Origin of the sequence: Chitinophaga polysaccharea, from assembly GCF_902150045.1 — a bacterium.
Lineage (GTDB): Bacteria > Bacteroidota > Bacteroidia > Chitinophagales > Chitinophagaceae > Chitinophaga > Chitinophaga polysaccharea_A.
The window spans coordinates 57,672-115,342 of sequence record NZ_CABFVU010000006.1; the positions used below are offsets into that span (position 1 = coordinate 57,672).

General features: G+C 47.7%; 41 protein-coding genes (2 of these 41 cut by a window edge). 25 read left to right on the plus strand and 16 right to left on the minus strand.

The features are described 5' to 3' along the window. Positions 1–324 carry the 3' end of a terpene synthase family protein gene (locus tag FN124_RS30230; protein ID WP_142688541.1) on the plus strand. Its footprint begins 651 nt before the window's first position, so 324 of the gene's 975 nt are visible here — the last part of the coding sequence; the start codon falls outside the window, past its left edge; the stop codon is at positions 322–324. Positions 325–380: 56 nt separating this feature from the next. On the opposite strand, the gene FN124_RS30235 is transcribed toward FN124_RS30230, so the two are convergent. Both FN124_RS30235 and FN124_RS30240 read right to left on the minus strand, forming a co-directional pair. Continuing rightward, entirely contained in the window at positions 381–1,421 is a 1,041-nt protein-coding gene (locus tag FN124_RS30235) for a hypothetical protein (protein ID WP_142688542.1), read from the minus strand. Positions 1,422–1,432: 11 nt separating this feature from the next. Further along, complete coding sequence (locus tag FN124_RS30240; protein WP_185937465.1) at positions 1,433–2,137, minus strand: TMEM175 family protein; 705 nt, start codon at positions 2,135–2,137, stop codon at positions 1,433–1,435. 172 nt (positions 2,138–2,309) lie between these two features. On the opposite strand from FN124_RS30240, the gene FN124_RS30245 reads away from it, so the two are divergent. The 4 genes from FN124_RS30245 to FN124_RS30260 are packed head-to-tail and all read left to right on the plus strand — an operon-like array spanning position 2,310 to position 8,797. Beyond that, positions 2,310–3,656, plus strand: a complete 1,347-nt coding sequence (locus FN124_RS30245) for a TolC family protein (RefSeq protein WP_185937466.1) — start codon at positions 2,310–2,312, stop codon at positions 3,654–3,656. Positions 3,657–3,692: 36 nt separating this feature from the next. Beyond that, positions 3,693–4,832, plus strand: coding sequence for an efflux RND transporter periplasmic adaptor subunit (locus FN124_RS30250; RefSeq protein WP_142688545.1), 1,140 nt, complete (start codon positions 3,693–3,695; stop codon positions 4,830–4,832). A gap of 21 nt (positions 4,833–4,853) precedes the next feature. Continuing rightward, positions 4,854–8,027 carry an efflux RND transporter permease subunit gene (locus tag FN124_RS30255; protein ID WP_142688546.1) on the plus strand — a complete coding sequence of 1,058 codons (3,174 nt, stop codon included), beginning with the start codon at positions 4,854–4,856 and terminating at the stop codon, positions 8,025–8,027. 17 nt (positions 8,028–8,044) lie between these two features. Further along, entirely contained in the window at positions 8,045–8,797 is a 753-nt protein-coding gene (locus tag FN124_RS30260) for a class I SAM-dependent methyltransferase (protein WP_142688547.1), read from the plus strand. A gap of 186 nt (positions 8,798–8,983) precedes the next feature. On the opposite strand, the gene FN124_RS30265 is transcribed toward FN124_RS30260, so the two are convergent. Next, on the minus strand, positions 8,984–11,911 hold the full coding sequence (locus FN124_RS30265; RefSeq protein WP_312847243.1) for an FAD-binding and (Fe-S)-binding domain-containing protein: 2,928 nt from the start codon (positions 11,909–11,911) through the stop codon (positions 8,984–8,986). An 83-nt stretch (positions 11,912–11,994) separates the two neighbouring features. Next, positions 11,995–12,888, minus strand: coding sequence for a DUF72 domain-containing protein (locus FN124_RS30270; protein WP_142688548.1), 894 nt, complete (start codon positions 12,886–12,888; stop codon positions 11,995–11,997). 176 nt (positions 12,889–13,064) lie between these two features. On the opposite strand from FN124_RS30270, the gene FN124_RS30275 reads away from it, so the two are divergent. Genes FN124_RS30275 through FN124_RS30285 form a run of 3 tightly spaced genes read left to right on the plus strand, consistent with a single transcriptional unit; the run spans position 13,065 to position 17,279 of the window. Further along, positions 13,065–14,480 carry a glycogen synthase gene (locus tag FN124_RS30275; protein WP_142688549.1) on the plus strand — a complete coding sequence of 472 codons (1,416 nt, stop codon included), beginning with the start codon at positions 13,065–13,067 and terminating at the stop codon, positions 14,478–14,480. Between the two features lie 43 nt (positions 14,481–14,523). After that, the gene (locus tag FN124_RS30280; protein ID WP_142688550.1) at positions 14,524–15,795 is read left to right on the plus strand and encodes a glucose-1-phosphate adenylyltransferase; all 1,272 of its coding nucleotides are present in this window, start codon (positions 14,524–14,526) and stop codon (positions 15,793–15,795) included. Positions 15,796–15,809: 14 nt separating this feature from the next. Further along, entirely contained in the window at positions 15,810–17,279 is a 1,470-nt protein-coding gene (locus tag FN124_RS30285; protein ID WP_142688551.1) for a glycoside hydrolase family 130 protein, read from the plus strand. A 3-nt stretch (positions 17,280–17,282) separates the two neighbouring features. On the opposite strand, the gene FN124_RS30290 is transcribed toward FN124_RS30285, so the two are convergent. After that, positions 17,283–18,284 (minus strand): glycosyltransferase family 4 protein, encoded by a 1,002-nt coding sequence (locus FN124_RS30290; RefSeq protein WP_142688552.1) that lies wholly within the window; start codon positions 18,282–18,284, stop codon positions 17,283–17,285. A 206-nt stretch (positions 18,285–18,490) separates the two neighbouring features. Between FN124_RS30290 and bshC the strand changes: the two genes are divergently transcribed. Then, a complete protein-coding gene (gene bshC, locus FN124_RS30295; RefSeq protein WP_142688553.1) occupies positions 18,491–20,074 on the plus strand; it encodes a bacillithiol biosynthesis cysteine-adding enzyme BshC in 1,584 nt (527 codons plus the stop codon). Positions 20,075–20,307: 233 nt separating this feature from the next. On the opposite strand, the gene FN124_RS30300 is transcribed toward bshC, so the two are convergent. Further along, positions 20,308–22,539 carry an FUSC family protein gene (locus FN124_RS30300; RefSeq protein ID WP_142688554.1) on the minus strand — a complete coding sequence of 744 codons (2,232 nt, stop codon included), beginning with the start codon at positions 22,537–22,539 and terminating at the stop codon, positions 20,308–20,310. A gap of 494 nt (positions 22,540–23,033) precedes the next feature. Here FN124_RS30300 and smc point away from each other — a divergent pair, with 494 nt between their 5' ends. Together smc and FN124_RS30310 are read left to right on the plus strand one after the other, a co-directional pair. Further along, positions 23,034–26,564 (plus strand): chromosome segregation protein SMC, encoded by a 3,531-nt coding sequence (gene smc / locus FN124_RS30305; protein ID WP_142688555.1) that lies wholly within the window; start codon positions 23,034–23,036, stop codon positions 26,562–26,564. A gap of 77 nt (positions 26,565–26,641) precedes the next feature. Further along, positions 26,642–27,037, plus strand: a complete 396-nt coding sequence (locus tag FN124_RS30310) for a DUF4259 domain-containing protein (protein ID WP_142688556.1) — start codon at positions 26,642–26,644, stop codon at positions 27,035–27,037. Between the two features lie 294 nt (positions 27,038–27,331). On the opposite strand, the gene FN124_RS30315 is transcribed toward FN124_RS30310, so the two are convergent. Further along, positions 27,332–28,597, minus strand: a complete 1,266-nt coding sequence (locus tag FN124_RS30315; protein WP_142688557.1) for a NupC/NupG family nucleoside CNT transporter — start codon at positions 28,595–28,597, stop codon at positions 27,332–27,334. Between the two features lie 194 nt (positions 28,598–28,791). On the opposite strand from FN124_RS30315, the gene FN124_RS30320 reads away from it, so the two are divergent. The 3 genes from FN124_RS30320 to FN124_RS30330 all read left to right on the plus strand — a co-directional run bounded on the left by FN124_RS30320 (position 28,792) and on the right by FN124_RS30330 (position 33,274). Continuing rightward, a complete protein-coding gene (locus FN124_RS30320; RefSeq protein ID WP_142688558.1) occupies positions 28,792–31,047 on the plus strand; it encodes a DUF7133 domain-containing protein in 2,256 nt (751 codons plus the stop codon). 269 nt (positions 31,048–31,316) lie between these two features. Continuing rightward, on the plus strand, positions 31,317–32,882 hold the full coding sequence (locus FN124_RS30325) for an FMN-binding glutamate synthase family protein (protein ID WP_142688559.1): 1,566 nt from the start codon (positions 31,317–31,319) through the stop codon (positions 32,880–32,882). A 17-nt stretch (positions 32,883–32,899) separates the two neighbouring features. Continuing rightward, positions 32,900–33,274 (plus strand): GreA/GreB family elongation factor, encoded by a 375-nt coding sequence (locus FN124_RS30330; RefSeq protein WP_142688595.1) that lies wholly within the window; start codon positions 32,900–32,902, stop codon positions 33,272–33,274. A gap of 74 nt (positions 33,275–33,348) precedes the next feature. On the opposite strand, the gene FN124_RS30335 is transcribed toward FN124_RS30330, so the two are convergent. The 5 genes from FN124_RS30335 to dnaE form a co-directional block, all read right to left on the minus strand. Then, positions 33,349–33,888 carry a DUF192 domain-containing protein gene (locus FN124_RS30335; RefSeq protein WP_142688560.1) on the minus strand — a complete coding sequence of 180 codons (540 nt, stop codon included), beginning with the start codon at positions 33,886–33,888 and terminating at the stop codon, positions 33,349–33,351. Positions 33,889–33,899: 11 nt separating this feature from the next. Beyond that, the gene (gene mqnE / locus FN124_RS30340; RefSeq protein ID WP_142688561.1) at positions 33,900–35,081 is read right to left on the minus strand and encodes an aminofutalosine synthase MqnE; all 1,182 of its coding nucleotides are present in this window, start codon (positions 35,079–35,081) and stop codon (positions 33,900–33,902) included. Next, complete coding sequence (locus tag FN124_RS30345) at positions 35,078–37,219, minus strand: M43 family zinc metalloprotease (RefSeq protein ID WP_142688562.1); 2,142 nt, start codon at positions 37,217–37,219, stop codon at positions 35,078–35,080. Before FN124_RS30345 ends, mqnE begins: the two co-directional genes overlap by 4 nt. Positions 37,220–37,505: 286 nt before the next feature. Beyond that, positions 37,506–37,823, minus strand: coding sequence for a thioredoxin (gene trxA / locus FN124_RS30350; RefSeq protein WP_079472839.1), 318 nt, complete (start codon positions 37,821–37,823; stop codon positions 37,506–37,508). Between the two features lie 107 nt (positions 37,824–37,930). Next, a complete protein-coding gene (dnaE, locus tag FN124_RS30355) occupies positions 37,931–41,575 on the minus strand; it encodes a DNA polymerase III subunit alpha (RefSeq protein ID WP_142688563.1) in 3,645 nt (1,214 codons plus the stop codon). Positions 41,576–41,931: 356 nt separating this feature from the next. Here dnaE and FN124_RS30360 point away from each other — a divergent pair, with 356 nt between their 5' ends. From FN124_RS30360 to FN124_RS30390, 7 genes are all read left to right on the plus strand, one after another. Beyond that, the gene (locus FN124_RS30360; protein WP_142688564.1) at positions 41,932–42,600 is read left to right on the plus strand and encodes a C40 family peptidase; all 669 of its coding nucleotides are present in this window, start codon (positions 41,932–41,934) and stop codon (positions 42,598–42,600) included. 89 nt (positions 42,601–42,689) lie between these two features. Further along, entirely contained in the window at positions 42,690–43,628 is a 939-nt protein-coding gene (locus tag FN124_RS30365) for a glycosyltransferase family protein (RefSeq protein WP_142688565.1), read from the plus strand. Beyond that, the gene (locus FN124_RS30370; RefSeq protein WP_221887970.1) at positions 43,621–44,331 is read left to right on the plus strand and encodes a methyltransferase domain-containing protein; all 711 of its coding nucleotides are present in this window, start codon (positions 43,621–43,623) and stop codon (positions 44,329–44,331) included. The genes FN124_RS30365 and FN124_RS30370 overlap by 8 nt, the downstream gene beginning before the upstream one ends. Next, positions 44,315–45,121, plus strand: a complete 807-nt coding sequence (locus tag FN124_RS30375; protein ID WP_142688566.1) for an FkbM family methyltransferase — start codon at positions 44,315–44,317, stop codon at positions 45,119–45,121. Before FN124_RS30370 ends, FN124_RS30375 begins: the two co-directional genes overlap by 17 nt. Before the next feature lie 9 nt (positions 45,122–45,130). Next, positions 45,131–46,129, plus strand: coding sequence for a polysaccharide deacetylase family protein (locus FN124_RS30380; RefSeq protein WP_142688567.1), 999 nt, complete (start codon positions 45,131–45,133; stop codon positions 46,127–46,129). Positions 46,130–46,132: 3 nt separating this feature from the next. Next, complete coding sequence (locus FN124_RS30385) at positions 46,133–47,386, plus strand: glycosyltransferase (protein WP_142688568.1); 1,254 nt, start codon at positions 46,133–46,135, stop codon at positions 47,384–47,386. Then, on the plus strand, positions 47,383–48,138 hold the full coding sequence (locus FN124_RS30390; RefSeq protein WP_142688569.1) for a glycosyltransferase family 2 protein: 756 nt from the start codon (positions 47,383–47,385) through the stop codon (positions 48,136–48,138). Before FN124_RS30385 ends, FN124_RS30390 begins: the two co-directional genes overlap by 4 nt. Positions 48,139–48,210: 72 nt before the next feature. On the opposite strand, the gene FN124_RS30395 is transcribed toward FN124_RS30390, so the two are convergent. Continuing rightward, a complete protein-coding gene (locus FN124_RS30395; RefSeq protein ID WP_142688570.1) occupies positions 48,211–50,730 on the minus strand; it encodes a YfhO family protein in 2,520 nt (839 codons plus the stop codon). 343 nt (positions 50,731–51,073) lie between these two features. Between FN124_RS30395 and FN124_RS30400 the strand changes: the two genes are divergently transcribed. Further along, positions 51,074–51,880, plus strand: coding sequence for a queuosine precursor transporter (locus FN124_RS30400; RefSeq protein WP_142688571.1), 807 nt, complete (start codon positions 51,074–51,076; stop codon positions 51,878–51,880). Between the two features lie 41 nt (positions 51,881–51,921). Here the strand turns inward: FN124_RS30400 and FN124_RS30405 are convergent, their stop codons facing one another. The 3 genes from FN124_RS30405 to FN124_RS30415 are packed head-to-tail and all read right to left on the minus strand — an operon-like array spanning position 51,922 to position 54,152. Continuing rightward, positions 51,922–52,374 carry an NUDIX domain-containing protein gene (locus FN124_RS30405; RefSeq protein ID WP_142688572.1) on the minus strand — a complete coding sequence of 151 codons (453 nt, stop codon included), beginning with the start codon at positions 52,372–52,374 and terminating at the stop codon, positions 51,922–51,924. Positions 52,375–52,392: 18 nt separating this feature from the next. After that, entirely contained in the window at positions 52,393–53,331 is a 939-nt protein-coding gene (locus FN124_RS30410; RefSeq protein ID WP_142688573.1) for a magnesium transporter CorA family protein, read from the minus strand. A gap of 44 nt (positions 53,332–53,375) precedes the next feature. Next, positions 53,376–54,152 (minus strand): class I SAM-dependent methyltransferase, encoded by a 777-nt coding sequence (locus FN124_RS30415; RefSeq protein WP_142688574.1) that lies wholly within the window; start codon positions 54,150–54,152, stop codon positions 53,376–53,378. A 200-nt stretch (positions 54,153–54,352) separates the two neighbouring features. Here FN124_RS30415 and FN124_RS30420 point away from each other — a divergent pair, with 200 nt between their 5' ends. The 3 genes in view from FN124_RS30420 to FN124_RS30430 are tightly spaced (at most 13 nt apart) and all read left to right on the plus strand, a layout consistent with a single transcriptional unit that may run on beyond the window. Beyond that, positions 54,353–55,852, plus strand: coding sequence for an MATE family efflux transporter (locus FN124_RS30420; protein ID WP_142688575.1), 1,500 nt, complete (start codon positions 54,353–54,355; stop codon positions 55,850–55,852). A gap of 13 nt (positions 55,853–55,865) precedes the next feature. Next, the gene (locus tag FN124_RS30425; protein WP_142688576.1) at positions 55,866–56,564 is read left to right on the plus strand and encodes a class I SAM-dependent methyltransferase; all 699 of its coding nucleotides are present in this window, start codon (positions 55,866–55,868) and stop codon (positions 56,562–56,564) included. Positions 56,565–56,568: 4 nt separating this feature from the next. Continuing rightward, positions 56,569–57,671: the 5' portion of a glycosyltransferase gene (locus tag FN124_RS30430; RefSeq protein WP_142688577.1), read on the plus strand. It continues 4 nt past the right edge of the window; only the first 1,103 of its 1,107 coding nucleotides appear in the window; the start codon lies at positions 56,569–56,571; its stop codon lies beyond the right edge, outside the window.

Here is a 57,671-nt window from a genome sequence, read left to right on the forward strand (position 1 = left end):
AACATCGTTTGCTGGTCCAACGACCTGTTCTCCTGTACAAAGGAAGTCCGCCAGGGCGACGTGCATAACCTGGTGCTGGTATTACAGCATGCCCGGCAATGCTCCCTCCAGGAAGCCATCAACGAGGCTGCACGTATGCACAATGAGGAAGTGGCGATTTTCATTGCCCTGGAAAAACTCCTTCCCCTGAAAGGTGCTGAAACCGATTATGAACTGTTGCGTTTTGTATCAGTGCTCCGGTCATGGATCACCGGGAATTACGACTGGAGTGTGAAAGATACCGGCCGTTATGGTATAGCCGTTGGCGATGTGGTAGCAGCTTAGCAGAACGCCTGCGGCGTTTGTTCTCCCGGGAAGATGACAAACGGCCGCAGGCCTTTTTATTTTCGTACGTTTCCCTGTTTCATTCTTTTTTCAATAAGCCGGCCCACCCACCAGAACGATAATGCCAGGATGCCAAAGAAAAGGCCTTTGTTGGTGAGGTCCCACAGGTATTCAAAGTAACGGGTATACAGGTCCAGCAGGAGGAAGGCCACACCCAGGTCGCGCAGCAGGTCGTCTTTCAAACGGAGGCCCAGCAGGAGCACACCTGCACATAATGCAGTGTAAATGATCACCCATTGCAACAGGTGAACCTGGCGCAACTGCTGCCATTCATCCCAGGTGCCGCAGTTGCCGAAAATAGAGATCAGCCAGCCGGAAATAAGCAATAGCAGCCATCCGCCACTCCAGGTAATATCTTTAACAGGAGCATATATCCGGAATTGCCGCAGTAACCAGGCTACTCCTGTAAGTAATATGCCCAGCAAAGCCATGCGGCAGGGCAGGTTCATACCCAGGAAATAGGAAGCATCGCCGGTAAGGAAATAGGTGAGCTTCACATAGGCCGGGATCAGGCAAAGAAGGGTGGCCACCCACAGCAGCCGGGAATGCAGGGTAATGCCCAACACGCCATAACAAACAGTAGCCAGCAGCCAGAAAGCGCCGTAATTTCCTTCCAGGTAATTAACGCTTTTACCAAAGTATACTACGGTCACGCCTATACTAAGAACAGGCAACAGCCAGAAAAGCTCCCGGTTAAAGGAGAACAGCGGCTGATGCTTATTACGCCGCCATCCTTCGTAACAGAGAAAAACGGTCAGCGCGCCAAATAATAAGGCAATCACACCATCTGTCAGCGAAAATTTCTTCCGGATAATCTCAATCCACTTCTCATCCAGTACCAGCGATCCGAAAGCCATCAGGGCACAGGAAATAGCTGCAATGAAAATATAGAGCGTAAGGGTTTGCCAGTCGGTGTTCACTACCCTGTAGCTTTTTTGGAGCTCCCCGGCCTGGTCATCGCTGATGAGCCGGTCCTGCTGCCACGACTGTATCGCCCGTTGTATTACCTGTGCTTCCTTCTTGTCAAGTTCTAACATAGGCTGTTTTTTCAGTGGTTAGCTTCCATTTTGTGTACCAGGCGGAGCGTATTACGTTTTTTTATCTTTAAGCGGAAATAATTAAACAATGCCAGTGCGGGAATCAGGATATAACTGATACGCTGGTACGCTGTATTTTCCGGGAAGAGGAAATAGGTCATGGCTATACATGTGAAACCTGTTGCCATAGTGAGAAAACCGTATTTAAACCGCTGGTATAACAGCTCTTTTTCTGTATGATGCCCTGCTGCTGCCAGGTCGGGGTTTTTCTGGAAAACAAAATAGCTGATCCAGAACAGCGCCGCCAGGCAGCCCGCCACATTGCAGAGATAAATAAAGAAGGGCAGCATGAAATGGGAACTGGTATGCAGCAACGCAGAAGTAGAAAATGGAAACGACACAATAAAAAATAAAAAGAAAAGATGACGATGAATCAATCCTTCATTGTAATTTTGGAGAAACCGGCATAACTGAAGATGCCGTACCCAGAAATTTCCAATGAAAACAAAACTTACCGCAAAGGCCAGGAACTGGATAGCGGTAGGCTCGAAAAACTCCCAATAACCGTTGACAGGCATTTTTCCCGGAAGGGAAGGCAATTTGATTTCAAGAATCAGTAAAGTAATGGCAATGGCAAACACAGCATCACTGAAAAGAAGCAATCGCTCCAGCTCAAACTCTCGATAAAACGGTTTGGGTTCTTTTATAACAGACATAGACATAGTTAACAATAACTTTTCCGAAAGATACGAAAATAGCTTTTAGCGGTAATTATTAGCCATCCCGTTCATTTCAGGGATGGTAAAACGGCTGGTTGCCCAACAGAACCTTTTTACCTGTTTGTTGTTAAGTATCTATCAATCATCATATACTTTCAAAGTAATACGTATGCATTGTCGTCTTTTTCTATGCACCTTTATTTTACTTTCAGGGATAACAAGAGCTTACGGGCAAACAGATACAGCACAACAGGGACCTTTTGCTTTTAACCTGGCCAATTGCATACAGTATGGACTTGCACATCAGAACGATGTCGTAAATGCCCGGCTGGATATCAATTTTTCCAGGGAACAGATCAAAGAAGCCACAGGGAAGCTGCTGCCCCATGCAGATGTGAATGCCAGTTTTACAGACAATCTGAAGCTGGCTACCTCTTTGATACCCGATCTGACCAACCCGACTTCCGGTGTAAGAATTCCCGTACAGTTTGGAACCAAGTATTCCTCTGCTGTTACCGGGCAGGTAAACCAGACCATCTTTAACAGCGATTACTTCCTCGGTCTGAAGGCAGCGAGGGTATATGGAGGGCTCGCAGAAAGGACCTATAAAAGAACAGAAATAGAGACCCGTGTGGCTATCACCAAAGCCTATTACGCCGTACTGGCCAATGAAGAGAACATCCGCCTCTCCAAAGCCAATATGGACCAGCTGGCGAAAACCCTGAAAGATACCAAAGCCCGTTACGATGTAGGAGTGGCCGAAAGGGTGGATGTAGACAGGATACAGGTATCCTATAATAACGTGGTCACCGATATTGAAACACAGATCCGTTTACTCGTATATACTACCCAGTTACTCAAGTTCCAGATGGGTATGCCGCAGGAGGCAAAACTGGACCTTACAGAAACTGTGCAGGACCTCAACGTGGAAGCATTCATTGCCGATACCGTTGATTACCTGGTACAGGACCGCGTGGAATATGACATCCAAACCACCCAGATTGCCCTGAATGAGCTGAACCTGAAAAGTAAAAAGATGTCGTTCCTGCCATCCCTGAACGGTTATGTGAACTATGGCTGGAACTATTTCTCTTCAAATTTCGGGGACCTCTATAAAACAGGTTTTGGCGCATCCGCACTGGGATTAACCCTGGCATGGCCCATTTTCACCGGCACCGAAAGGATACACCAGATCAGGCAGAATCAAATAACCCTGGAAAAATCAAAGAATGACCTTAGTTACCTGTCGCAACAGATCAAGCTGGAAGTGACCAACGCCAATACACAGTATCTCAACAATAAATCCCGGTTCACCACCCAGAAAACAAATATGGGCCTCACGCAGGGTATTTATGATCGTATTGTGCTCAAATTTGAACAGGGAGTGGCCAGCAGCCTGGATGTGATTTCTGCAGAAAGTGAACTGAAACAGGCACAGGTAGATTATGTGCAGGCCCTGTTAAACACCCTGATCAGTAAAACAGACCTGGATAAAGCCATGGGCAAAATCAAATAAAGTATCAGCATTCGTAATTCGCAATTAATTTCTCATATGTATCTAATAAATTACAAGCGGACCTTTTATGTGGCAGGAATGATACTCTGTGCTGCCTGTGGCAACAGCAAAAAGCAACAGCAACAGGCCGCCATGATGGGGATGATGAAACCAACCGTTGTAGCTGCAGAAGTAGTACCGGCCGTATATACCGTGTCGGAGAAATTTCCTGCTACCCTGGTGGCGCACGATGTGGTGCAACTCAAGCCGGATGTTTCCGGTTACCTGGAAGCCATCCGGGTGGCCGACGGCAGCAACGTAACCAAAGGACAACCTCTGTATGATATAGACCGCAGCCGCTATGCCGCTGCCTACGGGCAGGTAGCCGCTACCCAGCAACAGGCGGAAGCCGACCTGGCACAACGGCAACGGGACTACGAAAGATATAAATCCCTGCTGGAACATGATGCCATCTCCAAGCAAACGGTGGATCAGGCCTATACGGCCATGCTTACTGCACAGGCCAATGTGGCCGCTGCAAAAGCGTCTGTAGCCAGGGCCGGTACCGATGTAAACCATGCGGTAGTGCGCGCCCCGGTAACCGGTAAGATCGGTATCGTGCAGGTAAAGGTAGGGGATGTGATCAACGCCGGGCAAACGCTGATCAACACTATCGTTAATGAGCACCCAATGTTTGCAGACATGGATATTCCCCAGGCCCGCCTGCCGGAATTCCTCCGCATCCAGAGCGGTAAAGGCGGCGATGAAAAATTCTATATCCAGTTCGGAGATGGTACCCGCTACGGGGAAGCAGGGAAAGTGCTTACCATCAACAATATTGTAGACCCGCAAACCGGTACCGTAAGGGTACGGCTTGTTTTTGAGAATAAAGACGGTATGCTTAAATCAGGCATGAGCATCGTTGTGGTAATGCAATACGGTACACCTGCCACACAGCTGGCCATCCCGGCGAAAGCCATTATCCAGAATTTATCGGAGACCAGCGTATATACCATTTCAAAAGACAATGTGATCCGTGCCCAGGATATTGTGCCCGGACCAGTTACGGATACCATGCAGCTGGTGACCAGCGGCCTGAAAGCCGGCGACAGGATCGTGGTGGAAGGTATACAGCGGGTAAAACCCGGAGATACCGTGAACATAGCCGGAGCAGGAGCAGGGGCAGCCAAACCATAAATATTAAATCAGCATCACAGTATGATCTCAAAAACATTTATAGAGCGCAAGAATACTACGATCGTAATTGCTATCATTATTGTGATTGTAGGACTCATCTGCATGTTCAATCTGCCCATTGCACAATTGCCTGATATTGCACCGCCGGTAACAGATGTAAGGGCCAACTATGTGGGAGCCAACTCCACAACGGTAGAGGAAACAGTGACCACTCCTATAGAAAACCAGGTGAATGGTACTCCCGGCGCTATGTACATCCAGTCGGTAAGTGCCAACGACGGCTCCATGAGCATCACGGTTAGCTTTAAGCTGGGCACCAACCCCGATATCGCTACCCTGGATGTACAGAACCGTGTGAGCCTGGCACTGCCAAGTACGCCCGATGAAGTACGCCGTGTAGGGGTAACCGTTAAGAAACGGTCCAATGATATGCTGATGGTAATCGCGCTGAACTCTCCCAAAGGAAAACATTCGCGCGAATTCCTCGATAACTACCTGAATATTTACCTGAAGCCGGAACTTGCCCGTGTGGCCGGAGTGGGTGATGTAAATGCCTTTTCGCAGGATTATAGTATGCGTATCTGGCTGAACCCGGATAAGATGGCGGCGCTTGGTCTTACCGCCGGCGATATTGCCCGCGCCATTACGGAACAGAACCAGCAGGTACCCGCCGGTTCCGTGGGTGCCGCTCCTATGCGCAGTACACAGGCGTTCGAATATACGGTGAGCGTAAAAGGCCGTCTTGCCACTACGGAAGAATTTGGCAACGTAGTAGTAGCCACCAGCCAGAATGGTAGCCTCGTCCGCCTCCGTGATGTGGCACGGATAGATCTCGGCTCCTTTACTTATGCCATTGAAGCCAAAGCGGATGGTAAAACAGGTAGCGGTATGGCCATCTACCTGGCCCCCGGCGCCAATGCGCTGGATGTGAACGACCTGGTAATGAAGAAAATGGAGGAAATGTCGAAACGCTTTCCCGATGATGTGCAATGGCTGGTGCCGTTTGAATCCACTTCCTTTGTAAAGATCTCCATAGAAGAAGTAATAGAAACCTTTGTGGAAGCGCTGATCCTGGTGGTGATAGTGGTGTTCGTGTTCCTCCAGAACTGGAGGGCTACCATCATTCCCATCCTGGTAATCCCGATCTCCCTCATAGGTACTTTTATATTTTTCCAGCTGCTGGGCTTTTCCATCAATACCCTTACCCTGTTCGGTTTCGTATTGGCCATCGGTATCGTGGTGGATGACGCCATTGTGGTGGTGGAAGCGGTGCAGCATCATATCGATGCCAACCTGATGTCGCCAAGGGAAGCCACATTCAAAGCCATGTCGGAGGTGCAGGGCCCTGTAATTGCCATCGCCCTCATCCTGGCGGCGGTGTTTGTGCCGGTGGCCTTTATCCCCGGTGTAAGCGGTCGTTTGTACCAGCAGTTTGCGCTCACCATCGCATTCTCCGTGTTATTGTCGGCATTCCTGGCACTAACGTTAACGCCTGCACTTACTGCCATCCTGTTGAAACCTGCGCACCTTACACAGAAATCAAGGGGATTGAACAGGATCTTCTTCAAATTCAATGAATGGTTTGAAAGATTTACCAACCGCTATGGCAGGGGGGTAATGTTCAGTATCCGCAAAACGCCGGCAGTACTGGTGATCATGGCCCTGCTGTTTGCTGCCGCCTTTTATCTCTTTAAGAAAACACCAACCACCTTTGTGCCCCAGGAAGATATGGGCGCTATGTTCATCGCCCTGGAACTGCCGGAAGCCTCTTCTTCGCAACGTACGAAGGAAGTGGTGGCGCAGATCAGTGATATCCTGCTGAAAGATAGTGCAGTACTCCATTTCTTTGGTATCACCGGGATCAACTTCGTGGCCAATGCCACCAAGCCCAACTCCGGTACATTCTTCGTGAGCCTCCGCCCCTGGGATGAGCGCTACAAACACGGAGATAACATGAATAAGGTATTGGGAAGAATTCAAATGGCCACCGGGCGTATTATCGGCGCCAATATTATCTGTATTCCATCTCCTACATTGCGTGGATTGGGTAATACAGGCGGGTTCTCCTTTATGCTGGAGCAACGGAGCAATCCCGATATCAACCAGTTCCTGCAGGTAATGGGGCAGTTCCTTATGGCTGCCAACCAGCGCCCTGAAATAGCACGGGCATATGCATTCTTCAGCGCCAATACCCCACAGTTCAATGTGGATGTGGACCGCGATAAATGTAAACAACTCGGTGTAGCCGTGAGCGATGTATTCAACGCACTGCAAACTTTCCTCGGTGGATTATATGTAAACGACTTCACCAAATTCAGCCGGAGCTTCCGCGTGGTATTACAGGCGGATTCTACCTACCGTACCAGTATCAATAACCTGAATACTTATTACGTCCGTAACAGCACGGGGCAGATGGTGCCGCTCAGCGCACTGATCACCACCAAAAAAGCATCGGGCGCACCGGTGATCAATCACTTTAACCTGTACCGCTCTGTGGAAATCAACGGCGACACCAAACCTGGTTACAGTAGCGGAGATGGTATCAATGCACTGAAGGAAGTGGCCGCAAAGGTGCTGCCGGAAAACTTCTCTTTCGAATGGGCCAATGTATCCCTGCAGGAAATTGAAGCCGGTAACAGTAGCACGCTCATCTTCGGATTATCTATCCTGTTTGTGTTCCTGTTGCTTACAGCCCTGTACGAAAGCTGGTCGGTGCCGTTCTCTGTATTGCTGGCGGTACCTATTGCCTTGTTCGGATCTATCCTGGCGCTGTCGCTGACAAAACAGGCCAATAGCGTATACTCCCAGATCGGTTTGATCACCCTGATAGGTCTTGCGGCAAAGAACGCCATCCTGATCGTAGAGTTTTGTAAGGAACGTGTAGACAGGGGCATGCCGCTGCTGGATGCTACCCTGGAAGCCGTAAAATTACGTCTGCGTCCTATCCTGATGACGTCTTTCGCCTTCATATTAGGGGTAATGCCATTGTGCCTTGCACAGGGCGCCGGCGCGGCTTCCCGTGTTAATATAGGCTTTACCGTAGTAGGAGGTATGCTGGCCGCAACAGTATTGGGGATCTTTACGGTACCGGTATTGTACGTGCTCATCACAAAGCTCTCTTACGGTAAGAAGAAACTGGCAGACCTGGAAGCACATGGTAATGAGGAGAAGAAGCCTAAAGGATTAGGAGAATAATCCTAACTTCATTACTTATGAAAAATACTGAACGTTTCAGCACCCGCGTAGATAACTATATCAAGTACCGGCCACATTATCCTGTGGCCGTTATTCCGTACCTGGAAACCGCTGCCGGTCTTACCCGGCAAACCATCGTGGCGGATATAGGCGCAGGTACAGGCATTTCCGCCCAGCCTTTTCTTGACAACGGGAACAAGGTATATGCCGTGGAACCTAATAAAGAAATGAGAGAAGCCGCTGAAAAGCTCCTGAGCCGGTATCCCGATTTTACCTCCGTTAACGGCTCCGCCGAACATACCACGCTGCCGGATACCTCCATAGACCTGTTGGTGGCAGGCACCGCATTCCACTGGTTTGATCAGCAGGCCGCTGCGGCAGAATTCCGCCGCATAAGCAGGAAGGAAGCCTGGGTGGTACTGATGTGGAACGTTCGCCAGGCGGAACTGCCATTTGAAAAAGGATATGAAAAGCTCCTGCATCAATACGGTACAGATTATAAAGATATGCAGCACCGTAACGTAGGGGCGTCACAGTTATCTTCCTTTTTTCAACCCGGCACCATGCAGGAAAAAGTGTTCCAGAATGCCCAGCTGTTCGATTTCGCCGCACTGAAAGGAAGATTGCTTTCCTCTTCATACGTTCCTGAAGAGGGCCATCCATCGTATACACCCATGATGCATGCCCTGGAAGACCTGTTCCAGAAATATAAAGAGCAGGGCATGGTGAAGTTCCACTATGAAACCAAACTCTATGTAGGCAAGGTATAGCGGATTTTGTCTGACTCAGGATTATGATGATTTTGGTGATTAGCCTGATTTACTTTTTTAGTTTTGTTAAAACAGGTAAGGGAGATAAAAACGGAACCTATCCGCTTTATCTCCCTTACTGTTATTATATAATCTCAAAAAAAATAATCATCAAAATCATCATAATCCTGAGTCAGACAAGATCCACTACACCAGGCTGTTGTACAGAATCTCCACCGGGTGCAAAGCTTTAACGCCGGTACCGTCTTTAACCTGGTGGCGGCAGCTGGTACCAGGTGCCGCGATGAGCGTTCCCTGGGCAGCATTGCGTACCGCCGGGAATAAAACCAGCTCGCCTATTTGCATGCTCAGGTCGTAATGCTCTTTTTCATAGCCAAAGGAACCGGCCATACCACAGCAACCGGAAGGGATTACCTCCACGGAGTAATTCTGTGGCAATGAAAGCATTTTCTGGCTGTGCAGGGCGGAAGACAATGCCTTTTGCTGGCAATGCCCATGCAGTTTAATATGCTGTTTTTCTGTAGTGAACTGTTCAGACGTGATATGTCCTTTATCAGCTTCTGCGGCAATAAACTCATCGATGAGGAATACATTTTTTGCCAGCCCTTTGGCTTTACCGCGCAGCCCTTCGCTGACCAGGTCGGGGTACTCATCGCGGAAACTAAGTATGGCAGAGGGCTCTACGCCAAGTAAAGGTACGTTTTCATTAATAACGTCACTGAATATACGAACATTGCGGTCGGCGTATTCACGTGCTTTCCGCAGTAATCCTTTCGACATATAGGCGCGGGCGCTTTCCGGGTGTTCAGCCATCTGCACATCATAACCGAGGCGGTGCAGCAGTTGTACGGCTTTGATACCTATAGTAGTGTCGTTATAATTGGTGAACTCATCGCAGAAAAGATATACTTTTTTATTGCCGGCGGCGCCTTGTTTTTCCTTCGGCCATTTTTCGTTGAACCATTTCCGTAAGGTAATGCTGTGAAGACCGGGCAGGGAACGTTTCGCCGCAAAGCCGGCAAACTTACGGATTATGCCACCGGTGAAGGAGTTGTTGACCATAGCGTTGTAAACACCGGGTGCAATGGCGGCCAGGCCGGATAATTTGGAAAAGTTGCCGATCATGTTGGCGCGCAACGGTACTCCGTTGGCATCGTGGTAGTGCTGTAGGAATTCCATTTTCAGCTTGGCCATATCCACGTTGGAAGGGCATTCTGATTTACAGCCTTTACATGCCAGGCAAAGATCCAGTACTTCATAAATTTCTTTATGGTCGAAGCGGTTTTCCTTGGTGCTGTTGGTAAGGAACTCACGGAGGATATTGGCCCTGGCGCGGGTGGTATCCTTCTCATTACGGGTGGCCATGTAGCTGGGGCACATGGTGCCGCCGCTCAGCTGCGTTTTGCGGCAGTCGCCCGAACCATTGCACTGCTCTGCATGTTGCAGCATGGTTTGCTCCGGGAAATGAAAAATGGTTTTCAGCTCCGGCGCTTTTTGCCCTGGTTTGTAGCGCAGCATCGTGTTCATGGACGGTGTGTCTACGATTTTGTTGGGATTGAAAATATTTTCAGGGTCCCAGGTATATTTGATCTGGCGGAGCAGCTCATAGTTTTTGTCGCCCACCATCTGTTTAATAAACTCGCCCCTGAGCCTGCCGTCGCCATGTTCACCACTAAGGGAGCCATGGTATTTTTTTACGAGGGTGGCAATCTCTTCTGCAATTTTACGGAACAGTAAATTTCCTTCTTCTGTTTTCAGGTTGATGATGGGACGGAGGTGAATTTCACCGCTGCCCGCATGTGCATAGTGCACCGCGTATAGTTTGTATTTCGCCAGTATATCGTTGAAATCGCGGATAAAGTCGGGCAGGTCTTCCACGGCCACAGCGGTATCTTCAATTACCGGTACCGCCTTTTCATCGCCGGGAAGGTTACTGAGCAGGCCCAGTCCGGCTTTGCGGAGCGCCCATATCTTTTTGGTATCGTTGCTAAACAGCAGGGGGAAATGATATCCCAGTCCGGCTGCCCGCAGGGTGGCTTCCAGCCTGCCGGCAATTTCAGTGATCTCTTCGCGGGTGTTGCGGCAAAACTCCACTACCAGGATAGCGCCGGGATCTCCCTGTACAAAAAAGCGGTTCTTGCTTTGTTCAATGTTATCCTTGGTGCACTCCAGGATGTAGTGGTCAATCAGTTCACTGGCGCTGGGTTTGTATTCCATTACCAGTACATTGGCCCGCAGTGATTCATCTACATTATTAAAATGTATGCAAAGAAGGCCGGTTTCCTTTGGAGGAAGTGGGTCTACATGCAGTTTTATTTCGGTAAGAAAAGCCAGGGTGCCTTCGGAGCCGGCAATCAGCTTGCAGAAGTTAAAGTCTTCCGTTCCGGCGGTAAAGGGATTCGTTTCCAGCAGCATATCCACGGCATAACCTGTATTGCGGCGCGGAATGCTCTTCTTTGGGAATTCTTTCCGGATCTCTTCCTGGTAGCTGTGATTACTTAAGCTGGTACGTATCTGTTTATAGATCCGGGTTTCCAGTGTATCGGGGCCTTCGCATTTCCGGTGAAAGGTTTCGGCGTCCATGCTGCCGAAGGTAACTTCTTCGCCGTTGCTGAGCAGGGCTTTTACTTCCAGCAGGTGTTCGCGGGTGCTGCCGTATACCACGGAGTTGGAGCCGCAGGAGTTGTTGCCCACCATACCGCCTATCATAGCGCGGTTAGCGGTGGAGGTTTCCGGGCCAAAATAGAACCCGTGCGGTTTGAGGAACATGTTCAGTTCATCGCGGATAACGCCGGGTTGCACACGTACCCATCCTTCTTCTTTATTAAATTCCAGTATTTTGGTGAAAGTGCGTGACACATCGGTTATGATGCCGTTTCCTACTACCTGCCCCGCCAGCGAAGTGCCGGCGGTACGGGGTATCAGGGATGTTTTATTTTCACGCGCAAAACTGATCAGTGTTTTAAGATCTTCGATATGCTGCGGGATAGCTACTGCCAGCGGCATTTCACGGTATGCCGATGCATCGGTGGCATAAAGTGTCCGCATGGTATCATCTGTATAAAGCGTGCCTTCCAGTTTCCCGGCTAATTGTTCCAGCTTGTCGCGCATCATGGTAAAAACCTGTTTTGAGAGGGCGAAATTAATATTTCAGTCCGTCTTTTTCACCCCTTGTAATGTATTCGTAAAAAAAAGCGCTATTCTTTTACAAATTGGGGCTTTTTTACGTCTATCCCGCAAACAGCTTCCAGTTTGTCGATAAGATACACGGCCAGTTCAGGCGAAGTAGCCTCATCGTGCATGTGCATGAAAAAATAAACCTCCTTCAAACCATTGTCCAGCCAGTATTTAATACGGTTGGCCCAGTCGTCGATCCGCGTATAATCCGTTGGATGCAGGCTGTTCCCTACAAAGCGGATAAATACTTTCGGGATAGTGAGATGCATATGCGCTACATCCCGCCTGCCGGCAGTATCGGTAATAATGAGGCCTACATTGAGTTTATTGAGCTTTTCGTATAATTCCAGCCGTATGGCTTCGTTCTCATACCATTCTTTATGGCGTAATTCCACGAAAAACTGGAGATCGGTGGGCAAAGAAGCAAGATATTCGTATAGGTATTCCCGTTTGGCCGGACCATATTTATCACTCAATTGTAAAAAGATGGGTCCCAGGTGTTTGCCAAAGGCCAGTACCCCTTCCAGGAAAGCGGTGGTTTTAGGACCTGAGCTTACCAGGTTGCTGAAATGACTGATGGCCTGAGGCACTTTGGGGCAGAATTTAAAATCCATGCCCTTTGCTTTTTCATCCCATTTGGAAATGGTTTCCGGGCCATAGATCTGGTAATGGGTGGCGTTCAGCTCAATACTGTTGAAATGTTTTACATATTCGCCAAGGAAGGCAGATTCCTTTGTGCCTTTGGGATATATTTTCCCGATCCACTCTTTCCGCCCCCATTTGGCGCATCCCAGCCAGGCCTGCGGCTTTTTCACGGGTTTGCCCTTCAGTACCTTTTTGTTGAAAACAGGTTCGGCGGGCAACTTAAAATCAATGTCCATCAGCATATCTTCGGGAACGCGGCCAAAATCCATGAGCATTCAGCATTTAGAAGTGAAACACATAACAATTACTGTTACAAATATAAACTATCACGGCGGCTCATGTGATCGCCGGCGGGGATTATCATAATAATCATAAAAAATCACAGGGAAGTCTTTGTTTTCTTATTTTTCCAGTTTAACTTAATAAGGATTATCAACTTAACAGCATGGAGATTTTACACATCAGCGCGGAATGTTACCCGGTAGCCAAAGTAGGTGGACTAGGTGATGTAGTAGGGGCGTTGCCCAAATACCAGCACCAGTTAGGCAATTTTGCCAAGGTTGTGATACCGGCCTACAGGAATAAGTATTACCATACCCACGAATTTGACGTGGTACACCAGGCCGGCATGTGGCTGGGGCACAACTGGTACCATTTTAACGTTATAAAGGAGCGCAGCAATGAGCTGGGGTTCGACCTGTACCTGGTGGATATCCCCGGTTTACTGGATACTCCCGGCGTTTACGGCTATCCTAACGATACAGAGCGGTTCCTGGCCTTCCAGATCGCCGTATTGGACTGGATCAACGAATGGCAGCACCAGCCGGACGTGATCCATTGCCACGATCACCACACGGGCCTGATCCCTTTCCTGCTCAACTACGGTTATAAATATGAGCGGCTGAAAAGTATCCCCACAGCGCTTACCATTCATAATGCACAGTACCAGGGCCAGTTTGGCTGGGATAAACTATACCAGATCCCGTCTTTCGACCTGTGGAAGTCCGGCATGCTCGACTGGAACGGGGCCATCAACCCGCTGGCATCGGCCATTAAGTGCGCCTGGCGCGTTACCACCGTATCACCAGGCTACCTGGAAGAACTGTATTCCAATGCCAACGGGCTGGAAAGCCTGATCAACCAGGAAAGGGCCAAAATGGTGGGCATCCTGAACGGGATCGATACGGTGGTATGGGATCCCTCCACGGACCGTATGTTATCGCTCAATTATGATATTGATACGGTAAGTACCGGAAAAAAAGAAAATAAACAGCTCCTTTGCGAACGCTTCGGGCTGGACGCTTCCTTACCACTGATCTCCTTTATAGGCCGCCTGGTAGGCGATAAAGGGGCCGATCTCCTGCCGGAAATAATTGGCAGAACCCTGCATGAACTGGCAGGTGAAGTAAATTTCCTCGTATTGGGGAGCGGGGAGCCCCATATTGAATGGTCATTGCAACAAACCCGCGCCGTGGTAAGCTACGGCTTTAATGTACATATCGGGTACGACGAATCGTTATCCCACCAGATATATGCCGGCAGCGATTTCCTGTTGATGCCCTCCAGGGTGGAACCCTGCGGCCTTAACCAGATGTATGCCCTGCGTTATGGAACTGTTCCGGTAGTGCGTAGTACCGGCGGACTGAAAGATACGGTCATCGACTTTGGCGACCAGGACGGCGTAGGTATCCGGTTTAACCAGGCCAGCGTTTGGGATGTTTGTTATTCCGTAAAGCGCGCCATAGAATTGTACCGCGACTCCAAACACCTGGACGAAGTACGATTAAGAGGCATGAACATTGATAATTCCTGGGACAGTTCCGCACAGCGGTACCTGGACATGTACAAGCGTATGAAATAGTAAAGAATAATTGAGTGATGACCTTCTAAAACCAATTCCCATTATGACGAACGATGTAATATCCATTATTCTCGGAGGAGGGGCCGGCACCCGCCTGTATCCGCTTACCCGTCGCCGCTCCAAACCAGCGGTGCCCCTGGCAGGTAAATACAGACTGGTGGATATTCCTATCTCCAATTGTTTGAACGCAGAGCTGAACCGCATCTTTGTACTAACGCAGTTCAATTCCGCCTCCCTGAACAAGCATATTAAAAACACCTATCACTTCAGCAACTTTGATAAGGGGTTTGTGGATATACTGGCAGCGGAGCAAACCCCCGATAATCCTACCTGGTACCAGGGAACGGCAGATGCCGTAAGACAATGCCTTCACCACATGGAGAACTTTGAGTTTGAATATATACTCATTTTATCCGGTGACCAGTTGTACCAGATGGACTTCAGAAAGATGATCAAACATCATATCGACACGGGTGCGGAAATATCTATTGCCACTATCCCCGTAAGCGCCAGGGATGCTTCTGATTTTGGTATTTTAAAGGAAGATGAACAGGGCGCCATTGTTTCCTTTACAGAAAAACCTTCGCAGGCTGTGCTGCCCCCGTGGGCTTCCGAAGTAAGCGAGGAAATGCAGAAAGAAGGCCGGGTATATCTTGCCAGTATGGGAATTTATATTTTCAGCCGACAGGTGTTGTTTGATATGCTCAATGCACAACCGGAAGCGGCGGACTTTGGTAAACAGCTCATCCCGCAGGCTATCGAAAACAAACGGCGCATCTTCAGCTATCAATATGAAGGGTACTGGACTGATATCGGTAATATCCAGTCTTTCTTCGAAGCCAATATTGGTCTTACCGATGAAATCCCTTTATTTAACCTTTTTGACGAGTCACAAACCATCTATTCCCGCGCCCGTATGCTGCCGCCCACAAAAATTTCCGGGCATATGGAGAAAACAATGATCGCTGATGGTTGTATTATTATGGCAAACAAGCTGGAAAGAGTAGTAGTAGGGATCCGTACCCGCATTGGTAAAGGCAGCGAAATCAGCAATGCCTATATTATGGGAAGCGACTACTACGAAACGCTCGATGAAATAGAAAGATCCCGCGCAGAGGGGAGACCTTTAATGGGCATCGGTGAAAACTGCGTGATCAATAATGCCATCATTGATAAAAACTGCCGCATCGGTAACGGCGTACATATAAATGGTGGAAAGCACTTAGCTGACGGGGACTTTGAAAAATATACAGTAAAAGACGGCATTGTTGTTGTTAAAAAAGGAGTTGTCCTGGAAGACGGATTCAGTATTTAACAAACAAGATAACCATGCGATTGTCCATAGAGCGGAAGAGTACCAAGATTTATCCTGACCTTAAAAGGGTAGTAGCCAGGTTTTTTTTCAACGGGGAAGCACGGGCCAAGTCCATTATTCAACAGGTAGCCGCCATGAGCGATGCTGAAGTGGATGTAACGATCATGCCTATACTAAGAGAATTTTCCCGGAGGCACCGGAATATTACCAGGATATTTGAACGACATGCAGACCGGCTGAGACACCTGTTTCCCGGTTTGCAGATCGATTACGAAGCCCTCTCGCACAAACGCAAATTGCTCACCGGTTCTTATTTCACCAATGAATACTCCATAGAATCAGCGGCTTTTTTCAACCCCTCCCTTGTGGAGGACGTGGACCAGAGCGGGCTGGAAGAAGGACAAAAACGCGTGATCATGAGCTTCCGGGCAGTAGGGGAAGGGCACGTATCTTCTATTGCTTTCCGGTCGGGTATCATCGACAAGAACAATGAAATTTCACTGATAGCGCCCGGTAATTATGTAGATGAAGCGGAAATCATCCGCAACTCCCTCTATCATAAACAAACGTTCTTTCAGAATGCCGCATCCATCCGTTTGCCGGACTCCGTGATGCGTGAAATACAGAACTCCCTGCCAGACCAGTTTGAATACCTTGCCTTAAAAAAGGTGATCAGGGAAATGCAACAGCGCTTCCAGGTAGATCATCTCCTTAAAAAAGGCCTGGAAAGGGTACTATGGCTGGCGGATTCTTATTACGAGCTGAATTTTTCACTGGATACCGACCTGTCGGACCGCGTTATTTTTCCTTATTCAGAGGCGGAAAGCAGGGGTATTGAAGATGCCCGCTTTGTAAAATATACCAGCGAAAACGGCAGTGTTACCTATTATGCCACTTATACAGCATACGATGGTATCACCATTCAGCCCAAGCTGCTGCAAACAAAAGATTTCTACAACTTCAAGATCATGCCGCTTTACGGTGAAGGAGCGCAAAACAAGAACCTTGCGCTCTTTCCCCGTAAGATCAACGGCAAATATGTGATGATCTCCCGGATCGACGGCATCAACGGGTATATCATGTACTCCGATAAAATCAATATCTGGGAAAACCCGCAGCTCCTTCATACGCCCAAGTACGCCTGGGAATTTGTACAGGTGGGCAACTGCGGTTCCCCCATTGAAACCCCGGACGGCTGGCTGGTGATCACCCACGGTGTAGGCCCTATGCGTACTTATTGTATTGGCGCCAGCCTGCTGGACCTGGAAAATCCCACAAAGGAAATAGGCCGTTTACGCGAGCCGCTGCTCATGCCCAACAAAGATGAAAGAGAAGGATACGTGCCCAACGTATTGTACTCCTGCGGATCTATTATTCACAACGATGAACTGATCATTCCCTACGGCCTCTCTGATTATGCATCAGGCTTTGCCACCGTTAAACTCGATAAACTGCTCACACAGATCAAAGAAGACGGCGTATAGGTGCTATAAGGAATTATATACGTTGATGTATTGTTCTGTCATGGTTTCTGCACTGAAATTATTTTTTGCGTGCAGGTGGCAGTCGTGGCGGTTAATCAGCGTAAGATCTTCAATACAGGCGGCGGCTTCCTGTAAATTGTTTACCAGGAAACCTGTTTTCCTGTCGAGGATCAGTTCCGGCATGGAGCCGCGGTTATACGCAATAACAGGTGTGCCGCAAAGCATGGCTTCTGCCACGCTCAGTCCAAAAGGTTCGTTAAAGTAGATAGGATGTAACAGGGCGCTGGCCTTGCCCAGCAACTGGCTGCGTTCTTCCCCGCCTACAGCGCCGATAAAAATGATCTGTTCATCATCTATATATGGTTTCACTTTCTCATTAAAATAGGCTTCGTCCTGTATGATCCCCGCAATGATCAGTTTGCGGCGGGAGTGAAGAGCTATCTGCACCGCGTCGTATGCACCTTTGTCGGGATGGATGCGGCCATAATACAAAAGATAGCTGTCGGGCGCAGGCTCGAAGGCAAAATCCCCTGTCCGGATCCCGTTATACACAGTGGCTGTGTAATGCAGCGATGCATGGCGGTCGGAGTTGCTGATAGACACATATCTTCCTATATCATTATACCGCTGGTATACCGGTAATATTTTGTGAGAGGAAAATCCGTGGATGGTAGTTACCATCGGCGTTTTAATAAGCCTGGAGTAGGTGAGGGGAAGAAAATCGAAATGATTATGAATGATATCAAAATCCCGGGCCTGTTCCATCAGGTAACTGATATGCATACACTCGTTCACTTTGGCGTCAGCTTCACGGTCTTCCTCGTACCCTTTAGCGCAAATGGAGGCCAGGACACCGGAAGTTACCGAGTCGGCGGTGGCGAAAAGGGTTACCTCCATTCCTTTGGCTATCAGCCCCTCTGCCAGGTTGGATGCCATTTGTTCCCAGGGTCCGTAATGCCTGGGCGGTGTGCGCCAGGCTATGGGCGATAATATTGCTACCTTCATAATGCTGTGTTTTGCTGGTTTCGCCTTTTCAGAGCGTTGTTTGCACCATCACTGTCAAAACAAGCGCCAAAGAAACGGGGGGATTGCCGGTCAACCAATATTCTGATCAACCAATTGACTAATTACCTAACTTCGTACATTCAAAAATTTCGATGTGTTGGCACTGCATCGTTTTGTAATTGGTAATTTGTAATTCGAAACTCAATATGCCCGAATATATTCCTTATGGGAAAACTGGTTATTTTAATCAGCTGGTAACAGATTTTTTAGCAGAACGTCCGCAGATCAGACCATTTTATACCTATTCTCCTGTACATCCGGATTTTAACGCCGCCATCGCTGCCCGGCAGCAGTTTAATACGCCACGCGCCGCACTGGTAGCAGCCCTGGAACAGCAATACGAAGGCCTGGAGCCTATAAAGGCGGTACAGGATAACATCGCAGCCCTGCTGCAACCCACTACCTTTACCGTATGCACCGCTCATCAGCCCAATATTTTCACCGGTTATCTTTACTTCGCCTACAAGATCCTGCAAACCATTAAGCTTTGCCGTGAACTGAAGCAGCAATATCCGCAGCATCATTTTGTGCCGGTATATTACATGGGCAGCGAAGATGCCGACCTGGAAGAACTGGGCAGCATTTACCTCGAAGGGAAAACCATCACCTGGAACACCACCCAGCAGGGAGCGGTAGGCCGTATGCAACCTGATGGACTGGAAGCGCTGATTGCCGAAGTGAAGAAAGCACTGGGATATGCGCCTCACAGCGAGGAGCTGATCAGCCTTCTGCAGAAGGCTTACCTGGAACACGCTAATATACAGGAAGCCACCATGTACCTGGTACATGCCTTGTTTGGCCGGTTCGGGCTGGTTACGCTGGTGCCGGACAGCGCTGCATTAAAACGTTTATACCTTCCCGTTATAAAGGACGAACTGTTTAACCAGGCATCGCATGCTATTGTAAGTGATACGCTTGAAAAGCTGGGAGAACATTATAAAGTACAGGCCAATCCACGGGAAATAAATCTTTTTTATTTACAGGATGGCTCGAGGGAACGCATTGTGCGGGAGGGCGATCAGTGGAAAGTATTACACACCCCGTTGACTTTCAACGCCGCTTCCCTGGAAGCAGCTTTGGAAGCGCATCCTGAAAGCTTTAGCCCCAATGTTATTTTGCGGGGCATGTTCCAGGAAACTATCCTGCCCAACATTGCCTTTATTGGCGGTGGCGGTGAAATAGCTTACTGGCTGGAGTTAAAAGGGCTTTTTGCACATTATAAAGTACCATTCCCCGTGTTGCTGCTACGCAATTCGCTGTTGCTCACAGATGAAATATCCCGGCAACGTATTACTAAGCTGGGACTTAGCACCAATGATCTTTTCAAAGGAACGGAAGATATTGTGAACGATTATGTGAAGCGCCATACCAATGCCTCGCTGGTGTTGAAAGATGAATACGCTGCTATTGAGCAGTTGTTCGATGCGCTGGAAGAAAAAGCCCGCAGCATTGATGTAACGCTTATTGCTACTACGGCATCTGAAAGAAAGAAAGCGCTGAAATCGATCGGTAAGCTGGAACATAAATTCCTGCGCGCAGAGAAGAAGAAATTCGCCTGGCAAACGGACCAGATCCGCCAGATTAAAAATAAACTATTCCCGGCCGGCTCATTGCAGGAGCGTAAGGAAAACTTCCTGCCCTGGTATGCCCAGGAGGGGCCTGCGTTCTTTGACCGGGTGCTGGACGCGATTATTCCCATAACCGACCAGTTCACCATCCTGGGGGAATAAGCGGAGGGATCGCCTTCGGCGATTGTCTTGGAACACTGATTATGATGATTACACTGATTTATTTTGAGATTTTATATATGATTAGGGGAGATAAAAGTGAATATTGCTTTTATCTCCCTATTTTTTTTATTAATTCAATCCTTTAAAATCCCGAAAAATAAATCAGTGTAATCAGCGTAATCATCATAATCCTGAGTCAGACAAAATTCGCATCGCCGAAGGCGATCCCTTCGCTACGCGCTTTGTGTCAGGGCTTTGCTCATATCTTTTACCAGCGCCAGGATGGCCATAAGCTGGTCGTGTACCTGTTTCGTTTCCAGCATTTCGTCGCGGGTGGGCGTAGGGCCTTTTCCATCATTGATTTCCTGTTGGCGCTGATGTACCAGGCTTTCCAGGTGGGCATCCAGCCTGTCGAAAGCATGGATTAGTGGCGAAGGCTGAGCGCTGCCGCCGGTGGCGGGGTCTGTCATGAGTATGAGCTGGTCCATATAATGGAGCAGGTAATCCGTGATTTCGCGGTATTCCGGGCGCGGGAACTGTACCCCGTGATGAAGGCTGTATGCCGCCAGGGTGGCTGTGTGGGAAGTGAGCGTATGATTCAGTACCACGTAGTGGTATACTTCAGAAGCGTTCTTTTGTTTGCTTTTAGGTTCGGATAACATGCGCTGGAAGGCAGACATCAGATTGGCAGCAGCTACATAAGCGTCTTTCCTGGCCAGTTTGAAATCGGTAACGGATACCTGTTCACTGGAGTAGGCGCGCATTACCAATTCAAAATATTTGCGGTTGGCTTCCATCATCTTTTTCATATGGTCCGGCAGGAAATTATGTTCCCAGGTAGGCCACAGCAGCATGTTCGCAAAGAAGGCAATGCCTCCGCCGATGAAGGTGTCCAGTACCCGCTGTGTCAGGTTGTACAGATCGGAAGGGTGGAGGAAGTGCAGGAGGAAGATGATAAACGGTGTTACAAAAAATACACTCAGCGTATACTGGATGGTCATAAAGCTATAAGCGCCGAGGATACAGATAAGCATTACCACGAATATCACCGTATCGTTATGGGTAATATAAAGCAGGCCGGCTGCAAACAGTGCGCCGGTAACGGTACCGATTAAACGCTGTATGCTGCGGGATTTCGTAAGGCCGAAGCCAGGTTTCAGGATCACCACTACCGTGAGCAGGATCCAGTATATACGGTCCAGGTGAAGGGCCAGCCCCAGCCCGTAACCCGCCAGTGTGGCCAGGCTCACACGGATGGAGTGGCGGAAGATATGTGATTTGAACGTGAGGTTGTCACGGAACGTTTCGAAGTCGTATTTCTGCCGGGTAGTGAATTTGGACAGCTCCAGTTTGGGATCTATGGATTCGTCTTTCAGTCGCTCCAGCCGGGTAAGCCGGTGCAGGTTATAAATGCGCTGGGCCATATCCTGCAGGTTCTGCAGGATGTTGGTAAGCGGAATAGTGCGTGTTCTTTCCTTAAGGGTAGGTAGTTTCAGGGTAATATCGGCGATAGCCTGTTTTACCTTCTCCATTTCAAATTTCAGGTTGGCTTTGGGCAGGGAGCGCTGACCCGCGGCCACGGCCATACCTATGTTCTTCAGTTCCTGTACGAACTCCATAATGAGCAGGTGGAATTTCTCGAGGATGGCTTCGTCTTTGAAATCGGCCTGCAGGGCATTATAGTCCGTTTGTGATGCCATGATCTGTTCCTGGAGATCTACCATATCAAGGAAAATGAGCACCATGCTTTTATTCAGGCTGGTAGTGCCTTGTTGGGCGGACCGTCTTTTCAGCAGCAGTTCGCGTACATTTTCCTGTTTTTCATTGACGATCACCTGCTGTGCCAGCACGGCTTTATAGTTCTCGTTTACATTGATGCCAGGGGTATAAAAATTGGCCCTGACTTCAAGGTAGCGGGCAGTTTGCAGGATACAATCTCCCAGCGCCTGTTGTACGTTAAGATAAGGGCGGATCTGCCAGAGGGTAAGTGCCAGCACAGCATACCAGATACTGCCCAGCAGCACCATGGAAGCATGCAGCAGGGTGAGTTGCGGGGTAAGCTGTGTTTCTCCCAGTATAGACACCAGTACCAGCAGGCAGCCGGTACCTATATTGCCACCGCGGTTGCCGTATACCAGTAGCATGGCAAACATAAAACAGCAGATACCTATCCACACGGCCATAGGGATGGTATAAGGGATTAGCAATCCTGTACCCAGTGCAGTAAAGAAGATCAGGATGGTACTGATGATAAGACCATTCCGTTTGTGTATAATGGTACCTGGTACGTCGCTGAGGGCGGTACACAGGGCGCCCATGGATACCGCGATACCCAGGTCCAGCATACCAAACCAGGCGAATACCAGCGAAGGTACTACCACACTGATAGTGGTGCGCATACCGTTGCTGAAATGATAACTGTATAGAAAATTTTTGACGTTGTTGATCTGCTGTTCTGTACGCAAACGTAAATGGGTTTTTGATGGCGCAAAGATAAGCGGATTTTATGCGAATTTTGTCTGACTCACTGATTACCTTGATTTCGCTGATTAGAGGAATTTTAACCTGTGTTTTGTGTTGTAGGCGTATGTTGTCTGACTCAGGATTATGCCGATTACCGGAATTTTTATTACATTATATAGTTATATTATATTGAAGAACATTAATTTAATGTGGGTTTAGAAAAATATATAAGGTAAATCAGCGTAATCAGGGTAATCAGTGAGTCAGACAAAATCCGCTGGCCCGCGTAATTTTCTCACAGGGAATTAAATTGTAATTGTTCTTTTTACTATATTTATAACCAGTCTTTTAGACTTTAGTTGCGTGCTGCGGACAGAGAGTAATAAGCAGTGATTGTGTATAAATAATTACTGTATATTATTGCATCTCACTTAAATTACTTTTTGATTCGGGTAAAATTATATCTTTGACGCCTTAAAAAACCTCGGAGTACGACGTGCGCTTAAAAACACTAGAAATTAAAGGCTTTAAAAGTTTTGCAGATAAAACCGTTTTGCAGTTCGACGAAGGCATCACTGGGGTGATTGGGCCAAACGGTTGCGGCAAAAGTAATATCATCGACTCCATCCGCTGGGTAATCGGCGAGCACAAAATCAGCAACCTCCGCTCTGATAACCAGGCGGGACTTGTGTTCAACGGTTCCAAAAGCCGCTCTGCAAGCGGTATGGCGGAAGTTAGTCTCACTTTCGAGAATACGAAGAACGTACTACCCACCGAATTCACTACGGTGACGATTACACGTAAGTTTTATAAGAACGGCGACAGCGAGTACCGTCTCAACGACGTGGCCTGCCGCCTGAAGGATATCCATAACCTGTTCATGGACACGGGCGTAAGTACCGATTCCTATGCCATCATCGAGCTGGGCATGGTGGATGATATCATCAAAGACAAAGAAAACAGCCGTCGCCGTATGCTGGAACAGGCGGCTGGCATCTCCATTTATAAAACCCGGAAAAAAGAAGCCAAATCCAAACTGGACGCCACCGAAGGTGACCTGAACCGTATTGAGGACCTGTTATTTGAAATCAATAACAACCTCAAAACACTGGAAAGCCAGGCCCGTAAGGCAGAACGCTTCTACGAGGTAAAAAAGGAATACCGCGAAATCAGTATTGAGCTTGCCAAAGCCGCCCTGGAAGGCTTTAACGTTACTTTCAAGGAACTGTCGGACACCCAGCAGAATGAAAGCGACCGCAAACTGGCGCTGGAAACAGAGATACTCAGCGCAGAAGCAGCCGTAGAACAGGATAAACTGCATTTCGTAGCAAAGGAAAGGGAACTGCAAACCATGCAGAAATCCTTTAATGAACTGGTTTCCACTATCCGCACTAAGGAAAACGATAAGAACCTCGCCACGCAGCAGCTCACATATCTGCGCGAGCGGGAAAAAAATATCAGCGACTTCCTCAATAATGCAGAAGGTCAACTGCAGGGACTTACCACCTCTATTGAATTTACAGAGAAACAAGTGGAAGAAGAAGGGGACGTGTTTGAAACAATGGCAGACGAACTGGAAACCCTCCGCGATATGGTAGAGGAAAAGAAAGAACGCTTCCATCAGAAGAAACAAGCCCTCGAAACCCTGCGCAATGACCAGCAACGCTGGCAACGCCAGCAGTTTGAGGCGGAAAAGAAAGTAGCCGTTGCCGATACTTCCGTGATGAACCTGCAACGTAGCATGCAGCAGCTCCAGGAAGAAAAAGCCAGCCGCCAGCAGCAGATCGCCCAGCTGGAAACAGAAAAAGAGGCATTGCAGCAAACACTGACCGGCAGCAAAACGGAACTGGAAAACATGGTCCGTTTCCAGGAAGAAACCAAAAGTAAAATCCTCGCCACCCAGTCCGATATAGAAGGGCTGCGTGATAAGCTGGTGGATGAAAACCGTACCCTCGATGCCAAAAAGAACGAGTTCGACCTGCTCAAATCGCTGGTCGACAGCCTGGAAGGCTATCCCGAGAGTATCAAATTCCTCAAGAAAAATCCCGACTGGAACAATAACGCCCCTATCCTCAGCGATATCTTTTTTTGTAAAGAAGAATACCGCACCTGCGTGGAAAACCTGCTGGAACCTTACCTGAGCTATTATGTTGTAAACAACGTACAGGAAGCGGTACAGGCTATCCAGCTGCTCGACAGCAACAAGAAAGGCAAGGCCAATTTCTTTATCCTCGATCAGTTCCGTACCGATTATTCGCCGCTGCTGGCGCCCGCAGGCACTATCCCGGCGCTGGAGGTAGTGGAGATCGAAGAAAAATACATGGGGCTCGGGCATCACCTCCTGGGTAAAGTGTTTATAGGGGAAGACCTTACAAGGCTGGAATTCAGCCAGGTGGCAGACGAAAGAATGCTGCTGGTGGAAAAATCAGGCCGCATGCACCGTGGCAAATACAATATCAGCGGTGGTTCTGTAGGATTATTTGAAGGTAAGAAGCTGGGCCGGGCCAAGAACCTGGAAAAACTGGAAACAGAGATCAAAGACCTGGAAAGTGTAGTAGGCCGCCTGAAAGTAGCGCTGCAAAGCAAACACGATGAAGTGTTAGGCTACAACAGCCAGTTAAACGAAAATAATATCAATGCTGCAAGGGAAAAGGTAAACCAACTGAGCAACCAGCTGTTCGGCTTGCAGAACAGGATTGAAAACTTCCATCATCTCATTGAAGCCGGCGACAAACGCCTGGAGGAAATGCAGCAATCGCTGGAAACCAACCAGGAAAGTATTTCCGGTGTAAAAGATGAACTGGAAAGCCTGAATGAAAGGGTGAACGAACTGCAGGACAGTATCGCGGATGCCGACAGGACAGCCCAGGAAGCGGAACAGCAGTTTAATATGGCCACTGTGCAGTTCAATAACCAGAACCTGCAACATACCCGCCAGCAAAGTAAAGTACAGGCCCTCAAACAGGAACTGGAATTTAAACGCAAACAACTGGCAGACCTGCATGTGCAGATCACCAGCAACAAATCGCAACTGGAAGATGCAGTGGCCAACATCGCTGCTGCCGTGGAAAAACTGAGCCATGCTGATGACGGCCTCGTGGAACTGTTCCGCCAGCGTGAAGAAGAAGAAAAAGCCCTCAACGAAAAAGACCAGGAGTACTATAATTTCCGTAACCACCTGCAGGAACTGGAAACCACGCTGAGAACAAAACAGCGCGCCAAACAGGAACTGGAACAACAACTGAATACTATCAAGGATAAAGTGAACGAATTAAAACTGCAGCTTACCTCTATGAAGGAAAGGCTCAGCGTGGAGTTTAAGGTGAACCTTGATGAGATTATTGATGAGCAGCGCAGCTCCGAACTGTCCGTGGAAGAACTGACCGGCAGTGCAGAGCGATTGAAAAAGCGCATGGAAAATATGGGGGAAATTAACCCCACAGCCATTGAGGCTTACCAGGAAATGAAGAAACGTTATGAATTCATCCTGGAGCAGAAAACGGATCTTGTTAATGCGAAAGACTCGCTGCTGGCTACTATACAGGAAGTAGAGTCGACCGCTAACCAGAAATTCCTGGATACCTTTAACCAGGTGAAAGAGAACTTTATCAGGGTGTTTAAAGCATTGTTTACGGAAGAAGACCAGTGCGATATGATCCTGAGTGATCCGGAAAACCTGGCAGACACTGGTATTGAAATCATCGCGAAGCCAAAAGGTAAGCGCCCGGCGGCTATTACACAGTTGTCCGGTGGTGAAAAAACACTCACGGCCACTGCATTGCTGTTTGCCATTTACCTGATTAAACCGGCGCCATTCTGTATCCTGGATGAGGTGGATGCCCCGTTGGATGATGCCAATGTGGGTAAATTTACCAACATGATCAGGAAGTTTTCCGATAATTCACAATTTATTATTGTAACACACAACAAGCAAACAATGGCCGCTGTAGACGTGATCTATGGCGTAACCATGCAGGAGCCGGGTGTAAGTAAACTGGTTCCGGTAGATTTCAGGAGTTTAAACTAGCCACTTGGTTTGGTTGTTGTGAAGACAGTTTATTACTTTTATTCTTTATTCTAAAAAAATAAAAAAACGTAAACACTATGGGCGCATGGGGCACCAGAAATTTTGAAAATGATGGATCACAGGATTGGATATTTGACCTGATCGATAATAAAGACGGTGGTTTGGTGGCTGATACGCTGGCGCGTATCATCAATAACATCGAAACACTGGAAGTTTCAGATTGCGAAGAGGCACTGGCCGCTGCAGAACTGGTGGCAGCATTGGTTGGTCGCCCTAGCGAAGATTTCCCGGAAGATCCGCTGGATCAGCTGGATGTACTGAACCTCATCGGTACACGCGCACTCAGGAACCAGGCGATTGCTGCTGTAAACAAAATTGTAGCAGCTTCCGAAATGAAGAATTACTGGGAAGAAGCGGGGCACGGCGAAGAATGGGCTGGCGTACAGGCTGGTCTGATCAAGCGTTTGGAGTAGTGGGAGTGCTTTGGGCACTTGTCTTTCTTTCCGCGGATTTTGCCCCGGAACACTGAATCAGCTGATTTGTTTGATTTTGTTTTTTGCATTTTACTTATAACAATTAAGGGAGATGTAAGCGTATATCGCTTATGTCTCCCTTAACTATTTTAAATCAAATATTTAATAAGATCATCCAAATCCTGAGTCAGACAACCTCCGCTTAAAACAACAAAACAAAAGCAAAAAATTCAAGGTAATCATTAAGATCATCCAAATCCTGAGTCAGACAACCTCTGCAAACGCCGAAGGCGTTTAAATCAATATCCCCGCAATGGAAGCAGACATATAAGACGCCAGCGTACCGCATAACAGCGCTTTAAGCCCCAGTTTCGCCAGGTCCGACCTTCTGTCGGGGGCAAGCTCGCCAATACCGCCGATCTGCATACCTACGCTGCTGAAATTGGCAAAGCCGGCAATGGCAATAGTAACAATGGCAATGCCTTTAGAGGTCAGCACCGGAACGGTTTTATCAGTAAGACTTTTAAAAGCCACAAATTCGTTGATGGTGAGTTTTTGTCCCAGCAGGGTAGCTACGTTCTGCACATCTCCCTGTGGCACACCCATGGCCCAGGCCATTGGCATAAATACTTTTCCGAAAATCCAGTCGAGGCTGAGGCTAAAACTGGGATTGAAAATATGACCGATATGGATCAGGATCCAGTCGATCAGCGCAATAAAAGCAATAAACCCGATCAGCATGGCAATCACGTTCATGGCTATTTTAAAGCCATCGCCCGCGCCGTGTGAAATGGCGTCTATCACGTTGGTATAATTACTCTTTACTTCCATCTTTACGCGGCCCATGGTTACGCTTTCTTCTGTTTCCGGGAAAACGATCTTGGAGATCACCAGTGCGCCCGGCGCCGCCATAAGACTGGCAGTGATAAGGAAGGGCGCAATATGCAATCCTGCCTGCAGTCCCATGTTCACATACACCACCAGGATACCGCCCGCAATACAGGCCAGGCTTCCGCTCATAGATGCCAGGATCTCGCTCTTGGTCATACTCGATAAGTACGGACGGATCATTACCTGCGCTTCTACCTGCCCTACAAATGCGCTTGCCACATTGCTCAGCGCTTCCGCGCCACTAACACGCATCACGTAATTCATAGCCCGGGCAATTACTGCTACTACGCGCTGCATGATGCCGTAATGATACAAAACCGCTACCAGCACACATACCAGGATGATGGTAGATGTTACATTAAAAGCAAATACAAAACCACCGGCGGCGTAGTCCTTTAATCCCGTGCCATCCGGCTGGGATACGCCAATGCCACCATACACAAAGGCCGCGCCTTTACGGGCAAAGGCTTCCAGCTTCCCCATCGCATCTCCTACCCGTTGGAAGAACCAGGTAATAGGGGGCACCTTAAATACCAGGAAACCTATCAATACCTGTAAGCCAATACCACTGAATACCAGCCTGTAATTGATCTTACTTCTGTTGTTGGAAAATAGAAAGGCTATACCCAAAATAAGTACAATGCCTATGATGCCCTGAAAGCGTTCCATAAATGCAAATAAATCGTAAAATGTATGCAATGAAGCGACGAAGATAAGTTTTTTTGACGTGGTGCAGATAGTTGATCTTTCACTCATATAATTTTTCGAAAAAAATATATTTAGAAATGTATTTTTATTGCTTTCGCAATCGAATGATAAACCAAATGCAGCGTATTCACTATCGTTTAATCACCACGTTATGCATGGCTCTATTTGCCTGTGGACAAGGGAATCAGCCAAAGAACGGAGACAAGCACAGAAAAGATTCTATTGCCATGCGGGAGCAGTTTGCCACTTCACCCGTACTGGATGCCAAAGCAGCTATTGGCCAGATGCAGGTCGACAATGGCCTGGAAGTACAGCTGGTAGCCGCGGAACCTATGATAGTGGCGCCAGTGGCCATGTCGTTTGATGAGCGTGGCCGCATGTGGGTAGTGGAAATGACCGGCTTTATGCCCGATACCACCGGCACCGGGGAAGATAAACCAGATGGAAAAATAGTGATACTGGAAGATACCAACCGTGATGGCGTAATGGATAAACGTACCGTTTTCCTTGATTCACTGGTACTGCCAAGAGCCATATGCCTGGTAGAGAACGGGGTATTGGTAGCCACGCCTCCGCAGCTTTGGTTTATAGAAAATAACGGCGATAAACCCGGTAAGAAAACCCTGGTGGATGATCAATATGCCGCCGGCGGAAATGTGGAGCACCAGCCCAATGGCCTGCTTCGCGCAATGGATAACTGGATCTACAATGCAAAATCGGATAGGCGTTACCGTAAGGCAGGAAATAAGTGGTTAAAAGAACCTACCCATTTCCGGGGTCAATGGGGAATTACCCAGGATGATCGCGGCCGTCTTTATTATAATAACAATTCCGAAAACCTCCTGGGCGATTACTTTTCACCCGGTTTGGGCGGCACTAATCCCCTGCAGAATAATGCAGCAGGCTTCGACCAGAAAATAGTGCCCGATAACCGCACCTATCCCGCTCATCCAACGCCCGGCGTAAACCGCGGTTACCAGAAAGGTACGCTGGACGACAGCCTGCGCCTGGTAAATTTCACTGCGGCCTGTGGCCCGGTGATCTATCGCGGCAACCTGCTGCCTGCTGCTTATGCAGGCAATGCGTTTGTAGCAGAGCCCTCCGCCAACCTGATCAAAAGGAATATTTTGTCGGACAGCAGCTATATTGTGAAAGGCGTACAGGCCTACAAGGGAAAGGAATTCCTCGCCAGCACAGACGAGCGTTTCCGCCCGGTGGACCTGCGCACCGGTCCTGACGGGGCCTTGTACATCGCCGATATGTACCGTGGCATCCTGCAGCATAAAACCTACCTTACAGACTACCTGAAGAATGAAATAAAGATGCGCAACCTTACGCTGCCCCTGAACTGCGGCCGTATTTACCGGATCGTTCCAGCCGGTAGCAAGCCTCAGCCGGTAACGTTTGAGCTTACGCCTGCTTTTCTCGGTAAAATGCTGGGTAATGAAAATGGTATTTTGAGAGATAAAGCGCAGCAACTCATCATTGATCAGCACTTAACAGCCATGGCGCCCGAACTGCGGGCCATGCTCAAAGACGCTGCGCATCCGCTCACCCGGATCCACGCCCTCTGGACCCTGGAAGGATTGCACAGCCTTACCGCGGAAGATATCAGCTGGATCTGGCAACAAACAGACGCAGGTCTGAAGATGCAGGGGCTGGCAGCGTTACCGTCTGTATTGAACAGCAGCAGCATCAAAGCAACTGTAGCAGCGCTGGATTCTTTATCAAACAACCCTTACCTGGCGCCGGCGGTAACATATATATTACCGGCAATAGGCAAACTGGACAAAGCAGCGGCCACCCGCCTGGAAGATAAGATGATAAAATCGTATGCCCCTGACCGTTATGTGGCAGCTGCGTTGGTAAACAACGCCGCCAACAGGGAAGAGGCCTTATTGAAACAGGTAATTGCCTGGAATCCCGATACCGCACTGGTATTGCGCCGGCAGCTGCAACAAGTGCTGAAGAATATGGACAGTAAAGCCAATGCTAAAAAGATGGAAGCATTGCGGAAAGAACTGCCAAGAGGGTATAAGATCTTTAATACCGTATGCCAAACCTGTCATGGTAAAAACGGGGAAGGCATAGCCTCCATGGCGCCACCACTGAATGAAAGCAACTGGGTAAACGGCAATAAGAAAGCATTTATATCTATTGTATTATTCGGGCTCACCGGGCCGGTAGAAGTACATGGAAAAATGTACAAGGCGCCCGAAATAAACGGCGATATGCCGGGCATCGGCGCCAGTGATGAATTCAGCGACGCAGACATTGCACAGCTGCTCACCTTCCTGCGCAGCGCCTGGAAAAACAAAGCCGATAAAGTAACCGCTGCGGATATCCAGCAGGTGAGAAAGTTATATAATGGCCGCCAGAAGCCTTTCACAGCGGGCGAGTTAGCGAATTAACCTTTTGTTGTAAATAAATGCCTTATATTTGCCGGATACAATTATTTATTAATTGCGTCCGGCAAATTACATATTACCCATACTCAATACACCCCGTGCTTCCAAATGCACGTGCGGGTTCCTTTTGCCGTTCTTATCCTGCCCCAAAGACTTCAACAATTAAGCCCGGGCAACTTTTAGCATACAAAGTGTTGTACCCGGGAGGATAACTGCATCTGCGCAGATTTATTCCATTAGTATTTCCAAAACAATCTTATAAAATCAATTTTATGAATCATCGGATAGCACGATGGGCAGTTTATTTTTTATGCCTGTTGCTGGATGTGAGCGTGGCTGCAAGCCTTTATCGTGGTTATTTAAGCGGATGGATCTTATTACCTCTGGCTGCAGGCCTTACCCTGCTCACGATCTACGACCGGTTGCAGGGCAAACATGCGTTGCTGCGGAACTATCCCTTGCTGGGTCGGTTGCGTTACCTGCTGGAGCAGATAAGACCGGAAATGCGGCAGTACTTTTTTGAATCCGATACAGACGGGCGACCGTTCAGTCGCCGCCAGCGCGCAGTTGTATACCAGCGTGCAAAAGACGTAAAACAGACAGTGGCATTCGGTGCGCTGGAAAATATGTATGAACCGGGCTATGAATGGGCCGCTCATACGGCATTTCCCACCAGGGTAAAACCGGAGTCGCTGAGAGTGAACATAGGGAACGAACAATGCAGCAAGCCCTATAATGCCAGCCTGCTGAACATCAGCGCCATGAGCTACGGCGCATTGAGTAAAACAGCGATCGCCTCTCTCAATGGCGGCGCGCAGATAGGCAATTTTGCGCACAATACAGGCGAGGGCGGGATCAGCCCTTACCACCTGCAACATGGTGGCCACCTTATCTGGCAGATCGGTACGGGTTACTTCGGCTGCCGGGATGAAAGCGGCAACTTTTCCCCGGACGTATTTGCAGCAGCAGCAGCCGAACCGGCTGTAAAAATGATTGAAGTAAAACTGAGCCAGGGCGCTAAACCGGGTAAGGGCGGGGTATTGCCGGCCGCCAAAAACACGCCTGAAATTGCGGGCATCCGTAAAGTAAAGCCGGGGGTAAGCGTATTATCGCCTGCAGGCCATACCGCCTTTAGCAATGAATACGAAATGCTGGTTTTCTTACAGCAGCTGCGTAAGCTTTCCGGCGGCAAGCCCGTAGGGTTTAAGCTATGCGTAGGGCGTGCCGATGAATTTGAGCGTATCTGCACAGCCATGATAAATACAGGTATTTACCCCGATTTTATCACAGTAGATGGAGCAGAAGGCGGTACCGGCGCAGCTCCGCTGGAATTCACGGATTCCATCGGTATGCCATTATATGATGCCCTGGCGCTGGTCGTTAACCTGCTGAAACATCACAAATTAAAGCAACATATACGCATTATTGCCAGCGGAAAAATAATTACCGGCTTCGATATCCTGAAAGTGCTGGCCATGGGAGCAGATGCCTGCTACAGCGCGCGGGGAATGATGCTGGCCCTGGGTTGTATCCAGGCGCTGCAATGCGACAGTGGCAACTGCCCTGTGGGCGTGGCTACACAGGATCCGCATTTGTACCAGGGTGTAAATGTGGCCGACAAAAAAGTACGGGTAGCCAATTATCACCGCAACACCATTGCCGCACTGGCAGAACTGATGGGGGCCTGCGGATTTGCTTCCGCGGAGAAGGTAGACCCTGCCGCCCTGTACAGGCGTGTAACCAGAACGGATATACGATCTTATGAAGAAATATATGCCCCGGACCATAACAGCAAAGCAGGCGCATTGTTGTACCCGGGGCCATCTGTAAACAACTGACATAAAACCCGGCTATCATGAAAAAGAAACAGATCATTGTGTCCCAACATGATTACGAAATCCTTAAAACCCTGTGCTATCATGCACCGGGTACGGACAAACTGAAAGAAGAGCTCGAGAGGGCCACTATCAGGAAAGGCAAGGTACCTGCCGATGTAGTGCAGGTAAACTCTACCCTGCGGTTCAGGGATGAGCGTAGTGGGGCTATCAGGAATGTACAGCTGGTATTGCCGGCTGCCAGCAATTTACAGCTGGGCAAATTATCGATCCTTTCTCCCATAGGCACAGCCTTACTGGGATACAGCACCGGTGATGTAATAGATTGGGAAGTGCCTGCGGGAAAAACGCAGCTGCACATACTGGATGTGGTTAATACGGAGGTAAACGTATAGAAAAGGCTATTAGTGTTAGCGATCAAATATGTATCAAAGCAAAAAAGCCCTGGCGTCTGCCGGGGCTTCCTTTTTTATTGATAAGTTATTTTATCGCCGTATTTGATATGATATTTATCGGAGAACCCACCGTTCACTTCCAGCACGTATTTCGCTTTTTTGAAAGAGGGAAGACTTTCCTCTGAAAGGGGAGTAGCATATTTCTGGATAGACACGATTTCCATATTATCTGCTATGTAAATAATATCAAGGGAGATGTAGGTGTTTTTCATCCAGAACGCGCGTTCCTCCATATCAGGGAAAATGAAAAGCATGCCCTGGTCGTCTGTCATAGATTTACGGTACATCAGCCCGTCGGCCCGCTGCTCGTCTGTTTGCGCCAGTTGAATATCGATTTTCCGCAGGGTATCAGCACCGGTTTTGGAAATGAATGCCAGGGTGCCCTGTTTTTTGAACTCAATGCCGTTGGTGGTTTCACCAGTAACTTCCGTAGTGGTTGCAGCAGCAGTTCCCGCATCGGAGGAGGCGGAACCGGTATTATTATTACTGTTGTTCTGGTGACAGCCGGCTACGTACAAACTGGCTATCAATATACATTTCAGGTGTAATTGCATAAGCAGTGATCCTATTTTGTGAGCAGTTCTTCATCTGAAAAGACCACGTCTGTATAATCTCTGATCTCGTTGTACACGGTATCTCTTTCCACGGGCCTTCTGCCCGCCTGCTTGATGAGCATGGTCAGCTGGGCGGTATTCATGGAAGGATTCTGTTCCTCCGCACCGGCCATAGAGTAAATTTTGGTAGTATCATCTATGGTGCCATCAAGGTCATTCACGCCGAACGAAAGGGTCAGCTGCGCGGTGTTTCTTCCCAGCATGGGCCAGTAGGCTTTCAGGTGGGGGAAGTTATCCATATATAGACGTGCAATGGCGTACAGTCGCAGGTCTTCCACGATAGAAGTTTCCGGGATATTGGACATATCATTGCCTTTATTACGGAATTTCAGCGGGATAAACGTATTAAAGCCGCGGGTTTCATCTTGCAGGTTGCGCAGGCGTTCCATATGGTCTATACGGTCGGCAAAGGATTCTATATGGCCATACAGCATGGTGGCGTTGGTATGCATGCCACGGTTGTGTGCTGCCCTGTGAATCGCCAGCCATCCTTCGGCATCTACTTTATCGTGGCATATTTTTGCGCGCACTTCGGGAGCAAAAATTTCAGCGCCGCCGCCCGGCATGGATTGAAGGCCGGCTTCGTTGAGTATGCGCATCCCTTCCTCTATGCTTACCTTGGCTTTGCGGAACATATAGTCCAGTTCCACGGCAGTAAACCCTTTGATATGGAGGTCCGGGCGATGTGCCCTGATCTTCCGAATAAGCTCCACGAAGAAGTCGAGCTGCATTTTAGGATGTACGCCGCCAACAATATGCACTTCCGTAACCGGTTGGTTATCGTACTTCTTAACGATGTCCATCATCTGGTCTATACTCAGTTCCCATCCGTCTTCCCTGTTCTTATACAAGCGGGAATAGGAGCAGAAGTGACAGGTAAATACACAAACGTTGGTAGGTTCAATATGGAAGTTACGGTTGAAGTAAGTTTTGTCGCCGTGCATCCGTTCCCGTACCAGGTTGGCTAATGCACCTACAAGGCCGATATCGCCTTTTTCAAATAAGATCAGCCCTTCTGCGGGTGTAATTCTTTCCTGTTGGAGGATCTTTTCTGCTATACGCTTCAATGCTGCGTCCAGGTTGGGTTGCTGAAGGAGCGTCTGAACAGCCGGATAATCTTGTCTCATCGTCATCTTACTTTCATTAATTTAATGGTGTTGGCCCTGTTCCTGTAAATTAATTTTACAAAATAAACACCATTTGGCTCATTTACCAAATTAAAGGTCAGCCGGTTGCCTGCCCCGATGGCAGCTGCCGGGCGGCTCATAATAAACTGCCCCTGTACATTATAAATGGATACCTGTAAGAGGTCTTCCGGTACTTCCAGGAAAGTAACCCAAACAATGCCGTCTGTAGGGTTAGGGTTCACCATTATTCCTTTTTCGCGGAGTATCTGATTTACCGGCCTGGTAACGATATTTATATTATCAATATAGATATTATTCTCTGAATTTGAGATATTTCTGAAGGCTACCTGAAACTTTCCTTTATGGCTAATAGCGGTCAGATCTACTGAATCGCGGCGCCATTCCGCAGCGGTTGGGGTGAACTCTGTTTGTATGGCTGTTGGGCGTGTAATCAGGTCCCTGCCCCATTTGGAATAGAGGACCTGGCCTGTTTGGCGGCAATCGTTGGTAACAAGCACCTGCAGGGTATCCCATACGTTCCCGGAGGTGGCCGGGTCGGTATACACGGCGGCCGCCACATCAAAGAAGAGGAACACCGAGTCGGCGCCCAGAGGATCAATTACGGGTGTAATGAGATCATCCGTTTGGTCGTTGGTATTGTATCCAAGGTTGCGTACCAGGGCCGATGCGCTACTGTTCCTGCCTACATTACGGATGCGTTCCCAGGTGAAGCTGTGGTCGGGGTTGTAGAGGTCCCAGCCCGGTGGCGGGAAGCTGTCGTCTTCAAAACCTTCTTCAAAAGGTAGGATGGCTTCTGCGTCATAACGGAAACGGGTATTCGCGGTATCGTTGGTAATGTTGCCATCGGGCTGGCCGTTGGGCGATTGCGTATATGCTTTCAGGTTATAGTTCCCTATGACCACACTGGAGGAAGGCAGCGTAACCGTGGTTTGCTGCAGGCTGGCCAGGGAGCCTGTCCAGTCGTAAGCTGTAAGGGCGCCGCTGTTCACCTGGTACCAGATCTTCACGGTGGTGAGGGTATTGGCGCCGCGGTTGCGCAGGGTAACCACTGGCGTAATATGGTTATCACATATTTTGCCACCGGGCGTATTGATGCTTAGCAGGGAGGCGTCGTTATCTGCCATGGAAGGGGGCACGCAGCCGTTGGAGTTGATGAGGCTGGCGGTAATGTTTTCCAGTACATAGCGCATACGGTCTACCTGTCCGGTTGTGAAAAGATGCATACAGGCATCATCGGTATAGTCCATGTAGTTCATGAACATGATACCGGGTGCGGTACGGGTGCAGTTATCGAGCCTGGGAAAAGTGGGGCATCCGTAGGTATTATCGCCCTGCAGGGGGGTATCTGTGATACCGTCATCAATATCGCAGGTGCCATTGTCATCTCCCCAAACGTGTTTTAAGCCGAAATAATGGCCTATTTCATGGGTAGTGGTTCTTCCGAGGTTGTAGGTAGCCCCAACACTGCCGGTAGTGCCAAAAGCGGTGTATTGCACCACTACACCCTCCTGTTCCACGGGGTAGCCGGTGCCCGGAGGGGCGGCCACGCCGAGATAATTGCCGGAAAGGCGGGTGACCCATATATTAAGGTATTTGCTGTGGTCCCAGGCATCGGAGCCACCAGCACTGTTGTACTTGGCGTCGGCTGCGGCGTTGCTGATGGAAAAGCTTTGGCCGGCAGCAGTTTGCACCCTTATAATACCGCTGGTGGGCTCATCGCCGGGTGTTCTTTGCGCCAGGCAGAAGTTAATGCGGCTGTTGCCAATGAGGGATTGCCATACGGAGGGCACCTGGGAAATATCAGGGTTCAGGGCGTTATAATCGCGGTTCAGTACATCTATTTGTGTGGCTACCTGCGCATCTGTTACCAGCGCGGGGTTATCCAGCACTATATGTACCACCACGGGAATAGTTACTGTTTGCGGGATCGCTTCCACGCGGGCGCGGAGCTGCTGCCGTTGCTGGCCCAGCATCATCCGGGCTTCATTATCCGTTATAATTTTCTGAAGGGAAGGAATTTCTTTTACCCGCTGCTGCAATGCTTCGGCGGTGCCGCACTTGCGTTGAGCGATGGCTGTGGTGCAGTAAAAAAAGGTAACCAAGGCAAGGAAATAGTGACGCAAAAAGGTAAATTTTGGTTTGAAGATACGCGAATTTTGTCTTGGAACACTGATTACGATGATTATGACGATTACTTCGATTTTATTTTAAAAACCTGGTAAATCTTAAGGAAGATATGAACAGATATACATGTTTTTATCTTCCCTGATTATTTTAAAACTAAAAAACAGCAACGTCCAAAATAAAAAATCAAGCTAATCAAGCTAATCAGTGTTCCAGGACAAAATCCGCGCAAAAAAAACGCTCCGGAACACCCCGGAGCGCTTTCAAACTCAGTTTTTATAAAAATTACATATTGGCCTGTATTTTTTTATCCAGTACGGATTTAGGCACAGCGCCTACCTGTTTGTCAACAACCTGACCGCCTTTTACGAAAAGGATAGCAGGGATACTGGTGATACCGTAATTTACAGACAACTGTGGGTTCTGGTCCACATTAACCTTTCCGATATTTACTTTACCTGCGTAGTCTTTAGACAGTTCTTCAATTACAGGACCGATAGCGCGACAAGGGCCACACCATTCTGCCCAGAAGTCAATAACAGTTAATTTATCGGAATTCAGAACTTCCGTTTCAAAGTTCGCATCAGTGATTTCTAAAGCCATATTCTTTGATTTTAAAAAGTTTTATTTAACGATTGTTTTGATTTTTATGATTTGTATTATTACGATCAAATCTTGATCCGAGTGCAAATTACTGCATTTCTGACATCTTACTTATTGATTATCTCTATATACACATCGATATCCGGCTGTTTATAAAGGAAACCCGCCAACTCGTCATTCATTTCGATATTACGGTTAAAGGTATGCAGTTTTGCCTGGGTTTGATCGTCGCGGTCGGTCAGGTGTACGTGCAGCACACTATTGCCCGGGTAACGGTTGATATTGTCTGCCAGGAAATCGACTGTTTCCCGGTTAATGAACTTAGGCATGGTGTTCAGAAACACTTGTTTGGTATGGGTTTTCTTCACTTCCTGTAACAGCTGGATGCTACTTACTTTAAACTCATACTCATTATCATTGAACCGTTTGGATTTGAAACCACCATTGATAAACAGGCAAAGACCCGGTTTCAGGTAAGGGGCAAAGCGGATAAAATCTTCACTCCATAAAGCAAATTCAAACTTACCGGTATAGTCTTCTATGGTCATTACGCCAAATTGACGGTTATTTCGGGAAATCCTTTCCTGGGCGCTGGTAATATATACCGCCAGGCGGAAATTGCGCTCCCTGGCCCGGCCTCCGGAACCGCCCGGCTGGGATATTTCGGCCTGGTATTCCACCAGTTCCTGTACTGAGTTCATGTGGTAATGCTTCAGCTCAAAGCGGTAATCATCCAGGGGGTGACCGGAAATGTAAATACCGGTGATATCCCTTTCGTTGTTAAGCTTCATGATCAGCGGCCATGGATCACAGTTAGGAATCTTGGGCGGTTCTACATCGGGCAGGTCGTCTGCACCGAAGAGGCTGCCCATATTGGAAGAGCCAGCTGTTACCTGCTGCCCGAACTTAACAATCCTGTCCAGCCCGGTAAGGGGTTCACCTTCCGGTTTATGGAAGTATTGAGCACGGTGTAATTCGGGGAAGCTGTCGAAAGCGCCGGACATCACCAGGGCTTCGAGCGATTTTTTATTAACTGCACGCTGGTTTACGCGTTTGATAAAATCGAAGATGTTTTTGAAAGGGCCATCCTTTTTGCGTTCTTCCAGCAGGTTTTCGATAGCGGCTTCACCCACGCCTTTCAAACCACCCAGGCCAAAGCGTACCTGGCCCTGCTTGTTTACGGCGAAACCTTTGAAAGATTCATTCACATCGGGCGGCAATACGTCGATGCCCATGCGTTTGGACTCTTCCATGAAGAAGGTGATCTTTTCAATATTGCTGGCGCAGTTCAGTACAGCGGCCATATATTCGGAAGGGTAGTGGGCTTTCAGGTAGGCGGTTTGATAAGCCACGAAAGCATAGCAGGTGGAGTGGGACTTGTTGAACGCATAGGAGGCGAACGCTTCCCAGTCGGTCCATACTTTCTCGCACACCTTAGGATCATGTCCGTTTTGGGCGCAACCTTCCATAAACTGCGCTTTCATCTTGTTCAGTACCGCGATCTGCTTTTTACCCATCGCTTTACGCAGTACATCCGCATCTCCTTTGGAGAAGTTAGCCAGTTTCTGGCTCAATAGCATCACCTGCTCCTGGTATACCGTGATACCATAGGTATCGCTGAGGTATTCCTCCATTTCGGCGATATCGTATTGCACCGGTTCCAATCCGTGTTTACGGCGGATAAACGAAGGGATGTACTCCAGTGGTCCCGGACGGTACAGGGCGTTCATGGCGATAAGGTCGTCGAACCTATCGGGTTTCAGCTCCCGCAGGTATTTCTGCATACCTGGCGACTCGAACTGGAACGTAGCGTTGGTTTCACCTTTCTGGTAGAGCTCATATGTTTTGGCGTCGTCCAGCGGGATATTGTCGATCTCGATGGAGATACCATGGTTCTGGCGGATCAGTTCCAGCGCACCTTTGATGATGGTAAGGGTTTTCAGCCCCAGGAAGTCCATCTTGATTACGCCGGCAGATTCAATAATGCTTCCTTCAAACTGGGTTACCAGCAGGTCGGAATCCTTTGCGGTAGATACAGGGATCAGGTCGTACAGGTCCTGCGGGGCGATGATGATACCAGCCGCATGGATACCGGTATTACGTACGGAGCCTTCCAGTACGCAGGCTTCACGTAGCACTTCTCCCTGGAGGTCGTCCCCTTTGATAAGCTCCCGCAGTTTTTTTACGTTCTCAATATCTTCACCGGCGAGGCCTTCTTTATCGGCGAGGCTTTTTTCACCTTCAAGGGGAGCATTGAAAATGCGATCCAGCTGTATGCCGGGTTTATCCGGTACCAGCTTGGCAAGCGTATTGGATTCCACCAGGGGGAGGTCCATTACACGGGCCACGTCCTTGATACTCATCTTGGCGGCCATGGTACCATAGGTAATGATCTGCGCTACCTGGTTGCGGCCATATTTCTGTACTACGTAGTCAATTACTTTCTGACGGCCCTCATCATCGAAGTCCGTATCAATATCGGGCATGCTCTTACGTTCCGGGTTCAGGAAACGCTCAAACAGGAGGTTATATTTGATGGGGTCAATATTGGTGATACCAATACAGTAGGCTACCGCCGATCCTGCGGCTGAACCACGGCCCGGTCCGATAAATACGCCCAGCTCACGGCCGGCTTTGATGAAGTCGGCCACAATAAGGAAGTAACCGGCAAAACCCATGTTCTCGATTACCTGCAGCTCAAAGTTGATACGTTCTTCAATATCGGCGGTCATTTCCAGGTACCGGGAACGCGCGCCTTCGTAGGTAATATGGCGCAGGTATTGGTCCTGTGTAATAAATTCTTTGGGAATAGGGAAGTTGGGCAGCAGGATATCTCTTTTGAGATCCAGCAGCTGTACCTTATCTACAATTTCGTTGGTATTATCAATGGCCTGCGGAAGATCATGAAAGAGGGCCGACATTTCTTCCGTTGTTTTGAAATAGAACTGGTCGTTATAAAAAGCAAAACGCCCTTTCTTGCCACCTGCGCTGTCGTCGTCGGAAAATTCCTTGTTGGTAGGCGTACTTTTTTTCTCGCCCGTATTAATACAGAGCAGGATATCATGCGCGTTGGCATCGGCCTGGTCTACATAGTGAGAATCGTTGGAAGCAATCACCTTTACATTGTACTTCTGCGCAAAGCGAAGCAGTACGGCGTTTACCTGTTCCTGTTCGGGAATACCGTGGCGTTGTAATTCCACGTAATAATCTTCCCCGAATATGTCCAGCCACCAGCGGAATTCTTTTTCTCCTTCCTCTTCACCGTTACGGAGTATGATACGCGGCACGGAGGCGCCGAGGCAGCAGGTAGTGGCAATAAGCCCTTTATGGTATTGTAATACGAGCTCTTTATCAATGCGGGGATATTTACCGTACAATCCTTCCATGTAACCCAGTGAACAAAGTTTGATGAGGTTGCGGTAGCCTTCATCATCTTTTGCCAGTAACACCTGGTGATAACGGATATCTTTTTCTTCCCTTGTAAAGGCCCTCTTGTGGCGGTTTTCCACTACATAGAACTCACATCCTACGATAGGCTTTACTTTCAGTCTTTTATCTTTAGGATCGCCGGGATTTAATTTATTATTGTATGCTTCTGCCACAAACTGGAATGCACCAAACATATTACCATGGTCGGTAATTGCCAGTGCAGGCTGATTGGAAGCCATCGCTTTTTTATAGAGCGATTTAATATCGGCTGCCCCATCCAGTAAGGAGAATTGGGTATGAACGTGTAAATGGGAGAAAATCATCGGCTAATCTGTTTCGTCAAGCGACAAAAGTAATGTAATTCGCGTAAAGATCGCCTTCGGCGATGCGGATTTTGTCTGACTCAGGATTAAACTGATTACGCTGATTACACTGATTTGATTTTAGAATGATTTTTAAAAGATCTGGCGAGATCTAAGCGAAGGTATCCGCTTAAATCTCCCCAAATCATTTTAAATCCAAAGTAATCCAATCAGTGTAATCAGCGTAATCAGTTTAATCCTGAGTCAGACAAAATCCGCGTCAGACAAAATTTGCTTATCGCCGAAGGCGATAAGCAAATTCCACATTTGTAAATCCCTATATATTTGTATTTTAGCGAAAATTTAGCCAGACGCTTATGATCAGAGTAAAGGGACACCTGCTTGTGAAGTTATCGATATGTGCATTATCGCTCAGTTCCTGCGCTTCATTAAAAAAAGGTACTGCTAAAAAACAAACCAGCGTACCAGCTACCGCTAATAATAACCGGGTTGAATTTATAGATGGCATTGCCACCAAACGTCCTGTCCGCAACATCTCCCGCGAAAATAACAGGGATATCAGCATCAGCAGGAATATTACCAGGGGCAGCGCCAACCTGGAAAATGCGCAGAGCTGGCAATTCAAATATGCGCAGCTGCTGGATGTTGCCGTGGAAGATGTATTGAACCAGAAACTGTATAGTTTTATAGACGACTGGTACGGCACACCTTACCGGCTTGGTGGTAAAACAAGAGACGGCATTGATTGCTCAGGATTCGTGAATACTCTCATGAATACTGTATTCCAGATGGGCCTTTCCGGTAACTCTGTAGACCTGTATTCACAGGTGAAGAAAGTAAAATCACAAGATCTGCATGAAGGCGACCTGGTGTTTTTCAGGATCCGTCATAAACGGATCTCCCATGTGGGCATCTACCTGGAAAACGATAAATTTGTTCACGCCTCCACCAGCGCCGGCGTCATGATCAGCGATCTGAATGAGCCCTACTGGAAACGTTATTTTGCCGGCGGAGGACGACTATAGCCACTTCTACACATTTGTTTTATTGTTATTTTTATACGATTTTTACCGTTTTAACCTAACAACTGCACTACGCAGTGCTTTTTCATATCATGGAACTTGCTCCCATCGTATTATTTGTATACAACCGGCCAGAGCTGACACTGAGCACCTTAGAGCACCTGAGTAAGAACCGGGAGGCAGGGGAGAGTACCCTTTATGTTTATTGTGACGGTCCCAAAGCCAATGCAACCCCCGAACAGGTGGCACTGGTAAAACAGGCGCGGGAAGTGGTGCACAGCAGGCAATGGTGTAAGGAAGTGGTGGTGCTGGAAGCGGAAAAGAATAAAGGCCTGGCTACTTCCGTGATAGATGGAGTTACCGAAGTGATTAATAAACATGGAAAAGTAATTGTTTTGGAAGATGATCTGGCAGTGTCTCCTTATTTCCTGCAATACATGAACGACGGCCTCTGGAAGTATGAGCAGAACGAAAAGGTGATTGCCATTCATGGTTATCTTTATCCGATTGAAATGCCGGCAGACTATAAGCCATCTACTTTTATGATCCATGATCCCGGCTGTTTGGGCTGGGGTACCTGGTCAAGAGCCTGGAACAAGTTTGAAAGAGATACCGAAACGGTTATTGAAAAGATAAAAAAAAGCGGGCTGAAAAGAGCCTTTGATTTCTGGGGAGGTTATCCTTTTTTCAGGATGCTGCACCAGCAGAAGAATGGAAAGGTGAGCTCCTGGGCTATCCGCTGGAGGGCTACTGCTTACCTGAATGATATGCTTACCCTTTATCCCGTGAAATCCCTGGTAAGGCATGATGGCAACGTAGCCAGTGCTACCCATCATTTTATGGAGCATGATTATACCTATACAGAGATTTACCAGGAAAGAATTCCTGTAGAAGATATTCCTGTAAGCAATTACCTGCTGATAGAAAAAAAGTTTGGTACTTTTTTAAGACGCAATGCAGGGATGACCTTTAAAGCAAAGGTGAAGCAAAGGATCATTAAACTCTGGAGAAAAATCACTAAGAATGGTTAAGCTGCTCAGGAAGATATTAAAGCGCCTGAAAAGGAATACGGTTTCGCCACTGTCGTGGACCAGCCTGAGAAACCTGCAGCCGCTGTCCACAACTTTTGGTTTCGACCGGGGCACGCCTGTGGACCGCTATTATATAGAACAGTTTCTAAAGGCTAACACTGCCCATATTTCAGGGAGCGTACTGGAAATAGCGGAGAGCAGATACTCCAGGCAGTTTGGCCACGGAGTACATACCTATGAGGTGTTGCATATGAAGCAGGAACCACAGGTAACCATTGTGGGAGATCTTACCAACCCGGGTACCTTGCCTGAAAACCGTATCGACTGTTTTATCTGTACACAAACCTTCAATTTTATATATGACTTTAAGTCGGCCATAACCGGCGCCTATTACCTGCTTAAACCGGGAGGCGTATTACTGGCTACCCTGGCGGGCATTACGCAGTTGTCTGCCACAGATATGAAACAATGGGGGGATTACTGGAGATTTACTACCCAGTCGGCTGCCAAAGCATTCGGTGAGGTTTTTGGAGAAGAGAATATTGAAGTATCTTCCTCCGGGAATGTGCTCACCTGCACGGCTATTTTGCAGGGCATTGTAACAGAAGAGCTGACAATAGCGGAATTGGATTTTAATGACCCGGTATACCCGGTAATAATTACCATTAAAGCAAAAAAAAGACTACATGGGATTGATCAGTGAAAATCTGCAAAAGATTAAACAGGTTGTCAGCAACAGGTATTACCGGGAGTTTTTACGTTTACACCGTAAGCATTATCAGCAGCGGATAGAAAAACAGGCTCCTGCTGATTTCCTGCACTATCATATAAATATTGTAGATGGACCATCCTTTGTATTCCAATACAAAGAGATCTTTTTTACAGAAGTATATAAATTTGAAAGCAGCAATAAAGCGCCGGTGATCTTTGACTGTGGCGCTAATGTGGGCCTTAGCTGTATTTATTTTAAATCACTTTTCCCCGATGCAAGGATTACTGCCTTTGAAGCAGACCCGTTTATAGCAGGCGTTCTCAGTGATAATCTCCGGAAAAATAATCTTACCGGGGTAACAGTAGTGGACCGGGCTGTATGGACCAATGAGGAAGGCATTACCTTTTATACTGATAATGCAGATGGCGGCAGTGTATTCGGGGAGGGAAGCGGTAATAAAGTAACAGTGCCAACCGTGCGGTTAAAAAGCATGTTGGAACAGGCAGGAACCGTGGACTTTCTCAAAATGGATATAGAAGGAGCCGAAGTGGCGGTGATAAAGGATTGTGACGGCGTGTTATCTGCCGTAAAAAATATCTTTATAGAATATCATTCTTTTAACAAAACACCACAGGGATTGGGAGATATCCTGGAAATCCTCCAGCGGAACGGCTTCAGGTATTTCATTGAATCTGCCACAGAAAGATCTTCCCCCTTTGTTAATAAGGCAGCAAATGATACGATGGACATGCAGCTGAATGTATACGCCTATAAAATGTAGTAGCACCTGATGGGAGACCTGAGTAAAAAAATATTTTCAGTGATGCACTATGTGGCCAACAAAGTGCAGCAACCGGCGGTAATATTATTGTACCACCGGGTAACTACCCTGCAGCAGGACCCACAGGACCTTTCTGTTACGCCTGGTCACTTCGACTCGCATCTCGCGCACCTGGCCACCGGCTATAACCTGCTGGATGCAGATCAGTTCCTCTATCATGTAAAAAACAAAAAAGCCTTTCCTCAGCGGTCAGTATTTGTGACCTTCGATGATGGCTATGCAGATAATTATCACGAGGCATTGCCTTTGCTTACCAAGCATAAAGCGCCGGCCCTGTTTTATATCACTACTTCAAAGATCAATACCGCTTACGAATTGTGGTGGGACGACCTGGAGAGGGTACTGCTCACACCCGGCAACCTGCCGCCGGTGCTGCAGATCAGCATCAACGGGAAGGCCATGCAATATGCCACCGGCACGCTAACGGCTATACGTGAAACCTATTACGCGCTGCAGCAGGTGCTGCGCTTCTGCAAACCCGCGGAAATAGAATCGGTCATGCAGCAGCTGTATGAATGGTCCGGCCAAACTGCTACCGGCCGGCCTTCCCACCGGCTGATGACCTGGGAAGAAGTAAAAGCCATGAACAGCAACGCCTATGCTGCTATTGGTTGCCATACTCACCGCCACCCAGCTGTAGGCATGCTGAGCTATGAAGAGCAGTATACCGAGATAGGTATGTCCAAAGAGATCCTGGAAGGCGTGCTGGGCGCCCCGCAGGTGCACTTTTCCTACCCTTTTGGCGGGAGAAAGTTCCTGGGCACCAAACGTTATTATAATGCCGACAGTATCAAAGCATGTAAAGCACTTGGCCTGCAAATGGTATGCGCCAACTATCACGGGCAGGTACATAGCTGGAGCAATCCGTATGCGCTTCCACGCATCCTGGTGCGCAACTGGCCACCGGATATATTCCGCCAACAAATGCAACAGTTCTTTAAATACTAGCCGGTGAAAGTACTTTTTATCAATAAATATGAGAAGAGCGGAGGCGCTGCTATAGCGGCGCAAAGGATTGCAGCCGGGCTGGAGGAATATTATCATACCTCCAACGATTTCCTGGTAGGCACCCATACCGCTTCCTCCCGCGCAACGCCCACCCGCCCGGGTACCGTGCGTAATGTGATTGAAAGGGGGCTTAATGTAATTAGTAACCGCGCCGGACTGCAATATTTATATTTCCCGTTCTCTACTTCCGCCATCATGCGGCATGTACAGGATTACCAGCCGGATGTGATCAGCCTGCACAATATTCATGGTGGATATTTTGATGCTACGTTGCTGCCGCGCTTATCTGCCATTGCCCCTATTGTATGGACCCTGCATGATATGTGGGCCATTACCGGCAATGCAGCGCATACCTTTGGAGACACCTCCTGGAAAAACGGCCGGGCCGGCAAAGGAGAGCACCGGCGTTCTCCTGCCATGGGCCTGCCTACCGGCAATTACCTCATCAAAAGAAAACAAAAGCTATATGCCGGCAGCGATCTCCATATAGTATCGCCTTCCCGCTGGTTGTATAACATGACCGCGGAAAGCCCGCTTACAAGGAACAAACCATTGTACCATATACCCAATCCTATTGACACCGGTTATTTCCGGCCACAGGATAAAGCGGCCTCCCGCCTGGCGCTGGGCCTCCCTGCAGACGCGCAGGTGATCACTTTTGTATCCGAGCGCCTGTTTGCCAGCGAGTTTAAAGGCGGCGCTGAACTGCTCCATATTTTACAGCTGCTGGATGCGCAGCTCGACCGGAAGGTATACCTGCTCATGATAGGCAGGGACCAGCTGCCCGGAACATTTAAACACCTGGAATGCGTATATACCGGCTATGTGAAGGATACGGAGAAAATGATGCAGTGCTACAGCGCCAGCGATATCTTCTTTTATCCCACCAAGGCAGATAACCTGCCCAATGTGCTGATAGAAGCGGGAAGCTGTGAAACGGCCTGTATAACCTTTGATGTGGGCGGATGCCGGGAAATAGTGCAGGACGGCCTGACAGGATATGTGATCCCGCCAGGCGACCAGCAACAGTTTGCCGCACAAACGCTCAGGCTCCTGCAGCATCCTGATGCCTGCCGGCAGTTTGGCCAGGCCGCGAGGGCATATATAGAACAGTATTTCGGAATGAAAGTAGTAGCCGGACAGTACTATCAGCTGTTTCAATCGGTAGTAAGGAACCCGCAATCAACAGATACATGAACAAAACATCTTCCCCGGTACTGAGCATTATTACCGTATGTTTCAATGCCGGGAAATTTATTGAACACACCATCCAAAGCGTGCTGGAGCAAACTTATCCGCACATCGAGTATATCATTGTGGATGGCGCTTCGCGTGATAATACCATGGAAGTGATCGAAAAATACCGCTCCCGTATTGCCACCGTGATCTCCGAAAAAGATAAAGGATTATATGATGCCATGAATAAAGGCATGCAACTTGCTACAGGCGAGTACCTGTTGTTTCTCAATGCAGATGATGTACTGGCTTCGCCGGATGTGATTAGCAGGATGCTGGCCACCTGCAGCGATGCTGATGTGTACTACGGGGAAGCAATGTTTATGGATGAGAACGGGCGGGATATAGGGCTGAGGTCTGAACAAACCCCGCACCGCGTGCCGGAGCAGTTAACGTGGAAGAGCCTGAAACATGGCATGGTGGTATCGCACCAGGCCTATGTGATCCGCCGTAGTCTGAGCCCGTTATATGATCTTCAATACCGTGTGTGTGCGGATATCGACTGGATGATCCGTACGCTGAAAGCGTCGCACAAAATATGCAATACGCACCTGGTGGTAGCGAGGTTCAGGGTGGGTGGCACTTCAAAGCAGCACCAGCAGCTGGCGTGGAAGGAGCGGTACAGGATATTGAGCAGGTATTACGGACATTTGCCTAATTTTGCGCACCATTTGTTTATTGGGTTACGGTACATTTTTTCAAGGAGATACTAAGAGGTTTACAATAAGAAGGGAAGGCTATCTACAGATGGCCTTCCCTTCTTGTTTGTTACCCGGAAATACGGGTTATTTTTTTGAGATGCCTACATTCTTTTGTTCACCCGGTTGTTTTATCTGCCGGTAAAACTCCCATCCAAACAGTAATACCACCAACAACAAAAGGAGAGAAGAAGAAATGCCTGCTACTTTAAGACCAGTAATAAACGTTTGCGGTTCAAACCTCATTTCTATTTTATGCTCCCCTGCAGGTATTTTCAGTCCGCGTAAGGCATAATCCGTACGGATAATATCTGCTGGTTTGCCATCAATAAATGCGTTCCATCCGGCCGGGTAGTATATTTCAGAAAACACGCCAAAACCTTCCTGGCTGTTACGGGAAATGTATTCCAGTTTATTCAGGCCGTATTTGGTGAGCTTGATGGAAGCGGTACTGTCGGCGCCAGGCTTGAAGTTGCCCAGTTGTTTTTCAAACCGTTTATCGATCACTGCGGAGTCGCGGGTGTTCAGCGCATCCAGCGCTTTCATTTCGGTATTGGCGTCGGGGGCCCATACGATATCACGTACAAACCATGCGTTACCATAGGCGTCGGGGTTCCGTTGTGCAACAGGCTGACCCGTTTTCTGATCCGGAACAATAAAGTATTTCGTGTTGAGCATGTTCAATACATGCATGTTATTCTTGGCAATCTGGTGTGAGATAAGATCCTGGTAGATCCACAACTTAGCCGGGCTGTAGCCGCCGATGTTTTTATGGAAGTAGGACGGGGAAGCATCATCAAACGGAGCCGTAGTAAGATTGAATACACGGTAATATGGATCCGGGTCCTGTTTAATTTGCTGATCAGCGGCAGACGGTTGCAGATCCTGCATATAGCTCATGTCGTCCACAAAACTGTCGCTGCCCAGGTAATTTTTATCCACCGCCCACAGGTCGATGGTTACCGCTGCAGTGATAATAATGGCCGATACCTGCCATTTCATTTTATTGGTAAGATAAGCCCATATAGCGCCGGCGGCTACAAGGATAAAGAAAGCAGAGCGCAATCCATCTGTAAGCAATAAGCTGGCACGGTCTTTTTCCAGTGCGCGGATAAGCAGCTTACCATTTTCCTCGCCGCCCATCAGCTGGGAGAAATACTGCAGCATACTATCGTCGCTGGCAGATTTAAAGCCTACAAAGAAGTAGCTGATGAGGATAAAACCAAGGATACACGCACCGGTGATGATGGCGGACTCTTTCAGTTTTTTCAGCAGTTCTTTTGTAGTGTGCTTGCCATTGGCAATTTCCTGTAAGCCCCAGCAGGCCAGCACCACAAAGGTGAGCGATGGTAATACCAGCGCCTGTGCGGGAGCGCGGAACTTATTATAGAGCGGAAGGTGGTAGAACAACGGATCGTTGATGAACGACATGTTTTTACCCCAGGCCAGTATAAAGCCGATAACGGTGATGGCAATCAGCCACCACTTATGCCAGCTCTTTACTAACAGTAATGATAATACGAAAAGGAAGCAGATGATAGCGCCTACATACACAGGACCGGAAGTGCCTTTGGATTGAGCGCCGTAGTAGAGCGGCAGTTTTTGCTGGCTGAGGTATTGCTCTACCTGGGCTTCGTTGGCACCAAGACTGATCATCTGCTGGCCGAAATTAGAGCTTACCTTCAGTTTCTGCCCGGAGGAGTTACCTACATAACCAGGGATCAGGAGGGTACCGGATTCCGCTTTACCATAGCTCCAGTCGTACGCATAGTCGATGTCCAGGCCGGTAGATTTCTTCTGGTTCACATCGTCTTTATCGAGCGTTAGCTCCGACTGGCTGCCACGCATGGTGTAATTGGTATACTCACGCAGGATCATGAGGCTGTCCATAGAAGTGAGCACTGCCAGCACGCCGGCCACGGCAAGCAGGGCGGATGCTTTAAAGAACTGTACCAGTTGCTTCTCCCGGAAAAAATGTATAAATGCACACACGGCCAGGCACAATACCATGATCAATGTGTAGTAGATAATTTGCAGGTGGTTATTATAGATCAGCATGGCGGTGGCCAGGGCGGTCAACGCAGCGCCGGTGATCAGGCGGCCCCTGTAGGTGAGCACTATACCGGCAAGTACAGCGGGCATCAGGGCAATGTCGTACATCTTTGTAACGTGGCCCACATCAATGAGGATCACATTATAGGAGCAGAATGCAAAGGCAATGGCGCCCATCACCCGGATCCAGTATTTAAAGTCCAGTATACAGAGAAGCAGGTACATGGATATCATGGCCAGGAACAGCATATTTACAGGATCCGGCGTATACAGCGTTATAATCCTGTTCATGTACGCTATTTTATTGGCGCCCGGACCTGTATATATCACGTAGGAGGGCATACCGGAAAACATACTGTTGGTCCATAACGGACGTTCTCCGGTTGCTTCATAAAAGTCCTTTGCCTCTTTCGCCATTCCTTTTACATTCTTCATGTCGCTCTGATTCACCACTTTGCCCTCGAGGACAGGAGCGCAATACACGAATGCCAGCAGGAGGAAGAGCCCTATTGCTGCAACATGTGGAAGAATGGCTTTTAGCCAGTTTTGCTTCATCGGATATTTTGGATTTAGTTTTAAAGAAACAAAAATAACTGTAATTTATCCGAAATTTCAATATGCGCTGGATCCGGTTCCTCTTAAAATTTGCATTTATCTGCAATCTGTGCTTTATAATCAGTGAAATCCTGCGCATTACAGCATATGATCATTCTTTTGATAATGTAGTGAATCATATACTGGTATTGGGTGTGGGGATTGCTTTTCCACTGAACGCCCTTTTGTGTGTGCTTACCGGTGTGTTATTATTGTTAAAAAAAATACAATGGAAAACATTACCGCCCTGGTTATATTTGTTCAATATTGCTATCCTTATATTTCAACTTATAGTTAATTACTGATGCTCAGGAATTTGTTAAACGATAAGCCCACCAAACTGTTCGTGATATTCACCAGCTTCTTTGTAGCGAACGCACTCATTGCAGAATGTATTGGTGGTAAATTATTTTCCCTGGAAAAGCTGTTGGGATTACCCGTACACACCTTCACGCTTTTTGGCCAGAGCGGGTTGTCGTATACCTTAACGGCAGGCGTATTATTATGGCCGCTGGAGTTTGTGATGACGGATATTGTGAATGAATATTTCGGTCCCAAAGCGGTGCGCCGTATTTCGTACATCGCGGTAGGGTTGATCTCCTACGCATTCATCATGTTCTGGGTAGCCATGAGCGTGCCCGCTGATGGCTGGTGGAAGGGCAGCCGCGCAGATGCCGGAATCCCCGACATGCAGAATGCTTTTACCAGTATTTTCGGACAGGGTATGTGGATCATCCTGGGTAGCCTTACCGCCTTCCTGGTGAGCCAGATCGTGGATGTAACCGTGTTCCACAAAATCAAGAAACGCACCGGGGAAAAGCACGTGTGGTTAAGGGCTACAGGGTCAACGATTGTATCGCAGCTGGTAGACAGCTTTATAGTGCTGTACATTGCCTTTAAGCTGGGGAACGACTGGAGCTGGCAGCGGGTACTGGCCATTTGCCTGGTGAACTATAGCTATAAGTTTGTAGTGGCAGTATTGCTTACACCACTGATCTATTTGCTGGAGCACCGGATAGAGCGTTACCTGGGGCATGATACTGCGAAGAAAATGAAAGCGGCGGCGATGGGGAAGGAGCAGCCTTTTGAAGAACCAGTTACCAACAACTGATAAAAGAGGAGGGCTGTTCTACCGGAACAGCCCTCCTCTTTTTAATATTTTGCTTTCACCATATCCGCCACTACTTTATCAATAGGCAGGGTAACCGCCTCGGAAGAGAATTCATCCCAGTTGATCCAGCGGGCGCGTTCCACTTCTTCCACGCCTTCAGGCACGGTAAAATCGAAAGGTTTGCTGCCTACAGAAGCCGTAAAAGGCGATAAGGGCGTTACGAGGTAGTATATGGAGATGATCTGGGTCACGTTGTCGAATGCAGAGATCTGGAAGAAATCGGTAGTATAAATATGCTCCACTACTTTTACGTCCTGGCCAAGTTCTTCCTGCCATTCACGAACAATGCATTCCAGGGTACCTTCCCCGAACTCCAGGCCACCGCCGGGGAATTTGGTATAATATCCCCCACGGATATACTCATCGCTTACCAGCACCTGTTTCTGATCGTTGATCATGATGCCGTATACTCTTACGTTAAATCCAGTTTGCATATGCTTGTTTAATAAAGGTTAGAACCACTTCTTCTTCATAAAATACCAGCTGATGACTACAGAAATGGCGATAGACAGGATAATGGGTATGTAAAAGGCGTGAAGGGTGTGCTGGTAGGGGATATCCACGTTCATGCCATAGATACTGGCCACCAGCATGGGAAATGTAAGGATAATGGTAATGGAGGTAAGGCGTTTCATTACCACGTTCAGGTTGTTGGAAATGATGCTGGCAAAGGCATCCATGGTACTGCTGAGGATGTTGGTATACACATTGGCCATTTCCAGGGCCTGGGAAGTGTCTACGATAAGATCCTGCAGGAATTCCTTTTCATCTTCATTGAGGCCCAGGAAATTGGTACGTTCCAGCTTCATCAGCAACAGTTCATTGCTGCGAAGGGCGGTTACAAAATATACCAGGCTTTTCTGGATACGCATGATGCCCAGCAGTTCCTCGTTCCGGTTGGAATCGTACAATTTAGCTTCCAGCATGTTCCTGCGCTGGTTAATTTCCTTCAGGTAATCAAGGAAATTGATAACCACCTTCTCAAATATTTTCAGCACCATCATATTCCTTTTTTCCGGGGAGCGGTTGTGAAAAGTATTCAGGAATTTTTTGATGGCGGTATTATCAAAAGAGTTTACCGTAATGATCTGGTGGTGGGTCAGGATAATTACGATGGGAATGGTAATATAATAAGCTTCGCTTTCATTGATCGAATTGTTTTCGGTAGGTGTTTTCAGTACAATGAGCTTTACATTGTCTTCCAGCTCAAACCTAGCTTTTTCGTCAATATCAAGGGAGTCAGTGAGGAAGTCCAGGGGAATATCGAGTTCCTCTGACAGCTGTTCAAATTCGGCCTGTTTCAGCGGCGGGGTAATATTTACCCAGGCGCCGTTTTCGGGCTGGCGTATTTCAACAGTTTTGGAATCTATATTTGTAAAATACTGGATCATCGGGCGCAAAGGTAGTTAAAATGTCGAATCGCAATGCTTTTCCCTTACAGATCTTTCCCAAGCTTCCTTTTTACAAAATTTAGTCGGCTTTTCTTTGTCGACAGCAAATTATTGTTCCTGATAAGTTTCCTGAATGCCCGTATTATCCTTTTCATACCTCTGGCGGATGAGGAAACGATTTCCCAGTTTTGTTCGGGTTTCCGCAGAAAGGCATGGGTATAATCGCCTCTGCACCAGATTTCCATTTCCAGGTAAAGAATAACATCTGTTGCCGTGGTATTGGCCAGAGCGGAAATAGTATGGATATTTATATCTTCATCTACCGGTTGGATCTCATCCGGTACATTTTTTTTCAGGTAATCGAGGTGTTTGGGAGTTGGGAAAGTGAGAAAAACAGTGCCCTGTTCACTGAGAAGATCTGCCAGTGTCTTATCAAATGATGGCCTTATCTCATTGGAGATATGTTCATACACATCCATCAGGACGATGAGGTCAAATTTTTGTCCGGCAAATACTTTTTCATCAAGTATACCGACAACAAACCGGAGGTGGTCGTTACTGAAAAGTCTGTTAGCTACTTCAATGGATTTCGGGCTGATATCCAGTCCTGTTACCATGGCTTCCGGCCAATGTGTATACATTTTATAGCAAAAATCCCCAATACCACAACCAATTTCAAGTATGGTTTTAGGAGCTGATAACAAATTGGATGTGAGAGTTTTCCAGCCCATGTCAGCTCTTGGATTACCGTTATAAAAACCCTGAAGTTTACCGGTAATGTGCTCATCATAATATGCTTCGACGTTTTTTCTATCTGCCATGCGTTATTTTTTAATCAGGATATGGTTGGATTAACCTGCAGGTTTTGACCCGTGGTCAGTTAAAAATATAAAATTATGCCAGAAATAAACATATATTACTAATATTTAATAATATGATCTCATTCTTTATAATGTTGATTCATGTTGGCATTTAATGTAATATTGTGCGTTCAAACAAGTTTTAATATTTATATATATAAATGGGAGTAGTAAAACATCAAAGTATTAAATCATCTATACTGATTTATCTCGGGTTTGCGATAGGAGGGATCAATACAGTTTTGCTTTTTCCGCATTTTTTTACCGGCAATGAGTTTGGGCTCACCCGCATCTTTTTTGACCTTGGACTTATTCTGGTGCCTTTTTGTACATTCAGTACGGGTAACATGATGAACAGGTTTTATCCTTATTATTCAACTCATTTGCCTGAAAAGAAAAACGACCTGTTAACCTGGGTGGTTTTGATAAGTTTTTTTGGGTTTCTTTTGTTTGTATTAGGCACCTTTTTGTTCAAGGGTCTTATTGTAAGAAAATATGCCACTAATTCCCCATTATTTATCGATTATTTTTATCTGCTGTATCCGGGAGTATTCGGTCTTGTGATGTATACCGTGTTTGAGTCATATAGCTGGTCGAGGCATGAAACGGTTTTATCCAATTCATTAAAGGAGCTAGGAGTGAGAGTATTCACCACCTTCCTGATTGTTTTGTATATATTCAAACTGATCAGTTTCCCGGTTTTTATGTGGTTTTTCAGCTTATCATATTTTATTGCTTTACTGGTATTACTGGCTTGCCTCAGGCGTAAAAACCTGTTGCATCTCACCTTCCGCATCAGTGCTGTTACCCGGCGCTTATATAAGCGTATGGGGGTTTATTCCGGAACTGTGATGTCTGCCACACTTTTCTTCGTAGTGGCGCAGAACATTGACTCGTTGATCATCTCCAGTTTTAAAGGATTGAATCAGGCAGCTTATTTGTCTATTGCCACTTACATGGCCACCCTTATACAGGTTCCGCAACGAAGTATTGCTTCCATTGCCACGCCTGTAATGGCGCAGGCGTGGAAGGACAAGAATCTTGATAAGATAGATGAGATATATAAAAAGTCGGCAATACTGCAGCTTGTGGCCGCCTTATTTATATTTCTTTTTATCTGGCTGAATATCGACGATATCTATAAAATGATGCCTCCAGAATATGCAGCAGCGAAATATGTTGTATTTTACCTGGGAGTTGCCCGGGTAATAGATATGGGTACAGGAGCTAATCAGCAGCTGTTATCCACTTCAAAGTTGTGGTATTTTGAGTTGATCAGTTCCACCTTGCTGGTGGCGATGTCTATCCCGCTTAATTATTTCCTGATCAAAGAACACGGAATTACCGGCTCTGGTTATGCTTTACTGATTTCTATGTTCACTTTTAATACCATCCGTTATATCTTTATATGGCACCGGTTTGGCTTACAGCCTTTTTCACTAAATACGTTAAAGGCGCTGGGAATTGGTGCTGTAACCTATCTGGCATGCTATTACATGCTGCCAGACCTGGGAAATCTATATATCAATATATTTATCAGTGGCGTGTGTTTCACCTTGCTATTTATTACCGGTATACTTTTGCTACGGGTTTCGGATGATATTAATTCTACTTTTTTTTCTATCATTCATAAAATAACAAAGAGGACCCTTCATAAATAATAAAAGCGATTAAATGAGTGATTCAAGAGAAGCGGGCATAGTACGGTTAAAGCCCGGTATTTTCAGCCCAAGACGATATTACCTGATACAGTTGAGGAAACAGGTGGAAGCAGTTGTTTCCCTTTTCATTAGTCCGTTAAGGGGGCAACTGGTCATCGCAGATTACGGTTGCGGGAATATGCCTTATCAGCCACTTGTGAAACCTTATGTTAAACAATATATTGGTATTGACCTGGCGGAGAATAAGAATGCAGACATCCACATTGATCCGGAAGGGAAGATAGCAATGGCAGACGCCAGTGTGGACCTGGTGTTGTCTACACAAGTATTGGAGCATGTGGAAAATCCTGTTTTTTACCTTACAGAGGCACTACGCATCCTGAAGCCCGGGGGAAAGTTAATTATCAGTACCCATGGTTACTGGATGTTTCACCCCGATCCTACGGATTATTGGCGCTGGACTTCTGCAGGATTGAATAAGATCATTACGGAACGGGGGTTTGATATAAAATATTTTCATGGCATAATCGGGCGTTCGGCCATGGGATTACAATTGTTCCAGGATGGTTTCCTGTTTAAGCTGCCTGCTTTTCTGCACCCGGTGCTGGCAATCATTTTCCAGCCGCTGATATGGTTGTTTGATAAAACCACTTCCCAGGGCAGCAAAAACAGGGATGCCTGTACTTTCGTGATTGTAGCCGAGAAAAAGTAATTTAATGAACCAACAATTATGCATTGCCAGTCCTAATCTGGGAGCCTACTCAGAAACATTTATAAAGGACCAGATTACGCAGCTACAACCCGGAACTTTGATCTATCATGGCAATTATCCGGTGAAGTCCAGGGATGGCGATTGGCAGTTGCCGTTCCCTCTGAATATTCACCTGTTAAAAGGCGTATGCCGGAAACTGGCGCCCGACTTTTTTCACAAGATATTTTCCAGCTCGTTGGCGAAATTTCTTAAGAAAAGAGGAGTGACCACTTTATTGGCCAATTACGGCCCGCTGGGAGTTGCGGTTACGGATGCCTGTTTAATTGCAAATGTTAAACTGGTTGTGCATTATCATGGATATGATGCTTACGAGTATGCAACCATCGAAAAGTATGGGGAAGCATACCGGCATATGTTCAGGCATGCGTATAAACTGGTGGCGGTATCTACTGAAATGAAGGATCAGCTCATTGGGCTGGGTGCCGATCCCGGGAAGATTGCTTTCATCCCCTATGGGATTAATCTCCATCGGTTTACTGTTACAGATCCTGCCTCAAATCCTCCGGTATTAATGAACATAGGTCGGTTTACTCCTAAGAAAGCGCCTGATTTGCTGATCAAAGCATTTAAGATAGTACATGAAACGATACCGGAGGCACGTTTGGAGATGATTGGAGGAGGAGAATTATTTGAATCTACGCGAGCCCTGGCGGCAGAGCTTGGGCTTACAGAGGAAATTACATTCCATGGCGTGCAAACGTCCGAGGAGATCATCCGGAGGCTTCACTATTCAAGGATGTATGTACAGCATTCATTACGACCAATCAGCGGCGATTCGGAGGGAACGCCGGTGAGTATCCTGGAAGCATGCGCCTGTGGCTTGCCGGTAGTGAGTACGCGGCATGCCGGCATTAAAGACGCAGTATTGGAGCAGGTGAGCGGTTTGTTAGTGAACGAGGGAGACTATAAAGGGATGGCGGATGCCATTATTACTTTGCTGAAAGACCCTGAGCTATGTAGACAAATGGGAAAAGCTGCACAGAAAAGGATCTCTGATAACTATAATTTCTCCATTCAGGCTGCAAAGTTAGCTGCGCTTTTAGATCT

Excerpts from the sequence above, each read along its gene's own strand:
- FN124_RS30410 (WP_142688573.1), bottom strand. The coding sequence starts at position 53,331 with ATGATCCAGTATTTTACAAATATAGATTCCAAAACTGTTGAAATACGC.
- trxA (WP_079472839.1), bottom strand. The coding sequence starts at position 37,823 with ATGGCTTTAGAAATCACTGATGCGAACTTTGAAACGGAAGTTCTGAAT.
- mqnE (WP_142688561.1), bottom strand. The coding sequence starts at position 35,081 with ATGACGATGAGACAAGATTATCCGGCTGTTCAGACGCTCCTTCAGCAA.
- FN124_RS30335 (WP_142688560.1), bottom strand. The coding sequence starts at position 33,888 with ATGCAATTACACCTGAAATGTATATTGATAGCCAGTTTGTACGTAGCC.
- FN124_RS30325 (WP_142688559.1), top strand. The coding sequence starts at position 31,317 with ATGAATCATCGGATAGCACGATGGGCAGTTTATTTTTTATGCCTGTTG.
- FN124_RS30275 (WP_142688549.1), top strand. The coding sequence starts at position 13,065 with ATGGAGATTTTACACATCAGCGCGGAATGTTACCCGGTAGCCAAAGTA.
- FN124_RS30380 (WP_142688567.1), top strand. The coding sequence starts at position 45,131 with ATGGGAGACCTGAGTAAAAAAATATTTTCAGTGATGCACTATGTGGCC.
- FN124_RS30240 (WP_185937465.1), bottom strand. The coding sequence starts at position 2,137 with ATGTCTGTTATAAAAGAACCCAAACCGTTTTATCGAGAGTTTGAGCTG.
- FN124_RS30265 (WP_312847243.1), bottom strand. The coding sequence starts at position 11,911 with ATGATGCGCGACAAGCTGGAACAATTAGCCGGGAAACTGGAAGGCACG.
- FN124_RS30395 (WP_142688570.1), bottom strand. The coding sequence starts at position 50,730 with ATGAAGCAAAACTGGCTAAAAGCCATTCTTCCACATGTTGCAGCAATA.
- FN124_RS30235 (WP_142688542.1), bottom strand. The coding sequence starts at position 1,421 with ATGTTAGAACTTGACAAGAAGGAAGCACAGGTAATACAACGGGCGATA.
- FN124_RS30420 (WP_142688575.1), top strand. The coding sequence starts at position 54,353 with ATGGGAGTAGTAAAACATCAAAGTATTAAATCATCTATACTGATTTAT.
- FN124_RS30250 (WP_142688545.1), top strand. The coding sequence starts at position 3,693 with ATGTATCTAATAAATTACAAGCGGACCTTTTATGTGGCAGGAATGATA.
- FN124_RS30315 (WP_142688557.1), bottom strand. The coding sequence starts at position 28,597 with ATGGAACGCTTTCAGGGCATCATAGGCATTGTACTTATTTTGGGTATA.
- FN124_RS30280 (WP_142688550.1), top strand. The coding sequence starts at position 14,524 with ATGACGAACGATGTAATATCCATTATTCTCGGAGGAGGGGCCGGCACC.
- FN124_RS30405 (WP_142688572.1), bottom strand. The coding sequence starts at position 52,374 with ATGCAAACTGGATTTAACGTAAGAGTATACGGCATCATGATCAACGAT.
- FN124_RS30400 (WP_142688571.1), top strand. The coding sequence starts at position 51,074 with ATGCTCAGGAATTTGTTAAACGATAAGCCCACCAAACTGTTCGTGATA.
- FN124_RS30370 (WP_221887970.1), top strand. The coding sequence starts at position 43,621 with ATGGTTAAGCTGCTCAGGAAGATATTAAAGCGCCTGAAAAGGAATACG.
- FN124_RS30360 (WP_142688564.1), top strand. The coding sequence starts at position 41,932 with ATGATCAGAGTAAAGGGACACCTGCTTGTGAAGTTATCGATATGTGCA.
- FN124_RS30390 (WP_142688569.1), top strand. The coding sequence starts at position 47,383 with ATGAACAAAACATCTTCCCCGGTACTGAGCATTATTACCGTATGTTTC.
- dnaE (WP_142688563.1), bottom strand. The coding sequence starts at position 41,575 with ATGATTTTCTCCCATTTACACGTTCATACCCAATTCTCCTTACTGGAT.
- FN124_RS30270 (WP_142688548.1), bottom strand. The coding sequence starts at position 12,888 with ATGGATTTTGGCCGCGTTCCCGAAGATATGCTGATGGACATTGATTTT.
- FN124_RS30425 (WP_142688576.1), top strand. The coding sequence starts at position 55,866 with ATGAGTGATTCAAGAGAAGCGGGCATAGTACGGTTAAAGCCCGGTATT.
- bshC (WP_142688553.1), top strand. The coding sequence starts at position 18,491 with ATGCCCGAATATATTCCTTATGGGAAAACTGGTTATTTTAATCAGCTG.
- FN124_RS30320 (WP_142688558.1), top strand. The coding sequence starts at position 28,792 with ATGGCTCTATTTGCCTGTGGACAAGGGAATCAGCCAAAGAACGGAGAC.
- FN124_RS30310 (WP_142688556.1), top strand. The coding sequence starts at position 26,642 with ATGGGCGCATGGGGCACCAGAAATTTTGAAAATGATGGATCACAGGAT.
- FN124_RS30375 (WP_142688566.1), top strand. The coding sequence starts at position 44,315 with ATGGGATTGATCAGTGAAAATCTGCAAAAGATTAAACAGGTTGTCAGC.
- FN124_RS30260 (WP_142688547.1), top strand. The coding sequence starts at position 8,045 with ATGAAAAATACTGAACGTTTCAGCACCCGCGTAGATAACTATATCAAG.
- FN124_RS30365 (WP_142688565.1), top strand. The coding sequence starts at position 42,690 with ATGGAACTTGCTCCCATCGTATTATTTGTATACAACCGGCCAGAGCTG.
- FN124_RS30290 (WP_142688552.1), bottom strand. The coding sequence starts at position 18,284 with ATGAAGGTAGCAATATTATCGCCCATAGCCTGGCGCACACCGCCCAGG.
- FN124_RS30330 (WP_142688595.1), top strand. The coding sequence starts at position 32,900 with ATGAAAAAGAAACAGATCATTGTGTCCCAACATGATTACGAAATCCTT.
- FN124_RS30285 (WP_142688551.1), top strand. The coding sequence starts at position 15,810 with ATGCGATTGTCCATAGAGCGGAAGAGTACCAAGATTTATCCTGACCTT.
- FN124_RS30245 (WP_185937466.1), top strand. The coding sequence starts at position 2,310 with ATGCATTGTCGTCTTTTTCTATGCACCTTTATTTTACTTTCAGGGATA.
- FN124_RS30255 (WP_142688546.1), top strand. The coding sequence starts at position 4,854 with ATGATCTCAAAAACATTTATAGAGCGCAAGAATACTACGATCGTAATT.
- FN124_RS30415 (WP_142688574.1), bottom strand. The coding sequence starts at position 54,152 with ATGGCAGATAGAAAAAACGTCGAAGCATATTATGATGAGCACATTACC.